Origin of the sequence: Micromonospora sp. NPDC005299 (assembly GCF_042872345.1) — a bacterium.
In the GTDB taxonomy this organism is placed as follows: Bacteria; Actinomycetota; Actinomycetes; order Mycobacteriales; family Micromonosporaceae; genus Micromonospora.
Window position 1 is genome coordinate 336,341 of the sequence record NZ_JBIAKG010000006.1, and the last position, 57,188, is coordinate 393,528.

Here is a 57,188-nt window from a genome sequence, read left to right on the forward strand (position 1 = left end):
CCGCCACCCCCGTTGGTGTGGGGTGCGGCGCCGCCGGGGGGTGGTCGGGGGGCGGGGGGGGGGGGCCCCCCCCCGGGGCCGGGGGGGCCCCCCCCCCACGGCTCAGGCCAGGTGGCCGCCGATCTTCGTGTAGCCGCGCAGCAGGTCGCGGGAGATGATGAGCCGCTGCATCTCGTCGGTGCCCTCGAAGATCCGGTACAGCCGCACCTGCCGGTACCAGCGCTCGATCGGCAGCTCCCGCGTGTAGCCCATGCCGCCGTGAATCTGGAGCACCCGGTCGACCACCCGGTTGACCATGCCGGCGCCGTAGAGCTTGCCCATCGACGAGGCGTGCCGCGGGTCCAGACCCTGGTCGACCGTCCACGCCGACCGCAGCACCAGCCAGCGGGCCGCCTCCAGCTCGGTCTCCGAGTCGGCGATCATCCACTGGATCGCCTGGTTGGTGCCGATCTTCGCGCCGAAGGTCTCCCGGGTGTTGGCGTGGTCGATCGCCATCTGCAGGGCCCGCTCGGCGATGCCGATGGCGTGCGAGGGGATGGTGTAGCGGCCCTTGCCGATCCACTGCATGCCCAGCGTGAAGCCCTGGCCGATCTCGCCGAGGATGTTGCGGTGCGGCACGCGTACGCCGTCGAAGATCAGCGACGCGGGCCCGCCCTCGCCCATGGTCTGGATGAACTCCGACCGCCAGCCCATGGCCCGGTCCACCAGGAACGCGGTCGCGCCGCCGTTGCGGGCGCCCTTCTCCGGGTCGGTCACCGCCACCACGATGGCGAAGTCGGCGTCGTTGCCGTTGGTGATGAACGTCTTCTCGCCGTCGAGGACCCAGTCGTCGCCGTCGCGGCGGGCGCGCAGCTTGATGTTCGCCGCGTCGGAACCGGCGCCCGGCTCCGTGATCGCGAAGCAGGAGATCCGTTCCCCCTCGATGGTGGGGAGGAGGAACTCGCGCTTCTGCTCGTCGGTGGCGTGGAACAGGATGTTGTCCGCCTCGCCGCCGAAGCGGAACGGCACGAAGGAGCGGCCCAGCTCGGTCCAGATCAGCGACTGGAGCACCGCGGGCAGGTCCATCCCGCCGTACTCCTCCGGGGTGGCCAGGCCCCAGAAGCCGAACTTCTTCGCCTTGAGCTGCAACTCGCGCAGCTCGGAGCGGTCCAGGCCGGGCTGGTGGGCGCGCTCGCGGCGCAGCACCTCCTGCTCCAGCGGCAGCACCTCGCGGGTGACGAAGGCGCGCACGGTGTCCCGGACGGCCCGTTCCTCGTCGGACAGTGCGAAGTCCACGATGCTCCCTCGGTCGGCGTGGCGACGGCCCGCTGCGGGCGGCGGCGGTCGCTCTTAAACTAGCGGTGTAAGTTTTCATCCGTCCAGACCCCTCCTTCGACCGTCGTGGTGAGGCTCCGCGGCCCTGCCCCGGTTAGGGTGCGTGAGCAGGTGTTCCGACGGGGGAGGCGGCGTGGCGGGATTCGACCGGCGAGGGGCGCGCGGCGGAGGCGCCGGGCCGGCGTGGGTGGCCTGAGGTGCCCCGTCCCCGCCAGGCCCTGCTGAGCCGTGACCGGATCGTCGAGACCGCGCTCGCGCTGATCGACGCCGACGGCCTCGGCGCGCTCTCCACCCGCCGGCTGGCCGCCGCGCTCACCGTGCAGGGCCCCTCGCTCTACAACCACTTCGCCACGAAGGATGAGATCCTCGACGCGGTGGCGGACAGCGTCACGGCGTCCGTCGACGTCACCGTCTTCGACCGGTACGACTGGGTCGAGGCGCTGCGCCGCTGGGCCCGGTCCTACCGGCAGGCCCTGACCGTCCACCCGAACATCGTCCCGTACCTGGCGCAGGGTCCGGGCCGCCGGCCGGCCGCGCTGGCCATGGCCGACGCCGTCTACGGCAGCCTGGTCCGGGCGGGCTGGCCGCCGGCCCGGGCGACCCACATCGGGGCCGCCATGCGCTACTTCGTGGCCGGTTCGGCGCTCGGCTCGTTCGCCCGCGGCTTCGTCGAGGACCCGGACCTCTACGCGGCCCATCCGCACCTCAACCAGGCGCACCGGCTCCGCGGCCACCAGCGCAGCGTCGACGAGGGTGCGTTCACCCTCGGCCTCGACGCGTTGCTGCACGGCCTCGCCGCCGAGTACGCCCGGACCGTGACCCCCCTGGAACCCGGAACCGGTCCGGGGTAGCGTCAAAACTCCCACTGCTAGTTTCCCGCCCCCGAAGGGACGCCATGGATCTCGCCGACGCGCCCCCCGCCCTGCTGGTCCGCCGCCATCTGCACGTCGCCGGTGACTGGGTCGACCCGGCGGACGGCGGGACCATCCCGGTGGAGAACCCGGCCACCGGAGACGTCGTCGGGCAGGTCCCCGCCGGCACCCCGGCCGACGTCGACCGCGCCGTGGCCGCCGCCCGGGCCGCCTTCCCGGAGTGGGCCGCCACCGCCCCCGCCGAGCGGGCCGCCCACCTCGACCGGCTGCACACCGCGCTCGCCGCCCGGGCCGACGACATCGCCCGCACCGTCGCCCTCGAACTGGGCACCCCGCTCAAGCTCGCCACCCGGGTGCAGGCCGGCCTGCCGCTGACCGTGCTGCGCGGCATGGTCGACCTGGCGGGCCGCCCGCCGGCCGAGCGAACCGTCGGCAACTCCCTCGTGGTCCGCGAGCCGGTCGGCGTGGTCGGCGCGATCACCCCGTGGAACTACCCGCTGCACCAGGTGGTCGCCAAGGTGGCTCCGGCCCTCGCCGCCGGCTGCACGGTGGTGCTGAAGCCCAGCGAGCTGACCCCGCTCACCGCGTACCTGCTCTTCGACGCGGTCGCCGAGGCCGGGCTGCCGCCCGGGGTGGTCAACCTGGTGCCGGGCACCGGGCCGGTGGTCGGCGAGGCGCTGGCCGCCCACCCCGACGTCGACCTGGTCTCGTTCACCGGCTCCACCACCACCGGCCGGCGGATCGCCCACCTGGCCGCCGACCGGATCGCCCGGGTCGCCCTCGAACTCGGCGGCAAGTCGGCCAACGTGATCCTCGCCGACGCCGACCTGCCCACCGCGGTCAAGGTCGGGGTCGGCAACGCGCTGCTCAACTCGGGCCAGACCTGCACCGCCTGGACCCGCATGCTGGTCCACCGCGACCGCTACGCCGAGGCGCTGGACCTGGTCGCGGCGGCCGTGGCCGGATACCGGCTGGGCGACCCGTTCGACCCGGCCACCCGGCTCGGCCCGCTGGTCTCCGCCGCCCAGGCCGAGCGGGTCCGCGGGCACGTCGACCGGGCGCTCGCCGACGGCGCCCGGCTCGTCGCCGGCGGCCCGGACGCGCCACTGCCACCGCGCGGGCACTTCGTCGCCCCCACCGTGTTCGCCGACGTGCACCCGGACAGCGCCCTCGCCCAGGAGGAGGTCTTCGGCCCGGTGCTCGCGGTCATCCCGTTCGCCGACGCGGACGAGGCGGTCAGCATCGCCAACAACTCCCGGTACGGCCTGGCCGGCGGGGTCTGGTCCGCCGACGAGGACGCGGCGCTCGCCGTGGCCCGGCGGCTGCGCACCGGCCAGGTGGACGTCAACGGCGGTGCGTTCAACCCGCTCGCCCCGTTCGGCGGCTACAAGCAGTCCGGCCTCGGCCGCGAACTGGGCGGCTACGGCATCGAGGAGTTCACCGAGCTGAAGGCGATCCAGCGGTGAGGGCGCTCGTGGTCCGCGGCCGGGGCGCCACCCCGGCCGTCGAGGAGGTACGCCTGCCCGGCCCCGGCCCCGGCGAGCTGCGGGTCCGGATCCGGGCCGCCGGCATCTGCCACTCCGACCTGGCCATGGTGGACGGCACGGTGGCGCCCACGTACCCGCTGGTGCTCGGGCACGAGGCCACCGGCGTGGTGGCCGAGGCCGGCCCCGGCACGCGGCTGGCCGTCGGCACGCCCGTGGTGCTCAACTGGGCCCCCGCCTGCCGCGCCTGCTGGCACTGCCGGCACGGCGAGCCCTGGCTCTGCACCGCCAACAGCGGGGCGTCGGTGGCCCGGGGCGAGACCGCGGACGGCGGGCCGCTCCAGGTCACCCTGGGCCTCGGCGCGCTCGCCGAGGAGGTGGTGGTGCCCGAGCGGGCCGCCATCGAAGTCCCGGCCGGCCTGCCGCCGGAGCAGGCCGCGCTGCTGGGCTGCGCCGTGCTCACCGGCACCGGCGCGGTCCGCAACACGGCCAGGGTCGCCCCCGGCGAGTCGGTCGCGGTGATCGGCCTCGGCGGGGTCGGCCTCGCGGTGCTCACCGCCGCCCGGCGGGCCGGCGCGGCGCCGATCCTCGCCGTCGACGTGGCCGAGGCGAAGCGGGACCTGGCCCTCGCCGCCGGGGCCACCGACTTCCTCCGCTCCGACGACACCCTCGCCAAGGAGGTCCGGGCGCGCACCGAGGGGCGGGGCGTCGACCACGCCTTCGAGTGTGTCGGCCGGTCCGTCACCATCCGGGCCGCCTGGCGCTCGACCCGGCGCGGGGGAGCGGTCACCGTGGTCGGCATGGGTGGGCGGGACGACCTGCTCAGCCTGTCGGCGCTGGAGATCTTCCACTCGGCCCGCACCCTGCGTTCCTCGGTCTACGGCTCTTCGGACCCGGACCGGGAGGTGCCGGAGTTGGCCGGGGCGCTCGCCGACGGCAGTCTGGACCTGGCTCCGCTGGTCAGCGGCACCGTTTCGCTGGCGGAGGCGCCCGCGGCGCTGGACCGGCTGGCCCGGGGCGAGGGCGCCCGCTGGGTGGTCACCTTCCCGGACTGACGCCGCCGTCGGGCCGGCCCTCGACCAGCGTGGCGACGCCGTCGAGCAGCCGGCGCAGGCCGAAGTCGAAGACGGTCTCCAGGTCCAGGTCGACGCCGCCGATGGTCAGGGCGTCCATGGTGGCCAGCCCGCCTCCGGCCATCATCTGCTGGAACGTGGCCTGCTGCCGGTCCACCCACTGGTCGTGGGTGAGGCCGGTGTCCTGCACCGCCTGCGCGCCCATCTCCAGGTTCGTCGCGATGCCCTTCACGTAGGCCATCAGGGTGATCGCCACCTGCCAGCGCACCTGCCGGTCCAGGCCAAGGCCGGCGGTGGCCCGCAGGGCGCGGTCGGTGTGCGCCATGCCGTGCGGCAGCGGCTGCGGCCGGGCGATCGAGATGACGTGCGGCAGCCAGCGGTGCCGCCGGTAGACGGCCCACTGCGCCCGGGCGAGCAGGTCCAGCCGGGCGCGCCAGCCGGCCGGCTCGGTGGCCGGGAGCGGGGCGTCGGCCAGCACCGCGTCGGCCATCGCCAGGATCAGCTCGTCGCGGCCGCGCACGTGCCGGTAGAGCGACATGGTGGCCACGCCCAGCTCCGCGGCGATCTGGCGCATGGACACCGCCGCCAGACCGCCCTCGTCCGCCAGCGCGACCGCGGTGCGCAGCACCCGCTCCCGGCTCAGCTCCGGCTCCGCCCGCCCCGAGTCCCGCCGCGGCTCCGCGACGACGGTGCCGGCGCCCGGACGGGTCAGTACCAGCCCCTCGGCGCGGAGCAGGGCGAGCACCCGGGTCGCGGTGGCGATGGCCACCCCGTGCTCGCGGGTGAGCTGCCGGGCCGAGGGCACCCGGTCGCCGGGCCGCAACTCGCCCAGGTCGATGCGGCGGCGGATCTCCGCCGCGATCCGCCGGTACGGCGGCTCCTGACCCTGACCGCGCTGCGACATCCCGCACCTCCGCCCCGGAGCGTACTAGTACACCCCCTCTCCGAGGCTCCCCGGAACGGGCAGCGTACTAGGTCGCCGGAGGCGCGCTGGGGCGCTCCGGACCTAGCGTGACGCGCAGCGCCCGGCCGCGACCGGTGGACGGTGTACGCGCGATCTCGGGAGAACACCATGAACGACAGGACCGTGCTCATCTCCGGCGCCGGTGTGGCCGGACCCGCCCTCGCCTTCTGGCTGCGCCGGTACGGCTTCGCCGTGACCGTGGTGGAACGCGCCCCCGGGCTGCGTCCCGGCGGGCAGGCGGTCGACGTGCGGGGGACCGCCCGCGAGGTGGTCGACCGGATGGGGCTGACCGCCCGGATCCGGGCCGAGACGGTCCGGGAGCAGGGCATGGCGTACGTCGACGAGCGGGGCGGGACGCGCGCCCGGCTGCCGGTGCACGCCTTCGGCGGGGAGGGCATCGTCGCCGACATCGAGATCGAGCGCGGCGACCTGGCCCGGCTGCTGTACGAGGCCACCCGGGACGACGTCGAGTACGTCTTCGACGACTCGATCGAGACGCTGGACCAGACCGGGGACGGGGTGCGGCTCACCTTCGCCCGCTCCGCCCCACGCACCGTCCACCTGGTGATCGGCGCGGACGGCTCGCACTCCCGCACCCGGGCGCTCGCCTTCGGCCCCGAGTCGGCGTACGTCCGGCCGCTCGGCGCGTACCTGGCCTACTTCTCCACCCCGTACCGCGACGAGACCGGCTGGTTCCTGCTGCACAACGCGCCGGGCGGCCGGGTGGTCGGCACCCGCCCGACCCGCGACGGCCGGACCGCCGCCTTCTTCAGCTTCCGCTCCCCGGAACTCGACGTGGACCGGCAGGACCGGGCCGCCCAGCAGCGGCTGCTCGCCGAGCGCTTCGCCGACGTCGGCTGGCGCGCCGCCGACCTGCTGGCCGTCGCGCCGGACGCCGGCGACTTCTACTTCGACCGGTACGGCCAGGTGCGGATGGAGAGCTGGAGCGCCGGGCGGGTGGCGCTGCTCGGCGACGCCGCCTGGTGCCCGTCCCCGCTCACCGGCCAGGGCACCAGCCTCGCGCTGGTCGGCGCGTACCTGCTGGCCGGCGAGCTGGCGGCGGCGCGGGGCGACCACGCGGTGGCCTACCGCCGCTACGAGGACCTGCTGCGCCCGCACGTGACGCGCAGCCAGGAGATCCCGGGCGGCGGCATCTCCGGCTTCCTGCCGGGCAGCCGGACCGCGATCCGGATGCGCGACGCCTCGATGCGGGCGATGACCTCCCGCCCGCTGCGCGGGCTCGCCACCCGGCTCTTCTTCAGCAAGGCCGACGGGCTCGACCTGCCGGAGTACGCGGCCGCCCGGTGACGGTGGCGCGACCACATGTCGACAGCCGCCAATCCGTCCGGATCTCGGCGGACGGGCCCGCCCCCTATGGGGAGCGGGCCCGTCCCATCGGGGGTGAATGTGTGGGGAATCGACATGGCTCGACTCGCCGGTGCGCCGTAGGTTTCCTGCACGCGACGGCCCTGTGACCCCGGTCACCGACCTGGCCGACGCGGATGTGGACCTGCGGAGGGTGAGGCGATGGCCGGGCAAGCGATCCTGTCGGCCCGTGGGCTGACCCGGGACTTCCGGGGCTTCCGGGCGGTCGACGGGGTCGACCTCGACGTGGCGCCGGAGACCGTGCACGCCCTGGTGGGGCCGAACGGCGCCGGCAAGACCACCCTGTTCAACCTGCTCACCGGCTTCCTGCCGCCCAGCGCCGGCCGGATCGAGCTGGACGGCCGGGACGTCACCGGCCTGCCCCCGGAACGGGTCGCCCGCCTCGGCGTGGCCCGCTCCTTCCAGATCACCAGCCTTTTCCCCCAGCTGGGCGCGCGGGAGCACGTCGAGCTGGCCCTCCAGGCGCCCAGCGGGCTGGGCTGGCAGTTCTGGCGCTCCGCCAAGCTGATGCGCCGCTACCGGGACCGGGCCGACGAACTGCTCGCCATGGTCGGCCTCGCCGAGCTGGCCGAGGCCCCGGCCGAGGCCCTCGCGTACGGGCGCAAGCGCGCCCTGGAGCTGGCCATCGCCCTCGCCCTCGACCCGAAGGTGCTGCTGCTCGACGAGCCCACCGCCGGGATGGGACTGGAGGACGTGGACCGCACCGTCGACCTGATCGCCCGGGTCCGCGCGGGCCGCACCGTGGTCATGGTCGAGCACAACATGAGCGTGGTGGGCCGGCTCGCCGACACGGTCACCGTCCTGCAGGCCGGCAAGGTCCTGGTCGAGGGGCCGTACGAGCAGGTCCGCGCCGACGAGCGGGTCATCACCGCCTACCTGGGAGCCGCCGATGCTGCGCATTGAGAACCTCTCCGCCTGGTACGGCGAGGCCCAGGTGCTGCGGGAGGTGAGCCTGGAGGTGGCCGCCGGCGAGGTGGTCACCCTGGTCGGGCGCAACGGCGCCGGCAAGTCAACCCTGCTGCGCTCCGTGATGGGGCTGCACCCCGGGCAGCGCGGCACGGTCAGCTTCGCCGACCGGGACGTCACGAAGCTGCCCGCGCACAAGCGGGCGCGGCTGGGGCTCGGCTGGGTCCCCGACGACCGGGGCGCCTACGCCACCCTGACCGTCACCGAGAACCTGACGCTGCCGCCCCGGGTCGGCCCCGACCCGTGGCCGCTGGAGCGGGTGTACGAGGCGTTCCCCGCCCTCTACACCCGACGGGACTCGGCGGCCACCATGCTCTCCGGCGGCGAGCAGCAGATGCTCGCCCTGGCCCGGGTGCTGCGCATGGGCGCCCGGCTGCTGCTCTGCGACGAGCCCACCGAGGGCCTGTCCCCGCTGCTCGTGCAGCAGGTCGGCGACCTGCTGCGGGAGGCCAAGAAGCACGGCGTGACCGTGCTGCTGGTGGAGCAGAACCTGCACTTCGCCACCGGCGTCGCCGACCGGCACTACCTGCTGGCCGAGGGACGGATCGCGGAGGCGATGGACAACTCCGAGGTGCGCTCGCGGGAGCGCGAGCTGCTGGCGTACCTCGGGATCTGACAACGACGGCTGACCCGCGCGAACCGCGCGGCAGGGAAGGATTCAACATGCGCAGGAGCGTGGGTGTGGCCGCCGCCTCGGCGGCGGCGGTGCTGGTCGCCGGCTGCGGCGGTGGTGGTCCGCAGTCCGGGGGCGACCAGAAGCTGACCGGCGACAAGATCGTGCTGGGTGTCCTCAACGACCAGTCGGGGGCCTACTCGGAGCTGTCCGGGCGGAACTCGGTCAAGGCCGTGGAGATGGCCATCGCCGACTTCAAGGCCAAGTACGGCGACAAGGCCGTCACCAAGAACATCAGCGTGGAGACCGCCGACCACCAGAACAAGCCGGACGTGGCCAACAGCAAGGCCCAGGAGATGTACGACCGCAAGGGCGTCGACGCCATCCTCGACGTGCCGACCTCCTCGGCCGCCCTCAAGGTCGCCGACGTGGCCAAGGAGAAGAAGAAGCTCTACTTCAACATCGGCGCGGCGACCACGGACCTGACCGGCAAGAGCTGCAACAAGTACACGTTCCACTACGCCTACGACACCTACATGCTGGCCCACGGCACCGGCACGGTGACCACCGAGCAGGTCGGCAAGAACTGGTACATCCTCTACCCGAACTACGCCTTCGGGCAGGACATGGAGAAGAGCTTCTCCGCCGCCATCACCGCCGCCGGCGGGCAGGTGGTCGGCAAGGACGGCGCGCCGTTCCCGAACACCAGCGGCGACTACTCCTCGTTCCTGCTCAAGGCCCCGACGCTGAACCCGAAGCCGCAGGTGCTCGGCACCATGCAGGCCGGCGCCGAGCTGGTCAACGTGGTGAAGCAGTACAACGAGTTCAAGCTGCGGGACAAGGGCGTCGGGCTGGCTGTCGGCCTCATGTTCATCACCGACATCCACTCGCTCACCCCGGCCGCGCTCGCCGGCACCACCTACACCGACGCCTGGTACTGGAACTTCGACCAGCAGAACCGGGAGTGGGCCGACAAGTTCCAGAAGGAAACCGGCACCCGGCCGTCCTTCGCCCACGCGGCCAACTACTCCGCCGCCATGCAGTACCTGGAGGCCGTGCAGGCCGCCGGCACCGACGACGCGGACACCGTGGTCAAGGGCCTGGAGGGCAAGGAGGTCAACGACCTCTTCCTGCGCAACGGCAAGATCCGCGCCGAGGACCACCGGGTCATCCACGACGCGTACCTGGCGCAGGTGAAGCCGCAGGCCGAGGTGAGCGAGCCGTGGGACTACGTGAAGGTCCTCAAGACCATCCCGGCGGCCGAGGCGTTCCGCGCCCCGTCGGCCGACTGCAAGATGTGACGGGCTGATGTCAGGTTTCCTGCAGAACACGTTCAACGGGCTGGTGGGCGGGGCGTTCTACGCCCTGCTCGCCCTCGGGCTCGCGGTCATCTTCGGCATGCTCCGGGTGGTGAACTTCGCCCACGGGGCCTTCTACATGCTCGGCGCCTTCGGGGCGTACGTGCTGCTCGCCGAGGCGGGCGTGCCGTTCTGGGCCGCGTTGGTGATCATGCCGCTGGCGCTGGGCCTGCTCGGCATGGTGCTGGAGCGGGCGGTGATCCACCGGCTGACCCGGCTCGACCCGCTCTACAACTTCCTGCTCACCTTCGGCCTCACACTGATCCTGCAGGACCTGGTGAAGTCCCGGTACGGCGTGCAGTCCAGCCCGTACGCCACCCCGGACGAGCTGAGCGGGACGGTCGACTTCGGACTCTTCGACTTCCCCACCTACCGGGTGTTCATCCTCGGGTTCACCGTGCTGCTCTGCGTCGCGGTGTGGTGGGTGCTCGGCCGGACCCGGGTCGGCATGGTGGTCCGGGCCGCCACCGAGCGCCCCGAGCTGACCCGGGCCTTCGGCATCGACGTGGGGAGGTGGGTCACCCCGGTGTTCGGCTTCGGCATCGCCCTGGCCGGGCTGGCCGGGGTGCTCGCCGCCCCGATGCGGGCGGTGAACCCGCTCATGGGCGCCGATCTGATCATCGTGGTCTTCGCGGTCGTGGTGATCGGCGGGCTCGGTTCGATCTTCGGCTCGGTGGCGGCCGGCTTCGGCATCGGCCTGATCCAGGCGTGGGGCGAGGCGTACCTGTCGGACTTCCCGATCGTGTCGCAGACCGTCGTGTTCGTGGTGATGGCCGCGGTGCTGCTCTGGCGGCCGGCCGGCCTGTTCGGCCGTGAGGAGGCACCGGCATGACCAGCGCCGTCGACACCCCCGCCGAGGAGGGTGCCCGCTCCGCGCCGCCGTCCGGGCTGATCGCCGTCGCCCGGGCGCCGGGCTGGGCCCGGTACGCTCTGCTCGCCGCCGGCCTGATCGTGGCGGTCTGGTTGCCGAACGGGCTCTACCCGGCGGTGGCCGTGGACATCCTCTGCTGGGCGCTCTTCGCCGTCTCGGTGGACCTGCTGCTCGGCTTCACCGGGCTGATGTCCTTCGGGCACGCCGCGTTCTGGGGCACCTCGGCGTACGTGACCGGGCTGGTCGCGATCCACGCCGGTCTGCCCTTCCCGGCGGCCGTGCTGGCCGGGGCCCTGGCCGCGGCGCTGCTCGCGCTGCCGATCGGCTATCTCGCGGTCAAGCGCACCGGCATCTACTTCGCCATGGTCACCCTCGCGTTCGCGCAGATGGTCTACTACGTGGCCAACGAGTGGCGCTCGGTCACCCAGGGCGAGAACGGCCTCCAGGGCGTGCCACGGGAGTTCTTCGGCGCCGACCTCTCCGACGACTACTACTTCTACTACGCGATCCTGCCGATCGTGCTGCTCGGCCTACTCGCCGCCTGGCGGATCGTGCACTCGCCGTTCGGCCGGGTGCTCGTCGGCATCCGGGACAACCCGGCCCGGGCCCGCGCGCTCGGCTACCCGGTGCACCGCTACAAGCTGACCGCGTTCGTCCTCTCCGGCTTCCTGGCCGGGCTCGGCGGCGGGCTCTTCGCGGTCGGCCACCGGTTCGTCTCGCTGGACGTGCTGCACTGGACCACCTCCGGCAAGGCGGTCATCGTGGTGGTGCTCGGCGGTATCGGCACTATCTGGGGCGGCGTGCTCGGGGCGGCCCTGGTGGTCCGCCTGGAGGACTGGCTGTCGTTCTCCGGCTTCGAGGCCATCGGCCTGGTCACCGGCGGCATCTTCGTCCTCGTCGTGCTGCTGTTCCGGCGGGGCATCTGGGGCACCGTCGCCCACCTGGCGCGGCGCCGCGGAGCCGCCCGCCGCGGATGACCCCGGATCGGCGGCCGGCGCCCGATGGCCGGCCGCCGATCCGGCCGGCCGCCCCCACCGGCTACGATCCACCGCACTATGATCATCCAGCGTCTCCGCGGGTACGCCGCCGACGTGCCGGCAGATCACGCGGCCCGGCCGCGGACCGCCCTCCCGAACTGGCTGCTCGTTCCCGGTCTGGCGGCGCTGGCCGTCTCGCTCGGGGCGTATGTCGCCGTCCTGCGGGACCGACCGCTGCACGGCACGGACTTCGCCATGTACCTCGGGGCCGCCCGGGCGTTCCTGGACGGCCAGCCGGTCTACCAGGTCAACTACACCGGGCTGGACCTGCCGTACACCTACCCGCCGGTCACGCTGCCGTTCCTGACGCCGTTGACCCTGCTGGACGACCGCGTCGCCCTTCATGTGTGGACCGTGGCGGGTCTGCTCGCGATGCTGGCCGCGCTGTGGTTCACCACCGGGATCCTCGGTTACGAGGGCGGCCGTGGCCGGCTCGGTCTCGCCGCCGCGGTGCTCGCGGTGCTGGTGTGGACCGAGCCCCTTCAGCGCAACCTCGACCTGGGTCAGATCAACATCTTCGTCCTGCTGCTGGTCGTGGTGGATTTCGCCCGCGCCGGCCGCAGCCGGTTCACCGGCGTCGGCATCGGCGCCGCGACGGCGGTCAAGCTGCTGCCCGGGCTCTTCGTGGTCTACCTGTTGCTGACCCGGCGGATTCGCGCGGCGGTCGTCGCGACGGGCACCTTCGCCGCGCTCACGGTGCTGGGCGCGGTCATCCAGCCGCGCGGTTCGTTCGACTACTGGCTGACCGGTCGCGCGTTCGACTCGGAGCGGGTGCTGATGGCGTCGGGCCCGCGCTACGCCGGCAACCAGTCCCTCCAGGGCTTCACCTCGCGCCTGCTCGGCACCGACGAGCGGAACACCATCTGGTGGATGCTGTCCGTGGCCGTCGTCGCGATCGCCGCCCTCGCCCTGGCGGACGCACTCCGGCGCCAGGGCGAAGAGGCGATGGCCATGGTGGTCGTGGGTCTCACCATGCTTGCCGTCTCACCGGTGAGCTGGTCGCACTACTGGCTCTGGATCGGCCCGATGGCGCTGGTGCTCGTCGACGTCGCTCGGCGCACGCACGGGCCGGCACGCGTCGTCGCCGGGATCGTCGCGGTGGCCGCGATCCTGCCCTTCCTCATGTGGCCGGGTCCGGCGCGCACCGGTGAGATCATCCCGCGGGGCCTCATCTGGAAGTCGGGTCACATGGACGGCCTGGCCAAGCAGTTGGCCGTCGACTCCTACGTGATGACCGCGCTGGTGCTCTTCGCCCTCGCCGCGCTCTGGTTGCTGTACCGGCGTCGTGCCGGACGGACGGTCACCCCGGCGGAAGGCGTCCCGGCATGACGAGGTCCCTGCCGCCGAGCACCGCTCTCCACCGCCACGACCCGGAGGAGGCGTCGATGACGCAGGCGACGGACGAACGCGACGCGCCCGCCCGGACCACCGGGCCGGCGCGCCCCGGCCGGCAGGCCGAGCTCCCCCGGCAGGCCGGTGGCCCGACGTCGGCGGCGGAGTCCGCCCCCGCCGCGCGGCAACCCCGCCTGCTGGTCCTCGACGGGCTGCGGCTCGGCGCGGCGGTCATGGTCGTCGCGTACCACCTCGTCGGGGACAAGCTCCGCGTGTGGCACGGAGCCTCCGGCGCGTCCGCCTTCGGCCCGCTGCACTCCGCCTCCACGTACGGCTTCCTCGGGGTGCAGCTGTTCTTCATCATCAGCGGCTTCGTCATCTGCATGAGCGCGTGGGGCCGGCCCGTCGGTGACTTCTTCGTCTCCCGCGTGGTGCGGCTCTATCCCGCCTACTGGTTCGCGGTGCTGCTGGCGGCGGGCGTGCTCGTGCTCGTGCCGATGAAGCGCGAGATCCAGGGCCGTGAGGTGCTGGCCAACCTCACGATGATGCAGGACTTCCTGGGCGTCGCCCATCTCGACCTGTCGTACTGGACACTCACCGTCGAGATGATCTTCTACCTGCTCTTCGCCGTCGTGGTCGCCCGCGGCCTCACCTACCGCCGCGTGGTCGCCTTCTGCGCCGTCTGGACGGTGGCCTCGCTCGTCGTGCCGAAGTTCGATCATTCGTGGCTCACCACCGTCACGGCGGCCGGGCACTCCAGCTACTTCATCGCGGGCGTCGCCCTCTATCTCATCCACCGTTTCGGTCCGAACCTGCTGCTCTGGTCGATCGTCGGGCTGTCCTGGCTGATCGCGCTCTCCCGGCTGCTCGGCATCGCCAAGACCCGCGGGGTCGCGTTCACCCCGGCGGCGGTCATCGTGACGGTGTTCTTCCTCGTCATGGCGGCGGTCGCGCTCCACCGCCTCCGCTGGGTGAGATGGCCCTGGGTCGCGACGGCCGGAGCCCTGACCTATCCGCTCTACCTGGTGCACCAGACGGTCGGGATCGCCGTCATCAAGCAGGCCCAGGCCTACCTGTCGCCGTGGCCGCTGCTCGGCTCGCTGTTCGGGTTCCTGCTCGTCGCCGCGTGGTTGATCCACCGGTTCGTCGAGCGGCCCGCCGCCCGATGGATGAAGCGGCAGCTCACCGCGTCCCTACGCCAGGTACGCCAGGCCGGCTGAGGTTTCTTCCGCCACCGCCACCGCCACCGCCGCCGCCTCCGGAATCCGGGGCGGCGGTGGTGGCGCGTCATGCCCCGGACACCGTGACCTGGACCACAAACGATACGGACCGGTTCCGTATCGAAACACTCTCACCTACGCTCGACTGCGTTACGAGTCTGCCCCGTATCGTATTTTGACGCGGGTGAACCGGGGGGAGAACCCGAGTGGAAGCGCACGAGAACACCGGACACCCGAGGAGGTGGGCGATCCTGGGGGTGCTGGTGATCAGCCTTCTCGTGGTCGTCCTCGACAACACCATCCTCAACGTCGCCCTGCGTACCCTCGCCGACCCGGTGCACGGCCTCGGGGCCAGCCAGGGGGAGCTGGAGTGGGCGATCAACTCCTACACCCTGGTCTTCGCCGGGCTGCTCTTCACCTTCGGCGTCCTCGGCGACCGCCTCGGCCGCAAGCGCTTCCTGATGGTCGGTCTGGCCCTGTTCGGACTGGCCTCGCTGCTCTCCGCGTACGCCCACGACCCCGGCCAGCTGATCGCCACCCGCGCCCTGATGGGGGTCGGCGGCGCGGCCATCATGCCGGTGACCCTGTCGATCATCTCCAACGTCTTCGACCCCCGGGAGCGGGCCAAGGCGATCGGCGTCTGGGCCGGCGCGGTCGGCCTGGCCGTGGCCATCGGCCCGGTGCTCGGCGGCGCCCTGCTCGAGCACTACTGGTGGGGCTCGGTCTTCCTGATCAACGTGCCGGTGGTGGTGCTCGGCGTGGTGCTCGTGGCCGCCCTCGTCCCGGAGTCCCGCGACCCGCGACCGGGCCGGGTCGACCTGCTCGGCGTGCTGCTGTCCGTGGTCGGCCTGGTCGCCCTCACCTACGGCATCATCGACGGCGGCGAGCACGGCTTCGACCGGCTGCGGGTGTGGGCCGCGATCGTCGGCGGGCTCGCGGTGCTCGGCTGGTTCGTCGCCCACGAGCTGCGCAGCGACCACCCGTCGCTGGACGTCCGGCTGTTCCGGGTGCCCCGGTTCGCCGCCCCGGTGGCGCTGGTCGGCCTGGTCTTCTTCGCCGCGATGGGCGTGATGTTCTTCGGCGCGTTCTACCTCCAGCTGGTCCGCGGCTACAGCCCGCTGGAGAGCGGCCTGCTCTTCCTGCCCTTCGCGGCCGCCCAGCTGATCTTCGCGCCGCGCAGCGCCGCCATGGTCCGCCGCTACGGGGGCCGGGCCGTCGCCGCCGTCGGGCTGCTGCTCACCGCCGCCGCGCTCGGCGCGTTCGTGCTCATCGACGCGGACACCCCGATCTGGATCTTCTCGGCGCTGGGCTTCGTGCAGGGTGCCGGGATGGCCAACATCATGCCGCCGGCCACCGAGTCGATCATGTCGGCGCTACCTCGGGAGAAGGCCGGCGTGGGCTCGGCCGTGAGCAACACGGTCCGCCAGGTGGCCGGCGCGCTCGGCGTGGCGGTGCTCGGCTCGGTGCTCTCCGCGGTCTACCGCAACGACGTGGCCTCGGCCCTGTCCGGCCTGCCCGCCCCCGTCCGCGACGCGGCCCAGGAGTCGATCTCCGGGGCGTACGCCGTCGCCGGTCGACTCGGGGGCGGCGCGCCCCGGCTCATCGAGGCGGCGAACGACTCGTTCGTCTCCGCGATGCACTGGGCGGCCGGGATCTCCGCGCTGGTGGCCCTGCTCGGCATCGTCATCGTGCTGCGCTGGATGCCGGGCCGCCCGGTGATCGAGACCGAGGCCCGGCCGGCCACCGAGCCGGAGTTGGCCGGGACCGCGTAGGTTCGGGGACAATGTCTGACATGACTTCCACGGCTGATGCTCCGCGGTCGCCCGGGCGACCGCGGAGCGTCCGCGCGGACGAGGCGATCATCGAGGCGACCCTCGACCTGCTCGCCGAGGGCAGCACCCTCGAGGCGCTCTCCATCGAGGCGATCGCCGCCCGCGCCGGGGTGGGCAAGGCCACCATCTACCGCCGCTGGTCCGGCAAGGACGCGTTGCTGATGGACGCGCTGCGCCGCCTCAAGGGGGTGCCGCCCCAGCCCGCCGGGCACTCCGTCCGCGACGACCTGGTGCTGCTGGTCGGCGCGGTCGGCCACAACGTCGACCCGCGGGCCGCCAAGATCATGCCGTGCCTGGTGCCCGAGGTGAACCGCAGCCCCGACCACTTCCAGCTCTACCAGAACATCGTCGCGCCGCGCCGGAAGCTGATGCGGGAGGTGCTGCGCCGCGGGGTGGACAGCGGCGAACTCCGCGCCGACCTCGACATCGAGCTGGCCATGGCGCTGCTCACCGGCCCCGTGCTGATCCAGCGGGTGCTGCGCTGGCACCCCGAGCTGGACGACGGGATCCTCCCCGAGCGGGTCGTGGACAGCGTCCTCGAAGGCCTCCGCGCCCGCTGACCCCTGGCTCCGGCCGCCCGCTCCGGGTCAGCTCGCCGGGGTGCGCAGGCGGTGCAGGCGCAGGGCGAGCTGCACCTCCAGGGCGCGCTCCGGCTTCTGCCAGTCCGCGCCGAGCAGCTGCCCGACCCGCTCCAGCCGCTGGGTCACCGTGTTGACGTGCACGTGCAGCAGCTCCGCCGCCCGGGCCAGGCTGCCACCCACCCCGAAGTACGCCTCCAGCGTCTTCACCAGCGCCGTGCCCCGCCGGGCGTCGTAGTCGACCACCGGCCCCACCGTCGCGGTGAGGAAGCGGGCCACGTCCCGGTCGCCCGAATCGCCGACCGCGCCCAGCAGCAGCCCGACGAAGCCCAGCTCGGCCGTGCTCGCCCCCTGCCCGGCCCGGCCCAGCGCGCCCAGCGCGGTCAGGCACCGCTCCGCCTCGGCGAACGTGGTGGCCAGCGAGGCCGGACCGGTCGACGGCCCGCTGGCCCCGGCGGTCACCGGACGGCCGGTCACCCGGGACAGGTCCCGGGCCACCGCCCGGGCCGCGCCGCCCGCATCCTGACCGGGCAGCATCAGCACCACCCGCCCGTCGCGCGCCGCGGCCAGGCCGCCCCGGGTCGAGGCGTACGTGGTGGCCCAGGAGAGCACCCGCTGCCGGGCCGAGCCGGTGGCGGCGATGGCGTCGTCGCCGACCGCCACCAGCACGTGCGGGGCGTCCAGGTCGACACCGAGCCGGCGGGCGCGGCTGCGCAGCGCGTCGGTGTCCCGCAGCGGCCGGGCGATCAGGTCGTCCAGCAGCTCGCCCCGGACCCGCCCCTCCGCCTCGGCCACCGTCCGGCGGAACAGCAGCAGCAGCGCCGTGACCAGCGCGGCCCGCTCCAGGATCCGCTGGTCGGCGTCGACGAGTTCGCCGTCCGGGCGCAGCACCAGGGCGCCCAGGTTCTCCGCGCCGGCCACCACCGCGGCGTACCAGAGCGGACCCCGGCGGACGCTGCGCCCCTCGGTGCGGGACGCGGCCACCGCCTCGACGATGTCCGCCCGGTCCGGCTCCTCGATCTCGCCCACCCGGGCCAGCCGCCGGCCCTCGGCGTCCAGCGCCAGCAGCGCCCCGCCGAGCACCTCGGTGACCGCCGCCGCCACCTCCTCCATCCCGCCGCCGCGCACCACCAGGGCGGTCATCCGGTCGTGGGCGGCGGCGGCCCGCTCCACCGAGCTGCTGTGCGCCCGGATCGTGCTGTTCGCCGCCGACAGCTCCTCCAGCGCCGACCGGGTCTCGGCCAGCAGCCGGGCCGTGTCGATCGCCACCGCGGCGTGCGCGGCCAGGGAGACCAGCAGCGACACCTCCTCCCGGGCGAACGGCCGGGCGGAGCGGTTGGCCGCGTAGAGCACGCCGATCACGCTCGACCCCAGCCGCAGCGGGACGCCCAGGATGGCCACCAGGCCCTCCTCGCCCACCCCGCCGTCGATCTCCCCGGTGTGCCGGAACCGCTCGTCCTCCTGGTAGTTGGAGGTGACGTACGGGGTGCCGGTCTGCGCCACCAGGCCGCCCAGGCCGTCGCCCATCTCCAGCCGCAGCCGCTGGAACCGCGCCGAGATCGAGCCGTCGGTGACCCGCATGTACGTGTCGCCGCGCTCGTCGTCGTTGAGCGTCATGTACGCCACGTCGGTGCCGAGCAGGATCCGCGCCCGGTGCACGATGGCGCGCAGCACGTCGTCCAGGTCGCGCAGCCCGGCCAGGTCGCTGGCCGTGTCGTACAGGCCGGAGAGCTCGGTCTCCCGGCGGCGGCGCCGCTCCAGCAACGCGCGGACCCGCAACGCCACCAGCTTCGCCTGCTCCAGCTCGGCGATGCGCTCGGCGGGCAGGCCGGCGGCGCGGGCGGCGACCAGCGGGCCCTCGAACTCGACCGTGGCCGCCTCCCGCGCCAGCAGCTCCAGGAACTCGACCGGCGACGACATGACCGACATTGTGCGCGAGGCCACTAGTTGGCCGTCCAGCCCCCGTCGAGGGCGATCGACGCGCCGGTGATGAACGCGGCGGGCGGCGAGCACAGGTACGCGACCAGCTCCGCCACCTCCTCCGGCTCGATCAGCCGCTTGATCGCCGCCCGGGCCAGCATGATCTTCTCCACCACCTCGTCCTCGCCGATGCCGTGGCTGGCCGCCTGGTCGGCGATCTGGCTCTCCACCAGCGCGGTCCGCACGTACGCCGGGTTGATGCAGTTGGCGGTCACCCCGTGCGCGGCGCCCTCCAGCGCCACCACCTTCGACAGCCCCTCCAGGGCGTGCTTCGCCGAGACGTACGCCGCCTTGAACGGCGAGGCGCGCAGCCCGTGCACCGAGGAGATGTTGACGATCCGGCCCCACCCGTTCGCGTACATCCGCGGCAGCGCCCGGCGGATCAGCAGGAACGGCGCCTCCACCATCACCCGCTGGATGTACTCGAAGCGCTCGACGGGGAACTCCTGCACCGGGGCGACGTGCTGCAGGCCGGCGTTGTTGACGACGATGTCCACGTCGACGTCGAGCCGGTCCACCGCCTCGGGGTCGGCCAGGTCGACGCCCTCCGCCCGGCCGCCCGCCTCCGCGGCCACCGCCTTGGCCGCCTCCACGTTGCGGTCGACCACCAGCACCGCCGCGCCGGCCGCCGCCAGGCGCAGGGCGCAGGCCCGTCCGATGCCGCTGCCACCACCGGTCACCAGCGCGGCGCGACCGGAGAGGTCGACGTTCACGACGTGGGGGACCGCCACGGGTTCTGCCGTCATGGCGCAAGAAGTTACGAGCTGTGTGGCCGGCGGCACATGGGGCGGCGACACATACTCGACCGCTTCAGTGTGTGGCGCGGATCGTGTCCGCCGGCTCCCGGCGTGTCCGCCCGGCCGGGCGGCGGGGCGCACCAGTAGGGTGTCGAACACACGTTCTGCCGGTGGCTCGGGGAGGAGGCGGCGTGCGCGTGCTGGGCGTCGACCCGGGGCTGACCCGGTGCGGGGTCGGCGTGGTCGAGGGAGTGCCGGGCCGCCCCTGCACCCTGGTCGCCTACTACGTGGTCTACACCGACCCCGGCGAAGACCTGCCGCTGCGCCTGCTGCACCTGGACCGCTCGCTCACCGACCTGGTCGCCGAGCACCGCCCCGACGCCGTGGCGGTCGAGCGGGTCTTCAGCCAGCACAACGTGCGCACCGTGATGGGCACCGCCCAGGCCAGCGGGATCGCGGTGCTCGCCGGGGCGCGGGCCGGGCTGCCCGTGCAGACCTACACGCCGAGCGAGGTGAAGGCGGCGGTGACCGGTTCCGGCCAGGCCGACAAGGCGCAGATGACCGCCATGGTCACCCGGCTGCTGCGGCTGCCCGAGCCGCCCCGCCCGGCCGACGCCGCCGACGCCCTGGCCCTGGCCATCTGCCACGTCTGGCGCGGCGGCACCCGGTCCAAGCTGGCCGCCGCCGCCGAGCGGGCACGACGAGGAGGAGCGCGATGATCGCCAGCGTGCGCGGCACGGTGACCGCGACCGGTCCGGACCACGCCGTGGTGGAGGTGGGCGGCATCGGCCTGGCCGTGCAGTGCGCCCCCGGCACCCTCGCCGAGCTGCGGGTCGGCCAGCCCGCGCGGCTGGCCACCAGCCTGGTGGTGCGGGAGGACTCGCTCACCCTCTACGGCTTCGCCGACGACGACGCCAAGCAGCTCTTCGAGCTGCTCCAGACCGCCAGCGGGGTGGGGCCGCGGCTGGCCCAGGCGGTGCTCGCCGTGCACACCCCCGACGCGGTCCGCAAGGCCATCGCCAACGCCGACACCGCCGCACTGACCCGGGTGCCCGGCATCGGCAAGAAGGGCGCCGAGCGGCTCGTCCTCGAACTGCGGGACCGGATCGGCCCGGTGCCGGTGGGCGTCGACGGCGCGGCCGGGGTGACCGCCGGCGCCTGGCCGGACCAGGTCCGCCAGGCCCTAGTCGGGCTCGGCTGGACCGCCGCCCAGGCCGAGCAGGCGGTGGCCGCGGTCGCGGAGACCGTCGACGGGGAGACCCCGCCCGTGCCGGTCCTGCTCAAGCAGGCCATCCGCCTCCTGGGCCGCGCGCGATGATGAGCGCGAGGAGTGAGCCGGGCTTGCGAGCCCCGCAGTCGCGAATGAAGGCCAGCGCATGAGCAACGAGAACCTGGTCTCGGCGTACGTCAGCGACGCCGAACGGGACGCGGAGGCCAGCGTCCGGCCGAAACGGCTGGAGGAGTTCATCGCCCAGCACCGGGTCCGCGACCAGCTCGACCTGCTGCTTCAGGGCGCCATGCGGCGCGGCTCCCCGCCCGACCACATCCTCCTGTCCGGGCCGCCTGGCTTGGGTAAGACCACCCTCGCCAACATCGTGGCCGCCGAGCTGGGCTCGGGGATCCGGGTGACCAGCGGGCCGGCGATCGAGCGGTCCGGCGACCTGGCCGCCATCCTGACCAGTCTCGCCGAGGGCGACGTGCTCTTCATCGACGAGATCCACCGGATCGCCAAGCCGGCCGAGGAGCTGCTCTACAGCGCCATGGAGGACTTCCGGGTCGACGTGATCGTCGGCAAGGGGCCGGGGGCGACGGCCATTCCGCTCGACGTCGAGCCGTTCACCCTGGTCGGGGCGACCACCCGGTCCGGCCTGCTCACCGGGCCGATGCGGGACCGGTTCGGTTTCGTCGCGCACCTCGACTTCTACGCACCGGCCGATCTGGAGACGCTGCTGCACCGGTCCGCCCGGATCCTCGGCGTGCCGATCACCGAGGAGGGAGCGGCGGAGATCGCCGGCCGGTCCCGGGGCACGCCCCGGATCGCCAACCGGCTGCTGCGCCGGGTCCGCGACTTCGCCGAGGTCCGCGCCGAGGGGGTGGTCAACCTGGTGACCGCCCGGGCCGCCCTGACCGTCTACGACGTCGACGCGCTCGGCCTGGACCGGCTGGACCGTGCCGTGCTCACCGCGCTGGTCGACTCCTTCCGGGGCGGCCCGGTCGGGCTCTCCACGCTGGCCGTGGCGGTGGGGGAGCAGCCGGACACGGTCGAGGAGGTGTGCGAGCCCTTCCTGGTCCGGGCCGGGTTGCTGGCGCGAACGCCGCGCGGCCGGGTCGCCACCGCGGCCGCCTGGCACCATCTGGGGCGTACACCGCCGAATGGTACATTTGGCGCGGATGCCGCTCCGGTGCCCGATCTGTTCTCGGCGCAGACCGATCAGCCGTGATCCGAACGTGATCTGTACCGCATTCGGTGTTCTCAGGTGCAGGGATTAGACTTCGCCGCGGCTTGTACAGGACGTGAGAATCCGCCTCCGCTCCGGCACCTCACACGGGTGGGAGTGGAGACCAATGGGAAGGTCGACAACCGTGCAAAACCTTGCAGCGGGTGGTGGAGGGGCCGGCGGTCTGACGCCGATCCTCATGATCGCTCTGCTCTTCGGCGTCATGTACTTCATGATGATCCGCCCCCAGCAGAAGCGTCGCCGTGAGGCCGAGCAGATGCAGTCCGCGCTCGGCGTGGGCGACGAGGTGGTCACCATCGGCGGGCTCTACGGCACGGTGACCGGGGTCGAGGACGAGACCGTCCTGCTCGAGGTCGCCCCGGGCGTGCAGACCCGGTACGCCCGCCCGGCGATCGCCCGCGTGGTCAAGCGGGTCGAGGTTCCGGAGGCCGAGACGATCTCCGAGGAAGCCGAGTCGGTCAAGGAGTGACACCGGCCCCGGACGGGGCAGCGGATTCACTCACACAAGTGGATAGTTGGGTCGGCGTCCGACGCCGGCACGCGGGGAACCCCGCGCGACGCCGTCGCGTCGTGCGCCGGGGAGGCGTGCCGTCCGGCGGCGCCGGCCCCCCGGAGCAGTCGGGCGGACACCCCCGGCCCGACAATCTCGCCGCTGCCGAAGCGGCGCGACCGTACAGGGAGACAGGACAGCCGTGGCACCACCTCAGGGACAGATGCGCCCCGGACGGCAGCTCGCCGTGCTCGGGTTCATCTTCGTCGTCCTCTATCTTTTGGTGTTCTTCTCGGGCGGCGCCAGCGGTGGCTGGAAGGATCGGTTGGAGCCGCGGCTCGGCCTGGACCTCATCGGCGGCACCCGGATGACGCTCGAGGCCACCAACACCGTGGACGGCAAGCCCCCGACCTCCGCCAACCTGGAGGAAGCGCGGCAGATCATCGAGAACCGGGTCAACGCCTACGGCGTGGCCGAGGCCGAGGTGGTCACCGAGGGCAACCGGAACATCGTCATCTCCCTGCCGGGCCAGAACCGGGACCTGACGGACGTCGGTGAGGCCGCCGAGCTGCGCTTCCGCAAGGTGCTCAAGGCCACCGACGGCAGCGGCGCCGCCGCCGCGCCGGCCCCGACCGCCAGCGCCACCCCGGCTCCCTCGGGCAGCGCCACTCCGGCCCCGTCGGGCAGCGCCACCCCGAAGCCCTCCGGCAGCGCCTCGCCCAAGGTGACCTCGTCGCCGAGCGCCGGCGGGCAGGGCGGCATGGCCCCGACGCCGAGCGCCAGCGCCGCCGCGCCGACCCCGTCGGCGACGCCGAGCGCCGCCGCGCCGAGCCCGAGCGCCAGCGCCGAGCCGGTGCCGCAGAGCGTCGAGCAGCAGCGCAAGGCCATCGAGCAGAAGGTGGGTGCGGCCGCCTGGGCTGCCGCGTCCGGCCTCCAGGCGCCGGCCGACCTGACCGCCGACCCGTCGCTGGCCGACAAGCTCAAGCCGTTCGGCACGCTCTCCCCGCAGGAGGTCGCGGTGCTGCCGGTCGGGATGCAGTTCAACGTCCCGACCATCACCTGCGCCCAGCTCGACGACCGCCCGGCGGCGTCGATCAAGGACGAGAACCAGCAGGCGGTGGCCTGCGAGTCCGGCGCCAAGTACCTGCTCGACAAGGCCAAGGTGCTGGGCACCGACGTCAAGAACGCCTCCGCCCAGCTCGACCAGACCAGCTCCTGGGTGGTCAGCCTGAACTTCACCGGCAAGGGCCAGGAGAAGTGGACCGCGCTGACCCGCGAGGCCTTCAACAACGAGGGTCAGGCCTGCGACCAGACCGCGCTCGGCCAGGACGGCAAGTGCCGGGTCGCCGTGGTGCTGGACAACGAGATCGTCTCGTCCCCGGAGATCCAGGGCGTGCTGACCGGTGACTCGCAGATCACCGGCAGCTTCGACAACAAGAGCGCCAACGCGCTGGCGAGCCAGCTCCGCTACGGCGCCCTGCCGGTGACCTTCGAGCCGCAGGAGAGCCAGAATGTCACGGCGACGCTGGGCGACAGCCACCTGAAGGCGGGCCTGCTGGCGGCCGGCATCGGCATGCTGCTGGTCATCATCTACTCGTTCTTCTACTACCGGCTGCTCGGCTCGGTCATCTTCCTGAGCCTGGTGCTCTCGGCGCTGCTGGTCTTCGGCGCGCTGGTGGTGCTCGGCCGGTCGATCGGGTTCACGCTCACCCTCGCCGGCATCGCCGGCATGATCGTCTCACTCGGTGTGGCGGCGGACTCGTTCGTCATCTACTTCGAACGGCTCAAGGACGAGATCCGGGAGGGGCGCAGCCCGCGCAGCGCGGTGCCGCGGGCGTGGGTCCGGGCCCGGCGGACGATCATCTCGGCGAACGCCATCACCCTGATGTCGGCCGTGGTGCTCTACATCGTCTCGGTCGGCGCGGTGAAGGGCTTCGCCTTCGCGCTCGGCCTGGCGACCGTCCTCGACCTGGTCGTCGTGTTCCTCTTCCGCCACCCGATCATGACGATGTTCGCCCGCACCCGGGCGTTCCTGTCCCCGCGGGTCAGCGGCCTGGGCCGGGCGCTCCCGGCCCGGTCGGCGGAGGCGGGCACCGGCCGCAACCCGCGCGTCAAGGAGGCCTGAGATGGCTAAGAGTGGTCTGGCCGCCCGCCTCTACCGGGGCGAGGCCGATCTCAACATCGTCGGCAAGCGCAAGCTCTGGTTCGGCGTGGCCGGCGTGCTCGTGCTGGTCGCCGTGCTGAGCTTCGTGATCAGCGGCTTCAAGCTCGGCATCGAGTTTGCCGGCGGCAACTCGTTCCAGGTGCCGGCCAGCGTCGGCACGCTGGAGCAGGCCGAGACGAAGGTCGACGCGGCGCTCGCGGCCAAGGGCGGCGGCGCCGAGGTGGTCACCGCGCAGAAGGTCGGCAGCACCAGCGGCGAGTACTACGAGCTGCGCACCGGGCAGCTCACCGCGGAGCAGGCCAACCAGGTCAAGACCGAGATGGCGCAGTCGTTCGGGATCCAGCCCGACCAGATCAGCGGCAGTCAGGTCTCCGAGGCGTGGGGCAGTCAGGTGACCTCCCGCGCCCTCCTCGGCCTGGTGATCTTCGTGGCCGTCGTGGCGATCTACCTGATCCTCCGCTTCGAGTGGCGGATGGCGGCCGCCGCGATCGCGTCGCTCTTCACGAACCTGGTGCTCACGGCCGGCATCTACTCGCTGGTCGGCTTCGAGGTCACCCCGTCGACGATCATCGGCTTCCTCACCATCCTGGGCTTCGCGCTCTACGACGTGGTGGTGGTCTTCGACAAGGTCCAGGAGAACACCCGGGGCATCACCGCCAACAACAACCAGACCTACGGCGAGGCCGCCAACCTGGCGTTGAACCAGAGCCTCATGCGGTCGCTGAACACCTCGGTGGTCGCGCTGCTCCCGGTCGGCGGCCTGCTCTTCATCGGTGCCGGCCTGCTGGGCGCGGGCACCCTGAAGGACCTGGGTCTGGTGCTCTTCGTCGGTATGGCGGTGGCCTTCCTGACCTCGATCCTGCTGGCCACCCCGCTGCTGGTGCTGCTCAAGAACCAGGACCCGCGGATCAGCGCGCACCACAAGCGGGTGCTGGCCCGCCGGGGCGCCATCTCCCGTGGCGAGGTCACCCCGAAGGGCGCGCCGCGGGCCGCGGCGGCCAGCGCCGACGAGGCCATCGACCCCGAGGCGGCCGCCCTGGCCGGCGCCGCCCCGAAGGTCGGCGCCCGACCGGCCGGCAAGCGACCCACCGGCGCCCGGGGCGGCCGCCCGGCCGGCGGCGGGGGCAACCGGCCCGGTGGCGCGAAGCGCCGCTGACCGCACACCCGGTAGCGATCGACCCGGCGGCGTCCGCCATGCTGTGAAAGCGGCATGACGGACGCCGCCGTCGTTCGAGAGGACATGGGACGCACCGTGACGGAGACCCACACCACCGGGGTACGGGGAGACAGCGGCCCGGAGGTCGCCCGACTGGTCGCCAGCCGCGTGCTGGACGTGCCGGACTTCCCCAAGCCCGGGGTCATGTTCAAGGACCTGATGCCGCTCTTCGCCGACGGCACGGCCTTCCGCGAGGTGATCGACGGGATCATCGCGTACCACGGGCGGGACTCGTTCGACGCGGTGGTCGGCATCGAGGCCCGCGGGTTCGTGCTCGCCGCGGCGGTCGCGTACGCCACCGGGGTCGGCGTGGTGCCGGTGCGCAAGGCCGGGAAGCTGCCCCGGGCCACCCACTCGGCCACCTACGCGCTGGAGTACGGCGAGGCGACCCTGGAGGTGCACCAGGACGCCTTCACGGCCGGACACCGGGTCCTGGTCCTGGACGACGTGCTCGCCACCGGCGGCACCGCCGAGGCGACCCTGGACCTGGTGGAGCGGGCCGGCGGCACGGTAACCGGCTTCACCGTCCTGATGGAGCTGGGCTTCCTCAAGGGGCGGGAGCGGCTCGCCCCGCGTCCGGTCCATGCCCTGCTGACCGTTTGACCCCACCGGGCCCGTCGGGCGGACCTGGTGCGGTCCGTCCGGCGGAGCGGCGGCGTACCCTGCGTACGGGTAGCATTGCCCTTTGCTTGACCGGGCGGGTGACCGTCCGGCGGCGCGGAGCTGCCGGGGCCGCGAGGTTCCGATGCCCGGCGCGGAACAACTCCGGCCCCTCGGCCGGTTGGACAGGACGTCGGCCGGACGGCCGGCGCTTCCCGGCGAGCGGTGAGGAGGCCGGTGTCCCACGATGTCGTCCCTCCGGTGGAGGGCACGGTGCACCCGACAGGCGACGCGGACGGCTCGGTGACCGAGCGGAGCGGCAACCCGCCGGTGACCGGCCCCGGCGGCGGGCCCGACGGGAAGGCGGACGGCGGGGCGGTCGTCGTGCCGTTCCCGACCGACGGCGCGGCGGACCCCACGCCGGGCGCCGGCTTCGCCCTTTCCAACGCGCCGACCGGCCGCAGGGTGCGCGCCCGGCTGGCCCGGTTCAACGCGCCCTGGCAGACCTCGCAGGTCAGCGAGGTGCTGGAGCCGCTGATCGCCACGCACCGGGAGAACCACCCCAAGGCCGACGCCCGGCTGCTCCAGCGCGCCTTCGACACGGCCGCGCGCTGGCACTCGGGTCAGTACCGCAAGTCCGGTGACCCCTACATCACCCACCCGCTGGCCGTGGCGACCATCCTGGCCAACCTCGGTATGGACACCACCACCCTGGTCGCGGCGCTGCTGCACGACACGATCGAGGACACGGAATACACCCTCGACCAGATGCGCGCCGACTTCGGCGGCGAGGTGGCCCTGCTGGTCGACGGCGTCACCAAGCTCGACAAGGTCAAGCTGGGCGACGCGGCCAAGGCGGAGACGATCCGCAAGATGGTCGTCGCCATGGCGAAGGACCCTCGGGTCCTGGTGATCAAGCTGGCCGACCGGCTGCACAACATGCGCACCCTGACCTTCCTGCCCCGCCCCAAGCAGGAGCAGAAGGCCAAGGAGACGCTGGAGATCCTCGCCCCGCTGGCCCACCGCCTCGGTATGAACACCATCAAGTGGGAGCTGGAGGATCTGGCCTTCGGCACCCTGTTCCCGAAGCGGTTCGAGGAGATCAACCGGCTGATCGGCGAGCACCAGCCGCAGCGCGAGGCGCTGCTGCGCCAGGTCACCCAGAAGGTGTCCACCGACCTCAAGGCCGCCAAGATCAAGGCGGAGACCACCGGCCGGCCGAAGCACCTCTACTCGATCTACCAGAAGATGATCGTGCGGGGGCGCGACTTCAACGACATCTACGACCTGGTCGGGGTGCGGATCCTGGTCGACACGGTGCGCGACTGCTACGCGGCGCTGGGCGTCATCCACGCCAACTGGCAGCCGGTGCCGGGCCGGTTCAAGGACTACATCGCCATGCCCAAGTTCAACATGTACCAGTCGTTGCACACGACGGTCATCGGGCCCACCGGCAAGCCGGTGGAGATGCAGATCCGCACCTACGCGATGCACCGCACCGCCGAGTTCGGCATCGCCGCGCACTGGAAGTACAAGGAGCACAAGGGCACCCTGGTGGTCGGCCCGCCGGCGCACATCGACGAGATGACCTGGCTGCGCCAACTGCTGGACTGGCAGCGGGAGGCGGCCGACCCGAGCGAATTCCTCGACGCGCTCCGGTTCGACCTGTCCAGCCAGGAGGTGTACGTCTTCACCCCGAAGGGTGACGTCATCCCGCTGCCGACCGGGTCGACGCCGGTGGACTTCGCGTACGCGGTGCACACCGAGGTCGGGCACAAGTGCATCGGCGCGCGGGTCAACGGCAAGCTGGTGCCGCTGGAGTCGACGCTGTCCAACGGCGACGTGATCGAGATCTTCACCTCGAAGTCCGACACGGCCGGCCCGACGCAGGACTGGCTCGGTTTCGTCAAGAGCCCGCGCGCCCGCACCAAGATCCGCCAGTACTTCAACAAGGAGCGGCGCGAGGAGGCGATCGAGGCCGGCAAGGACTCGATCGTCAAGGCGATGCGCAAGCAGGGCATGCCGTTGCAGCGGATGCTCACCTCGGACGCGCTGATGGCGATCGCCCGCGACCTGCACCTGGCCGACGTGGCGTCGCTCTACGCGGCGGTCGGCGACAGCCAGGTCTCCGCCCAGTCGGTCGTGCAGAAGCTGATGGCGGCGTACGGCGGCGAGGAGGGCGCGGCGGAGGACATCGCCGAGACCGCCGTCGCCACCCGGCCGCCGCGCAGCCGGCAGAGCAGCAGCGACCCGGGCGTTGTCGTCCGGGGCGTGAGCGACGTCTGGATCAAGCTGGCGCGCTGCTGCACGCCGGTGCCGCCGGACGCCGTCTTCGGCTTCGTCACCCGCTCCGGCGGCGTGAGTGTGCACCGGGACGACTGCGCCAACGCGGAGGACCTGCGCGCGCAGAGCGAGCGGGTGGTCGAGGTGAGCTGGAAGCTCACCTCCGCCTCGACCTTCCTGGTGGCCATCCAGGTGGAGGCGCTGGACCGGCACAAGCTGCTGGCCGACGTCACCCGGGTGCTCTCCGACGAGCGGGTCAACATCCTCTCCGCGACGGTCACCACCACCCGGGACCGGGTGGCGGTGAGCCGGTTCAGCTTCGAGATGGCCGACCCGAAGCACCTGGGGCACCTGCTGGCCGCGGTCCGCAAGGTCGACGGTGTCTTCGATGCCTACCGGGTCACCTCGGGGGCCTGAGACCGGGAACACGGGAAGCGCCCGCCGGCTGACCGCCGGCGGGCGCTTCGTCGTCGTACGGGCGGGTCAGCCGCCCTGGATGCCGCTCATGGTCAGCTTGTTGATGACGATCTCCTTCTTCGGGTGACCGCCACCCGACTGCTGGGCGAAGGCGCCGTCGTCACCGGCCGCGGCGACCTGCTTCACCAGGTCCATGCCGCCGGTGACGGTGCCCAGTACGGTGTAGTTCGGGTCGAGCTGGGAGTCGCCGTAGACGATGAAGAACTGGCTGCCGGTGCTGCCCGGCTGGGCGGAGTTGGCCATCGCGATGACGCCCTCCGGGTAGGGGGGCCGCTTGTCGGTGGGCAGGTTCTCCTCGGCCAGGTTGAAGCTCGGGCCGCCGGTGCCGTCGGTCTCCCGCCAGCCCTTGCCGGTCGCGCTCGGGTCACCGCACTGGAGCACCTTGATGCCCTCGGTGACGAGCCGGTGGCACTTGGTGTTGTCGAAGAAGCCCTTGCTGGCCAGGTGGGTGAAGCTGCCGGCGGTGCAGGGCACCAGGCTCCGGTCGAGCTTCGCGGTGATCGGGCCCAGGTTGGTGTCGATCGTCATCGTCTGGGTGCCCTTGTTGGCCTGCTGGTTCGGGGGCAGCCCGACGTCCTTGATCTGCTTCGGGCGCCCCTCCTTGGGGACCTCGTTGTACGCGCACTGGGAGAACCCGCCCCCGCCGGCGTTGTTCTGCTTGTTGTCGTCGCCGCCGAGCGAGGTGGCGAGCCAGACGGTGCCGGCCACGACGAGCACCAGCACGGCCGCGGCGCCGACGATGGCCTGGGTCTGCCGGCGCTTGCGGGCCTTGGTGGCGCGTTCGGCCATCTCCCGCTCGAGGCGGGCCCGCGCCGCTGCGCGCTGCCGCTCTCTCGTGGACGTCACGGTCACTCCTCACATGCTTCTCGGGTACGGCGGTGCTCGCCGCTGCTCAGGGTGGGGCGGCCGGGTCAGCCGGCGCTGGGGCTCGCCGCCGGCGCGCTCGTGGCGGCCGGCGCGGCGTTCGGCTCGCCGACGGTGAGGCTCTGGATCACCACGTCCGTCGTCGGCTTGACCTTGGCCCCACTCCCATTGTCCACGGTCGGCAGGGCACCGATCTTCTCCACCACGTCGAGGCCGCCGGTGACCTTGCCGACGACGGTGTACGCCGGCTTGGCCGGGCTGAAGTCCTTGAAGAAGATCAGGAACTGGCTGCCGTTGCTGCCGGGCGGATTGCCGATCATGGCGACCGTGCCCTTCGGGTACGCCGGGGGCCTCGCCGGCGCCGGCGAGGCCGACGGGCTGGCCTCCGGCGTGCTGGGGACGTTCTCGTTGTAGAACGAGTAGGTCGGGCCGCCGATGCCGCTGCCGCTCGGGTCGCCGCAGCGCAGCGCCCCCTCGGTGGTGATCTCGTGGCACTTGGTGTTGTCGTAGAACGACTTGCCGGCCAGGAACGAGATGCTCGCGGCGCCGCACGGGGCGGCGGCCAGGTCCAGGTCGGCGGTGATCGGGCCGCCCTGGTTGGTGGTGACCGTCATGGTGCGGGTGCCCTCGGTGGGCAGGCCGGTGGTGGCCGGGGTGCCCACGTCCTTGAGGTTGGTGTTGGCCGTGGCGTCCTGCGGCGTCCAGAGGCAGGTGTCCTCGGCGGCCTGCTTCTTCGGCTCGGAGTCGAAGGCGCCGAGCGCCCAGGCCGAGCCGACCACGATGAGCGCGAGCACCACGGCGGCGCCGACGCCGGCCTGGATCTGCCGGCGGCGCTTGGTGGCCGCGGCCCGCCGGGCGAGCTGCCGGTCGAGCTTGGCCCGCGCCAGTTTGCGCTGCCGGTCCCTGCTGGAAGCCACCCGTGCTCCCCTTCCTCTACCCTGGTCCTCGCCGGCGCCGGGCGCTGTCCGCCCGCTGTCGCGGGGGTGCGCCACGCCACACGCCCGCCAGAGTGTACGGGTACCGGCTGGGAAAGTGGTGTACGAGGTCCGGCCTCGGTTTATCGGGCGTTGTCACTGTGCCTGGCGGGGCGACTGGGGCCGGTGGTCGGCGAAACCCGGTCGCCCGTGCGACTAGGCTACCGACAGGGACGACGACCGGACGGAAGGGGAGCGGACGTGCTCGTGGCCGGCTTTCCCGCGGACGCCTTCGGCACCAACTGCTACGTGGTGGCGACCGCGCCGGGGGAGCAGTGCGTGGTGCTCGACCCCGGCATCGGGGTCCTCGACCGGCTCGACGCCGTGCTCGCCGAGCACCGCCTGCACCCGGCCGCCGTGCTGCTCACCCACGGCCACCTCGACCACACCTTCTCGGTGGCCCCGGTCTGCGGCGCGCGGGGCATCCCCGCGTACGTCCACCCGGAGGACCGGGAGCTGCTGGCCGACCCGGCCAAGGCGCTCTCGATGGACCTCACCCAGCTCTTCGGCGGGCGGCTGCCGTACGCCGAGCCGGAGGACGTGGCGGAGCTGACCGACGGCGCGACGCTGTCGCTGGCCGGGTTGGAGATCACCGTCGACCACGCCCCCGGCCATACCGGCGGGTCGGTGCTGTTCCGGATGCCCGGCGCCGGCTCGCCCTGGGAGGCCGACCAGATCTGCCTCTCCGGTGACGTGCTCTTCGCCGGCTCGATCGGCCGCACCGACCTGCCGGGCGGCAGCATGCCCCGCATGCTGGCCAGCCTCCGGGAGAAGGTTCTCCCGCTGGCCGACGACACCGTCGTCCTGCCCGGCCACGGCCCGCAGACCACCATCGGCCGCGAGCGCGCGACCAACCCGTACCTCGTCGAGGTGTCGGGCATCGGCGGCGCGCGCCCGGCCGCGCCCACCCGCGGCCTGTAACCCGGCCGCGACCCACGACCTCACCGCGCGGTCCCGCGCGGCGCCCAAGGAGTACGCGATGAGCAAGCCCACGCCCATCTCCGGTTTCCCGGAGTGGACGCCCGCCCAGCGCATGATCGAGCAGTTCGTGCTCGACCGGATCCGCGCCACCTTCGAGCTGTACGGCTTCGCGCCGCTGGAGACCCGCTCGGTCGAGCCCCTGGACCAGCTGCTGCGCAAGGGGGAGACCTCGAAGGAGGTCTACGTGCTGCGCCGGCTCCAGGCGGACACCGACGGTCCGGCCGGTGACGACGCGCTCGGCCTGCACTTCGACCTCACCGTGCCGTTCGCCCGGTACGTGCTGGAGAACGCCGGCAAGCTCCAGTTCCCGTTCCGCCGCTACCAGATCCAGAAGGTGTGGCGGGGTGAGCGCCCGCAGGAGGGCCGCTACCGGGAGTTCCTCCAGGCCGACATCGACATCGTCGACCGGGACACCCTCGCCCCGCACCACGAGGCGGAGATGCCGCTGGTGATCGGCGACGCGCTGCGCTCGCTGCCGATCCCGCCGGTGCGCGTCCAGGTGAACAACCGCAAGATCTGCGAGGGCTTCTACCGGGGCGTCGGGCTGACCGACCCGGAGGCGGCGCTGCGCGCCGTCGACAAGCTCGACAAGATCGGCCCGGCGAAGGTCGCCGAGCTGCTGGCGGAGACCGCCGGGGCGAGCGAGGCGCAGGCGAAGGCGTGCCTGGCGCTGGCCGAGATCTCCGCGCCGGACGCCTCGTTCGCCGACGCGGTGCGCGCCCTCGGGGTGACCGACCCGCTGCTCGACGAGGGCATCGCGGAGCTGGTCGCGGTGGTGGAGACCGCCGCCGCGCACTCGCCCGGTCTCTGCGTCGCCGACCTGCGGATCGCCCGCGGCCTCGACTACTACACGGGCACGGTCTACGAGACGCAGATGATCGGCTACGAACGGTTCGGCTCGGTCTGCTCCGGCGGCCGGTACGACAACCTGGCCAGCTCCGGCGCCACCCGCTTCCCCGGGGTGGGCATCTCGATCGGGGTGACCCGGCTGCTCGGCCTGCTCTTCGGCGCGGGCGCGCTGTCGGTCTCGCGGGACGTGCCGACCTGCGTGCTGGTCGCGGTGACCGCCGAGGAGGAGCGGGCGGCCAGCAACCGGGTGGCCGAGGCGTTGCGCTCCCGGGGCATCCCGACCGAGGTGTCGCCGAGCGCCGCGAAGTTCGGCAAGCAGATCCGGTACGCCGAGCGGCGCGGCATCCCGTACGTCTGGTTCCCCGGGGCAGATGGCGACGAGGTGAAGGACATCCGTTCGGGCGAGCAGGTGGCCGCCGCGGCGGGGGAGTGGACGCCGCCCCGGGCCGACCTGAAGCCGCTGGTCGGGCCGGCTGCGGCTGGCGTCTGACGCCGATTGGACCTACGGTGGCGTAAGTTACGCCACCGTAGGGAGATCGCCGTGACCGTGCTCAGCCAGACCGCCCTGCTCCTCGAACTCGAACCCGTGGTCGAGAAGAACCTCGACCGGCACCTGTCGCTGGCCAAGGAGTGGTTCCCGCACGAGTACGTGCCGTGGAGCCAGGGGCGGACCTTCGACGGCCCGCTCGGCGGCGAGCCGTGGACAGAGGGGGACTCGACCATCCCCGAGGTGGCGCGGACGGCGCTGATCGTCAACCTGCTCACCGAGGACAACCTGCCCTCGTACCACCACGAGATCGCCACGCTGTTCGGACGGGACGGCGCGTGGGGGACCTGGGTGCACCGGTGGACCGCCGAGGAGGGGCGGCACGGCACGGCGATCCGCGACTATCTGACGGTGACCCGGGCGGTCGACCCGGTGGTCCTGGAGCAGGCCCGGATGACGCACATGTCGGCGGGCTACGTCAACACCCACGACGACGAGGTGCTGCACTCGCTGGCGTACGTCTCGTTCCAGGAACTGGCCACGCGGATCTCGCACCGCAACACCGGCCGGGCGACCGGCGACCCGACCTGTGAGGCGTTGCTGGCCCGGGTTGCGGCCGACGAGAACCTGCACATGGTCTTCTACCGCAACCTGCTCGGCGCCGCCTTCGAGCTGGCACCGAGCCAGGCCATGCGAGCCGTGGCCGACGTGCTGGCCGACTTCCAGATGCCGGGCGTCGGCATCGACGGCTTCGCCCGCAAGTCGGTGGCGATCGCCCTGGCCGGCATCTACGACCTGCGCCAGCACCGGGACGAGGTGGTGGTCCCGGTGCTGCGCCAGTGGAATCTCTTCGAGGTGACCGGGCTGGACGCCGACGGCGAGGCCGCCCGCGACCAGATCGCCGCCCAGCTGGAGAGCCTGGAGACCCAGGCGTCCCGGTTCGAGGAGAAGCGCGCGGCCCGCGCCGCCCGCCTCGCCGCGGCCCGCTGAGCGCGGGCCCCGGGCGCGGCCGCCGCCGGCTCTCGGGACCGCGGCCGGTGCCGGGAGCGGCTCTCGCGCCGCGGCCCGGGTCAGGCGGGCTGGTCGAGGGGGAAGATCAGGCAGCTCGACGTGGCGTGGGCGATCAGCCGGTCCCGCGCGTCGGTCAGCCGGGCCTCGGCCAGGGCGATGCGGCGGCCGCGCTGGAGCACCGTGCCCTCGCAGCGCAGGGTGCCGCTGGCGACCGTGACCGGGCGGAGGAACTTCACGTTCAAATCCAGCGAGGTGTAGCCGACGCCGGCCGGCAGGGTGGTGTGCACGGCGCACGCGGCGGCGGTGTCCAGCAGCGTGGAGAGGACGCCGCCGTGCACGGTGCCCAGCGGGTTGTAGTGGAACTCCTGCGGCACCAGCTCGACCGCCACGCGACCCTCGTCCGCCTCCATCCGGGCCATGTCGATGAGGTGCATGACCGGCGGTGCGGCCAGTTCCCCGGCGATCATCGCGCGCAGCAACTCCAGGCCGCCGCGCCGGCCGATGTGCGCGGCCCCGGCGACCGGGTCGGACCAGGTGAACGTGCGGCTGCGCTCCTGCGTCTGTGTCATGGACTCAGCCTCGCAGCGCATTGCTGAGTCTGTCAATCAGACCTAGCCTGGTCGGCATGAGACCCGCGGCACTGGACTGGTCGGTGGAGAACTGCACCATCGCCCGCGCCATGGAGATCCTCGGCGAGCGGTGGACCCTGGTCGTGCTCCGGGAGGTCTTCAACGGCGTGCGCCGTTTCGACGACATGCGGGTGCGCACCGGCATCCCCCGGCAGGTGCTCACCAACCGGTTGGCCATGCTGGTCGAGCAGGGGGTGCTGCGCCGGGAGCCGTACCGGGAGCCGGGCAGCCGGCTGCGGCACGAGTACCGGCTCACCGACAAGGGACTCGACCTCTGGCCGGTGCTGGTGGCGGTGCTCGGCTGGGGTGATCGCTACCTGGCCGACCCGGAGGGTCCGCCGCTGGCCGTAACCCACCGCGACTGCGGCGCCGAGGTGCGGCCGGCGTTGCGGTGCGCCGAGGGGCACGAGGTGACCGACCCGCGCGACGTGGTGCCGCGCCCCGGCCCGGGGGCTCGCCGCCGGGTCTGAACGCGCCGGCCGGCTCTGACAGCCGATGTCGTTGATGTTGCTTCGCGGTTACATCGCGCGGCCCTGCGAATTCGGGCAAAGTCATGTCTTGCTTAGGATCTTAAATATGTGAATACTTTGGTGACCCGGCCGGTTTCCCCAGGTCGGCCGGGTTGTCCCCGGGCACGTCCGCATGACAGTGCCCGTCACCCCCATCCGGAGGTTGTTACATGCGACCCACGAGGTCCACGCTCCGCCGCGCCGTTGTCGTCGCGGTGGCCGGCACCCTGGTCACCGGATCACTGCTCGGCGCACCCGCCCAGGCGGCCCCCGCCTCGCCCGCCTCGCCCGACGCCGCCGCCGCCCTCGCCACGAAGCTCGGTGACCGCGCGGCCGGCGCGTACGCCGACAGCAGCGGCACAATGATCGTCGCGGTGACCGACGCCGCGGCCGCCCGCCAGGTCCGCGCCGCGGGCGCCACCCCGAAGCTCGTCACCCGGGGCGCCGCCCAGCTCAAGGCGGCCACCAGCGAGCTGGAGCGGTCCGCCAAGATCCCGGGCACCGCCTGGTGGACCGACCCGGCCACCAACCAGGTCGTCGTCTCCGTGGACAGCACCGTGACCGGCGCCAAGCTGGACAAGGTCAAGGCCGCCGTTTCGCGCACCAACGGCGCGACGCGGATCGTCTCCGAGCCCGGCGTGCTCAGCAAGCGCCTCTCCGGCGGCCAGGCCATCTACACCGGCGGCTACCGCTGCTCGCTGGGCTTCAACGTCCGCAGCGGCAGCACCTACTACTTCCTCACCGCCGGGCACTGCACCAACCTGGGCTCGACCTGGTACTCGAACTCCAGCCAGACCACCGTGCTGGGCAGCCGGGCCGGCACCAGCTTCCCGGGCAACGACTACGGCATCGTGCGCTACACCAACGGCAGCACGCCGCCCGGCAACGTCTACCTCTACAACGGCAGCTACCAGGACATCACCACGGCCGGCAACGCGTACGTGGGCCAGAGCGTCCGGCGCAGCGGCAGCACCACCGGCCTGCGCAGCGGCAGCGTCAGCGCCACCAACGCGACCGTGAACTACGCCGAGGGCAGCGTCTCCGGCCTCATCCGGACCAACGTCTGCGCCGAGGGCGGCGACAGCGGCGGCTCGCTCTTCGCCGGCAGCACCGCCCTGGGTCTCACCTCCGGTGGCAGCGGCAACTGCTCCTCCGGCGGCACCACCTACTTCCAGCCGGTCACCGAGCCGCTGAGCGTCTACGGCGTCAGCGTCTACTGATCGACCGCACGCGAACGGGCCGCCGGGCGACCGGCGGCCCGTCCGCGTTCGTGGATCTCCGGACTGAGCGCCGCCGGGCGGGGTACGTTCCGCCCGGTGAGCACGCCCGTGACCACCCCACCCACGCAGCCGGCGTCCGCCTGGGCGCCGCTGCGGATCGCCGCGTTCCGCAGCCTCTGGCTGGCCGTGCTGGCCAGCAACGTCGGCACCTGGATGCAGACCGTCGGCGCCCAGTGGCTGCTGGTGGACCAGCCCAACGCGCCGACCCTGGTCTCCCTGGTGCAGACCGCCAGCATGCTGCCGGTGCTGCTGCTCGCCCTGCCGGCCGGCGCCCTCGCCGACACCTTCGACCGGCGGCGGCTACTGATCGCCGTGCAGGGCTTCCTGGTCGCGGTCGGCGTCCTGCTCACGGCGCTGACCTCGGCCGACCGGATGCCGCCGGCCCTGCTGCTGACCCTCACCTTCGGCCTCGGCATCGGGCAGGCGCTCACCCTGCCCGCCTGGCAGGCGGTGATCCCCGAACTGGTGCCCCGGGCGCAGCTCGTCTCCGCCTCGGCGCTCGGCTCGATCAGCGTCAACCTGGCCCGCTCGGTCGGGCCCGCGGTGGCCGGCGTGCTGGTGGCCCGGGCCGGCGTCGCGCTGGTCTTCGCGGTCAACGCCGTCTCGTTCGCGGTCTTCGCGCTGGCGCTGCTGCGCTGGCATCCCGACCGGCCGGACACCGAGCCGACGCCGGAACGGTTCACCGCGGCGCTGCGGGCCGGCGGCCGGTACGTCCGGCACTCCCCGGTGGTCCGCCGGATCCTGCTGCGCGCCGCCCTGTTCGTGGTGCCGGGCAGCGCGCTGTGGGCGCTGCTGCCGCTGGTCGCCAGCCGTCGGCTCGGCCTGGGCGCCGGCGGGTACGGTCTGCTGCTCGGCGCGCTCGGCGTCGGCGCGGTGGCCGGCGCCCTGGTGCTGCCCCGGGTCCGCCGGGTGCTCTCCAGCAACCGGCTGCTGCTCCTCGCCGGCCTGCTCTACGCCGGAGTGCTGCTGGTGCTCGCGCTGGTGCCGGAGCCGGCCGTGGCGGTGGCCGCGCTGGTGCCCGCCGGGCTGGCCTGGATGACCGTGCTGTCCAGCGTCAACGCCGCGATGCAGCTGTTCCTCCCCGGCTGGGTACGCGCCCGCGGCCTGTCGGTCTACCAGATGTTCTTCGCCGGCGGGCAGGCGCTCGGCGCGGTCGCCTGGGGCGCGCTCGGCGAGGTCAGCGGCCTGGTCGGGGCGCTCACCGCGGCCGCCGTGGTGATGGCGGTCGGCGCGCTCAGCGTGCTGCTCTGGCCGCTGCGGGAGACCCGCGGCGTGGACCGCGACCCGGCGATCTACTGGCCGGAGCCGAACCTGGCCCTGGAGCCGCAGCCGCGCGGCGGCCCGGTGCTGGTCACCGTCTCCTACACGGTTCGCCCGGAACGGCAGCCCGACTTCGTCGAGGCGATGCGGGCGGTCGGCCGGTCCCGGCGGCGGAGCGGGGCGATGCGCTGGGGGCTGTTCCGGGCCGGGGAGCGGACGCACGGCTTCGTCGAGGTCTACCAGGTGCCGTCCTGGGAGGAGCACCTGCGCCAGCACGGCGGCCGGCTCACCGGGGCGGACCGGGCCGCCGAGGAACGGGCCCGGGCGCTGGCCGAGGACGACGTACGGGTCAACCACCTGCTCCCGGCCGACCCGGACTGACCGGCGGCCCGCCCGGCCGGGGCGGGCCGGCCACCGGCAGGTCCGGTCGCCGCGCCGACCAGCGGCGGTGCGCCCGGCGGGCGGAGAGGACCGCGGCCAGCGGCCAGAGCGCGACGGCCAGCGCGGCCACCCGCTCGGCCAGCCCGGTCCGCGACCCGCCGGTCACCTCGACGACGAACCAGCCGAAGAGGACCAGCAGCAGCGCGGTCGCGGCCAGCGCCACCGGCCGGCGGAACGCCCACGGCGGCGTGCCGGCGGGCGAGGCGGCCACGCCGCGCCGCACGGCCCGGGGCAGCCGCAGCGCCGACCCGGCCGGCCAGAGCGACAGGGCGAGCACCGCGACCGTCGCCACCGTCCCGTGCGCCGGCGAACCGCCGACCTGCGGCCGGGGGAAGGCGATCAGCGCGATGGTGGCGGTCCCGCCGAGCGCGAGCAGGAACCGGCTGGGCAGCCCGGCCGCGTGCAGGACCAGCGCGGTGCCCACGTAGCGGCAGCCGAGCAGCACCAGGCAGCCCGCCATGAGCCACGAATCGGTGGCGCCCTCGCCGGCCAACTCGCTGATCGTGTCCCGGACCGGGTCGTAGCCCGCCGGCTGCCGTGCGCCCGCCGCCGTCCAGCCCGCCACCAGCAGGACGGGCGCCGCCGCGGCCGTGGCCACGGCCCAGCTCGGTACGGCACGCACCCGGCCACGGTAACCGCCCGGCCCGGCCCCGGTCCGGGGTTCGGCGCAGGGCCGGCCTGGCGGGTGCCCGGGAGCCGGCCCGCCCGCCCTGACAGAATGCGGGGAGCAGAGGTGGACCAGATGAGGAGACGCAAGCCGTGATCCGTACCCACAATGCCGGAAGCCTGCGCGCCGCGGACGCCGGCTCGACGGTGACGCTCGCCGGGTGGGTGGCCCGCCGGCGCGACCACGGCGGTGTCATCTTCGTCGACCTGCGCGACGCCTCCGGCGTCGTGCAGGTGGTCTTCCGCGAGGAGGACGCGCACGCGCTGCGCAACGAGTTCTGCGTGAAGGTGACCGGCGAGGTGACCCGCCGCCCCGAGGGCAACGAGAACCCCGACCTGCCGACCGGCGAGGTCGAGGTGACCGCCACCGCGCTGGAGGTGCTCTCCGAGGCCGCGCCGCTGCCGCTGCCGGTCGACGACCAGATCGAGGCCGGCGACGACATCCGGCTCAAGTACCGCTACCTCGACCTGCGTCGCGGCGGCCCGGCGAAGGCCATGCGGCTGCGCTCGCGGGCCAACCAGCTCGCCCGCTCGGTGCTGCACGAGCGGGACTTCCTGGAGATCGAGACGCCGACGCTGACCCGCTCCACCCCGGAGGGCGCCCGCGACTTCCTGGTGCCGGTCCGCCTCCAGCCGGGCAGCTGGTATGCGCTGCCGCAGTCGCCGCAGCTGTTCAAGCAGCTGCTCATGGTCGGCGGCATGGAGCGCTACTACCAGATCGCCCGCTGCTACCGGGACGAGGACTTCCGCGCCGACCGGCAGCCGGAGTTCACCCAGCTCGACATCGAGATGTCCTTCGTCACCGAGGACGACGTGATCGACCTCGGCGAGGCGATCGTCGCGGCGCTCTGGTCCGACCTGGCCGGCTACGAGATCCCCCGGCCGATCCCGCGGATCACCTGGCACGACGCCATGTCGCGGTACGGCTCGGACAAGCCGGACCTGCGCTACGGCGTCGAGCTGACCGAGCTGACCGACTACCTGCGCGGCACCGAGTTCCGGGTCTTCGCCGGCGCCATCGACGCGGGCGGCTACGTGGGCGCGGTGGTCATGCCGGGCGGCGCGAGCCAGACCCGCAAGGAGCTGGACGGCTGGCAGGACTGGGCCAAGGCGCGCGGTGCGCGGGGCCTGGCGTACGTGGTGCTCGACGCGGAAACCGGCGAGGCGCGCGGCCCGGTGGCCAAGAACCTCTCCGAGGCGCACCTGGCCGGCCTGGCCGACGCGGTCGGCGCGAAGCCGGGCGACGCCGTCTTCTTCGCCGCCGGCGCCGACGCCCGGGAGGCGCAGGAGCTGCTCGGCGCCGCACGGATCGAGATCGCCAAGCGGGCCAAGCTGGTCGACGAGAGCGCCTGGGCGTTCTGCTGGGTGGTCGACGCGCCAATGTTCGAGAAGACCGACGAGGGCGGCTGGACCGCCGTGCACCACCCCTTCACCTCGCCGAACGCCGAGTGGGTGGACCGGTTCGAGGAGGCGCCGGACCGGGCGCTGGCCTACGCGTACGACATCGTGTGCAACGGCAACGAGATCGGTGGCGGCTCGATCCGTATCCACCGCGGCGACGTGCAGCAGCGGGTGTTCGACCTGCTCGGCATCACCGCCGAGGAGGCGCAGGACAAGTTCGGCTTCCTGCTGGAGGCGTTCAAGTACGGCGCCCCGCCGCACGGCGGCATCGCCTTCGGCTGGGACCGGGTCTGCATGCTGCTGGCCGGCGCGGACTCGATCCGCGAGGTCATCGCCTTCCCGAAGACCCGCGGCGGCTTCGACCCGCTGACCGGCGCGCCGACGCCGATCACCGCCCAGCAGCGCACCGAGGCCGGCATCGACGCCAAGCCGAAGGCGCCCACGGGCCCGCACGCCGGCACCGCCGGCCCGGCCGCCCCGGTGGCCGACCCCACCTGATCCCGAGTCGACGACAGGCCCGCGTCATGATGGCGCGGGCCTTTCGACGTCTGGAGGACGGGATGAACCTGCTCGTGGTGGGGGCCAGCGGCTTCCTCGGCTCCGAGGTGTGCCGACAGGCGGTGGCGGCCGGGCACCGGGTGGTCGGCACGTACCACTCGGCCGCCGTCGCGGTGCCGGGCGTGGTGTCGCGCCGGCTCGACGTCACCGACCGCGCCGCGGTGCGCGCGCTGCTGACCGAGGTACGCCCCGACGCCGTCGTCGCCACCCCCTACCGCTACGACGACTGGAGCGTCACCGCGGACGGGGCGGCCCACATCGCGTGCGCCGCCGCCGAGGTGGGGGCGCGGCTCGTGCACCTGTCCAGCGACGCGCTGCACGCCGGCCGGCCGACGCCGTACGCCGACGACGACGTGCCCACGCCGCTGCACCCGTACGGGGCGGCGAAGGCGGCCGCCGAGACGGCGGTGCGGGCGCTCGACCCCGGGGCGCTGCTGGTGCGGACGTCGCTGATCGTGGGGGAGGGGAGCAAGCAGATCCAGCTCTGCCGGGACGCCCTGGCCGGCCGGGCCGTCCTCTTCACCGACGAGGCGCGCTGCCCCGTGCACGTGACCGACCTGGCCGCGGCGGTGCTCGAACTGGTGCCCACCGACCTGGCCGGCACGCTCAACGTGGCCGGCCCGGACGCGGTCAGCCGCGCCGAGATGGGGCTGCTGGTGGCCCGTCACGAGGGCCTCGACCCGGCCGGCCTCAAGACGGCGACCATCGCCGAAGCCGGCCTGCACCGCCCTGCCGAGGTGCGCCTCGACTCGTCCCGTGCCGCCGGCCTGCTGCGTACCCGGCTGCGCGGAATCACCGAGGTGCTGGCCTGACCTGTCGGTGCACAGTTTCTGTGCACAACTCTTGTGCATAAGAACTGTGCACAGATATTGTGCAAGGCATGGAGAACGAGGGGTCGCGTCCCGAGCCGCGCGAGGTGCGGCTGGACCATCGACAGGTGCGGGTGCTGGCCCACCCGCTGCGGATGCGCCTGGTCGGCGCCCTGCGGGTGAAGGGCCCGTCGACCGCTACGACGCTCGCCGAGCTGCTCGGCACCAACACCGGTGCCACCAGCTACCACCTGCGCCAGCTCGCCGAGGTGGGGCTGGTCGTGGAGGACCCGGAGCGGGGCACCGGCCGGCAGCGCTGGTGGCAGGCCGCGCACGACGTCACCAACTGGGAACCCACCGACTTCGACGACGACCCCGACGCCCGCGCGGCGATCGACTGGATCCAGGGCGACCAGGTGCGCCTCCTGGCCCACCACGCGGAGCAGTGGTTCGCCACCCAGCACGAGTGGGCGCCGGAGTGGCGGGACGCCTTCGGCATGAGCGACATCTTCATGACCATCCCGGCCGCCCGGCTCGAGGAGATCAAGGCCGAGGTCTGGGCGCTGCTCGAGCGCCACCGGAACGAGGCCGATCCGGCCGAGCCCGGCGCCGAGTCGGTCCAGATCTACCTCGCCACCTACCCCATGCTCAAGGAGTTCCGGTGACCGCGCTCTCCGTACGCCAGGTCCGGTTCCGCTACCTCACGCTCTACGGCCTGCGCTGGCTGCCCACCGGCCTGCTCACCCCGGTGATGATCCTGCTGATGCATGAGCGTGGCCTGTCGCTGTCCCAGATCGGCCTGGTGGCCACCGCGCAGGGCCTGGTGGTCCTGGCGCTGGAGCTGCCCACCGGTGGCCTCGCCGACGCGCTCGGCCGCAAGCCGGTGCTGCTCGCCGCCTGGGTGGTCTGCCTGGTCTCGCTGGTGCTCTTCGTGGTCGCCGACTCGTTCTGGATGTTCTTCCTGGTCTGGGCGTTGCAGGGGATCTACCGGGCGCTCGACAGCGGCCCGCTGGAGTCCTGGTACGTCGACGCCACCCTGGCCGCCGACCCGGAGGCCGAGTACGAGCGCGGCCTGGGCTGGGCCGGCACCGTCATCGGCGTCGCCATCGGCGCCGGCGCGCTGCTCGGCGGCGGCCTGGTAGCGCTCGGCCCGGTCGGACCGCTCAGCGCGCTGGCCCTGCCCGTGCTGGTGGCCATCGCCCTGCAGGCAGCCGCGCTGGTCGCGCTCACCCTGCTGCTGGTCGAGCACCGGCCCGCCCAGGGCGCCGCCGCGGTGCGGGCCTCGGTGGCCGAGGCGCCCCGGATGGTCGGCCAGGCCGTCGGCCTGCTGCGCCGCAACCGGGTGCTGCTCGCCCTGGTCGCCGTCGAGCTGTTCTGGGGCTTCGGCATGATCACCTTCGAGTCGCTGCTGCCGGTGCGCCTCGCCGAGGTGGTCGGCGACGCCGACCGGGCCGCCGCGCTGCTCGGCCCGGCCAGCTCCGCGGCCTGGCTGGCCAACGCGGCCGGCGCCGCCCTGACCCCGCTGCTGCTGCGCCGGCTCGGGGCGGCGCCCGCCGCCGCGCTCATGCGAGTCCTCCAGGGCGTCACCGTGGTCGGGATGGGCCTGCTCGCCGGCCCGGTCGGCGTGCTCATCGCCTACCTGGCCTGCTACACCGTGCACGGCGCGTCGAACCCGCTGCACATGGGGCTGCTGCACCGGCAGGTCGACGGCCCGTACCGGACCAGCGTGCTCTCGCTGAACTCGATGATGGCCCAGCCGGCCGGCGCGCTCGGTGCGGTGGTGCTGACCGCCCTGGCCGACGCCACCAGCATCACCGTCGCCATGCTGGTCGGCGGGGTGGTGCTCGCCGTGGCCGCCCCGCTCTACCTGCCCGCCTGGCGGGCCGCACGCCGGACGCCCGGGCCGGGGGCGGAGCCCGACGCGGGTGAGCAGGGTCCCGAGGGCGCGGCCGCCGGCCCGGGCCATCCCGGCCCGGCACTCGACCCCGCCGGCCCGGTGGACCCCGTCACGGTCGCCGTCTCGGCGCCCGCCCGGTCGGACTGACCGCCCCGTGGCCGGCCCCGCCGCTCCGGCCCGGCGAAGGTGGCGGGGCCGGGGGGTGGGGAAGCCACCGGACCGGCGCGGTGGCCAGGCCGGACGAACGGGGAAGCCGCAGTCGGAGGTGGTCGTGGTCGGTGGATCAGCCCAGGTGGACCGAGGTGCGGGGCTCGGTGCCGGTGTAGCCGAGCCGGCGGTACAGCCGGATCGCCCCGACGTTGACGGTGTAGACGCCGAGCGCCACCTGGTCGTGCCGGGCCAGCAGGGCGCGGGTCATCCCGGCGGTGAGCGCCGCGCCGAGCCCGCGGCCCCGGCGGTCGGGCGCCACGGTCAGCCCGGCCAGGAAGCCGATGTCGCCGCGGCTGCGGTCGGCGCCGCAGGCCACCAGCCGGTCGCCGTCGCGGATGCCGTACCAGTCGACGACGCGCGGGTCGCCCGGGCGGGACGTCGTGCTGGGAAAGGCCTCCTCGATCAGGGCGGCCAGCGCGGGATGGTCGGCCTCGGTGAGACGGACCACGCGCTCCTCCTCCGGCTGCACCGGCGGCGCGGTGGTGGTCCAGAGAAAGTCCCACTCGTCGAGCCGGGCCACGGTGAGCCGGCCGGCCACCTCCGCCGGATCAGTCCGGGGCAGGTGCAGCCACTGGCCCGAGTGCAGCGTCCCGTCCGCCACCAGACCCGCGAAGACGTCCAGCGCCGGCCCGGCCGCCCCGAGCGCGCCGCCGGCCGGCCCGTGCTCCGGCGGGAGCAGCCAGCCGACCGCCCCGTCCCGCCGCCAGCCCCACGCCTCCCGGTCGCGCCAGAGGGCGTGCCGGGCGTACGGGTGGTGGCCGGTGGCGGCGACCAGGGTGTCCCGGCCCAGCAGGACCTGGTCGGCAGCGATCATGCGGCCAGCCTACGAGAGGAGAACTGGTGACCCCCATCCACTCCGTACGACCGGTGCGCCTGACCGGCCCGCGCTGTGTGCTGCGGGAATGGGCCGACGGCGACGTGCCCGCGCTGCACGCGATGCTGACCGAGCCGCGGGTGCTGGACCGGGTGCTGGACGAGCTGGCGCCCACCCGGGACGAGGTCCAGGCCGCCCTGTCGACCTGGCGGGAGGAGGCGGGCGGCGAGCCGCGGCCGGCGTACCGGCTGGCCGCCGTCGACGGTGACCGGCTGCTCGGGCTGGGCACCCTGACCGTGGAGAGCGTGCCGCACCTGCGCGGCGAGATCGGCTACGTGGTGCACCCCGACCACTGGGGCCGAGGGCTCGGCACCGAGATCGCCGGCCAGCTGCTCGACCTGGCGTTCGGGGCGGTGGGGCTGCACCGGGTGGAGGCGACGACCCGGCCGGACCATGTCGCCTCCCGGCGGGTGCTGGAGAAGGCCGGCATGCGGTGCGAGGGGATCAGCCGGGACCACCTGCTGGTCCGGGGCTCCTGGTGGGACTCCGTCCGGTACGCGATCCTCGCCACCGACCGCTGACCGGAAACCGCCGTCCTCGGTACGGGCGTTCCACGGTGGAGATTGACGAACAGACCGATTGGGTACATCCGTCGCCGACCTACTGGGACCCCCCACCGGAGGAACGACCATGCTCGCCATTCTCGCGGCCATCGTGTTCGGCTTCGCCCTGTTGATCGACTTCCTGAACACGAACTTCGGCGCGCCCGACCTGTTCAACACCCACACCCTCATGCTCATCGGCTTCCTGCTGCTCTCCCTCTACCTGGCCGGGGTCGGCTCCGGCCCGCGCGGCGCCGGCGGCGGCCGCTGGTACCGGGGGCGGCGTCCGGGTCGGGGCTGACCGGAAACGACCATCCGGGCCGGGCGGCGGCGCGATTCCAGCGTCGTCGGCTCGGCCCGGTACTGTTCTCGTGATGGAATCCGACGCCCTCTTCACCCTCGGCGAACCCGCCGGAGCGCCCAGCGCCCCCGCGGGTTCCGGCGGCGTCGACGGGTTCACCGCCGCCGCGGCGGATTCGCCGCTGCCCGTCCGGATGCGGCCGGCCAGCATCGACGAGCTGGTCGGTCAGGACCACCTGCTTGCGCCCGGCGCCCCACTGCGCCAACTCGTCGAGGCCGCGGCCCCGATGTCGGTGATCCTCTGGGGGCCGCCCGGCAGCGGCAAGACCACGATCGCGCACCTGGTGGCCCGGGCCACCGACCGCCGCTTCGTCGCCATGTCGGCGCTGACCGCCGGGGTGAAGGACGTCCGCGCGGTCATCGAGACCGCCCGCCGGCAACGCCGCGCCGGGGGCCCGCCGACCGTGCTCTTCATCGACGAGGTGCACCGGTTCAGCAAGACCCAGCAGGATTCGTTGCTCGCCGCCGTCGAGGACCGCACGGTCACCCTGCTGGCGGCGACCACCGAGAACCCGTACTTCTCGGTCATCTCGCCGCTGCTGTCCCGCTGCGTGCTGCTGACGCTCCAGCCGCTGGACGACGACGCCGTACGCGGCCTGCTGCGCCGCGCGGTCGTCGACGAGCGCGGGCTGGGCGGTGCGCTCACCCTGGCGACCGACGCCGAGGACCACCTCGTCCGCCTCGCCGGCGGCGACGTCCGCAAGGCCCTCACCGCGCTGGAGGCGGCGGCGGCCACCGCGACCGCGCGGGGCGCCGACCGGATCGACCTCGCCGTCGCCGAGCAGGCGGTCGACGTGGCGGCCGTCCGCTACGACCGCGACGGCGACGCCCACTACGACGTGACCAGCGCGTTCATCAAGAGCATGCGCGGCTCGGACGTGGACGCCGCGCTGCACTGGCTGGCCCGGATGCTGGTCGCCGGCGAGGACGCCCGGTTCATCGCCCGGCGCATGGTGATCTTCGCCAGCGAGGACGTCGGCATGGCCGACCCCACCGCGCTGACCGTCGCCACCGCCGCCGCGCACGCCGTCGAGTACGTCGGCCTGCCGGAGGCCCAGCTCAACCTGGCCCAGGCGGTCATCCACCTGGCCACCGCACCGAAGTCCAACTCGGCCACCACCGCCATCGGCGCGGCCATCGCCGACGTGCGTGCCGGCCGCGGCGGGGCGGTGCCGCGCGGGCTGCGCGACTCCCACTACTCCGGCGCCCGGGGCCTCGGGCACGGGGCCGGCTACCGCTACCCGCACGACGACCAGCGCGGGGTGGTCACCCAGCAGTACGTTCCGGACGACCTCGTCGGGACCGACTACTACCAACCCAGCGGGCACGGCGCGGAGCGGGCGGTGGCCACCCGGCTGCCGTTGCTGCGCCGGATCGTGCGCGGGCTGCCCGCGCCACCGGCGCGGGTCGAGGCGGCGGTGAGCGGTGGCCGCCCGGCGGACGCCGCGCGGGCCGACGGCGCGAACGAGGGCGGCAGCGACGCCGTGGGGGAGGGTCAGCAGTGATGGCGCGTGGTCCCGAACGGCCGGCGGACGGCCCCGACGAGCGGCGCGACCCCCGTGCCAAGGGCCGCCGGTGGGGGCGGGGCAAGGCCGACCCCGAGCCGGCCGAGGCGACCGCCGGCGAGGAGTTCGGCTGGATCGACGACCTCCGGACGGCCAAGCAGCAGCGCAGCGACCTTGGCCCGGACGGGGAGTCGGCCGGCGCCGTGCCGCCCGCGGGGGCCGGGCTGCCGCCCGCCGGTCCGGGGCCTCGGCCCGGTCCGCCCGCGCCGGAACCGCCCGGGGCTGCCCGCCCGGGCGCGGCCACCCGGCCCGCTCCGCCGCCCACGGCCACCCGGCCCGGCCCGGAGACCCCGCCCGCCCGCCGTGCCCCCGAGGCCGGCCCGGGAGGCCCCGCCACGCCATCCGCCCGCCCCGGCGGCCCCGATCCGGCGGCCCCGCGTCGCGCGGTCGACGGCCCCTGGCCCGGCGCACCCGAACCGACCCGGCGCCCCGCCGAACCCACCCGCGGCCCCGGTGAGCCGTCCCGCCCGCCCCGCCGGAACCCGGACGCGCCGACCGGCCAGCAGCCGCCGGCTCCCGGCCGCGTGAGCGGCCCGCCCGGTCCGCGCGTCGCGCCCCCCGCCGGCCCGGTTTCCGGCCGCGCCGGTCAGGGCGCCGGTCCCGGCCCGGAACGCGGTTACGGCGGCCCGAATCCCGGTCCCGGCTGGCCGGGACCGGACGCTGCCCGGAACGCGGTTCCGCCCACACCGCGCGGTCGGCACGGCGCCGAGGCGCCCGCCGGCCCGGCCGGCGGCCCCCGGCCCGGTGGCGTCGATCCGGCGGTCCCCGTCTCCGGCGCCGGCCGGCGGGCCGCCGTCGAGCCCGGCGTGCCCTCGGCGCGCGCCGCCGCGCCCGGCGTCGGCCGGCCCACCGATCCGCTGGCCGGCGGGCCGCAGCCGGGCGATCCCGAGCCTCGCCGTGGCCGCGCCCCGCAGCGCCCCGAACCGTCCACCCCCACCCCCGGCACGCCCACCGTGGACGGTGCCGGCGGTCGGCCCGGTGGCCGTCGTCGCGCCGGGGAACCGGACCAGCCGGTGGTGCCGCGCAGCGGAAACGCCCCGCCGGTGCCCGGCGCCGGTCCTGACGCCGAGCGTCGACCGGACGGCGCCACCCCGACCCCGCGCCGCGCCACGGCCGGCGCCGCACCCGGCCCCCGGCCCGGTGCCGACGTCCCGCCGACCGGCCGGCGAGCCGGTGCCGTTCCCATGTCCCCGTCCGGCCGCCGCGCGGCTCCCGACGGACCGGCGGTACCACCCGGTCACCGCGGCGTTCCGGACGACACCGCGCCGCCGGCCGGTGGGCGCGGTGGGCCCGACATCGCCGCCGCGCCGCGTGGTCGACGGGCCGCTCCCGACGAGGCGGCGATGCCGTCCGGTCGACGGGCCGCCGACGACGCCGGAACGGCGCCGGGTCGCCGGGGTGCTCCCGACGACCCGGCGACGGCGTCCGGCCACCGTGCCCCCGGCGACGCCCCGTCCGCGCCCGGTCGCCGCGCCGCGCCCGACGCGCCCGCCGGCCGTCGCGCCGCGCCCGACGCGCCAGCCGGTCGTCGTGCCGCGCCCGACGCTCCGTCCGGTCGTCGCGCCGCCGCTGACGCGCCGACCGGCCACCGTGCCGCCGCTGACGCGCCGGGCGGACCCGGTGCCACCGGCGACGCTCCGCCCGCCCCGCGCCGCGCGGCCCGTGAGGCCGCCGACGAGCCGCGCCCACAGCGGCCCGAGCGGCCCGCCGACTGGCTGCGCCAGGCCGGCCGCACCCCCCACACCGACCCCGCCATGCCGGCGGTCCGCCGCCCCGGCGGCCCCGCAGCGGACGAGCCGACCGCCGCGCGGCGCGGTGGGCCGGCCGGCCCCGATCGCGGCGCGACCGGCCGCGCCGGCGCGGCCGTGCCGCCCGTGAAGCCCGACCAGGCCGGCCCCGCCCGCGGCGCGGCCCGGCCCGGCGGCCCGGCCGTTCCCGGCGACGGTGCCCGTGGCGCCGCCCGGCCGGACAGCGACCGCACCGGCGGGCTGCCGGCCGGCGGCCGGCCCGGTGGCCGCCCGCCCGCCGACGACCCGGCCCGCACCGGCGGTTTCCCGGTCGGCGGTGACCCCGCACGCACCGGCGGTGTGCCGGCCGGCGACCGGCCCGGCGGCCGGGGCCGGGGCGGCGACCCCGCCCGCACCGGCGGCTTCCCGGCCGGCGGTGACCCGGCGCGGACCGGAGGCCCGCCGATCGGCGACCGTCCCGGCGGGCGTGGTCCGGCCGGTGACCCGGCCCGTACCGGTGGCTTCGCCGCCGGCGACCCCGCACGTACCGGTGGCTTCCCCGCCGGGGGCGACCCGGAGCGGACCGGCCCCGACGCGGGCCGTCGCTCCGCTCCGCCGGGACGCCCCGGAGCGGGTCCGGCCGGCGGCGACGCGCGGGGTCCCGCCCGCGGCTCGGCCCGCCCGGACGGTGGAGTCCCGCCCGGCGAGCCGCGCGCCGCGGCCGCTGGTCCCCCGGTGGCCCGGGCGGCCGCCTCGGTGGCCCGCCCCGCGGGGCCGGACGAGCGGCCGGCCGGCCGCGCGAACCCGCTCGCACCGGAGCCCACGCGGCCCGGAACGGGTGGCCCGGGCGCCGTGCCGCAGGGACCCGGCGCGCCGGCGGTGGCGCGGGCGGCGGCGGTCGTACCCCCCGGGGAGCCGGCGGTGGCACGCGCCTCCGCGGTCGTACCGCCGGCGGAGGCGCGGCCGGGACCCGAGGACGGCACCGGACCGGCGCTGCGCCGGTCCGAGGCCGCACCGGGGGAAGCCGACGACGCGGTGGGCGGCCTGCGGGGCGCCCGCTCGGAGCTACGCCGGCAGATGCGCGAGCGGCGGCGGCTGCGGATGGCCATCCTCGCCCTGGTCAGCGTGGTGCTGCTCGGCGCCGTGCCGCTCTACTTCGGGCTGCGCACGCTGAGCCACGATCCGGTCTTCGACACCCTCGACGCGCTGAGCGTGCCGTCCTGGGCGTCGACGAAGACGGTGGACAACGTCAGCGGCAGCCGGTGGTGCCTCCAGGACTGCCGGCTGCGGGAACGCACCGTCGAGTCGCAGAAGGCCTGGAAGGAGACCGCGCAGGCCTACGAGGCGGCCCTGTCCCGGGACGGCTGGCAGCGGTGGAAGGTGGACCGCTGCCCGGAGCAGAAGGTCAAGGGGAGCTACACCTGCTGGCGCCGGGACGAACTCACCCTCGACCTCTGGGTGCGCGAACCCACCTGCGTGCCGCCACCCGTGGCGGGCGAGCCTGCGCCGTCTCCGGTGCCCGCGCCCGCAGCGGGGGAGTGCGCCGGCTCGTTGGTGTCGGTGAAGGTGCGCAACGCGATCGACGACGAGCGGACCGGACCACAGCCGACCACCGATCCCTCACTCACCGGCGAGGACCCCTACCCGACCCTCACCGACGACCCGCTCGGCGAGCTGACACCCTCACCGTCGTGAGCCGGTTTCCATCACGGACGGTAGGGTCTGGGGCTGGCGGGCCCGCCCGCGCCCGTTGACCGGTCACGGGTCGGCGCGCGGCGGACCGGGTAGGTACGGTCGCGCGTCCCGGGGCGTCAGGCCCCGGGACACTGCTTGAGGAGGACATGCGCGTGAGTGGTGGAGAGATCGCTGCGCTGATCGCGGCCGGCGCGTTCCTGATGCTGGTGCTCGTGCTGGCGGTGCCGATCCTGCGGCTGCGGCACACCGTCGACGCGACGACCCGCATGATCGCCGACCTGAACGACCGCACCGCGCCGCTGCTCGGTGACGTGAACACCACGGTGAAGAACGTCAACACCGCCCTGGAGCAGGTGCAGACCTCCCTCGACGGGGTCAACCTCCAGCTGGCCAAGGTGGACACCATGACCACCCACGCGCAGAACGTCACCGCCAACGTGGCGAACCTGGCCGCCGTGGTCTCCGCCGCCGCCGCGAACCCGCTGGTCAAGGTGGCCGCGTTCGGCTACGGCGTGCGCAAGGCCGCCGCCGCCCGCCGGCACGCGGAGACCGAGCGTGAGGTGCGCGACACCATCAAGCAGCAGCGCCGGGCCGCCAGGCGCGGCAACCGCTGACCCGGCCGGCGAACAGCGGGAGGATGAGAGCATGAGGCGGTTGTTCTGGCTGGGCATCGGCCTGGCCGTGGGAGTGCTGGTGGTCCGCAAGGCCACCCGGACCGCGCAGGCGTACACGCCGGCGGGCATCGCCAGTGGGCTGTCCGAGTCAGCCGGCGGTCTCGTCGAGTCGGTCCGGAGCTTCGTGGACGACGTCCGGGCCGGGATGGCCGAGCGCGAGCACGAGATCCACGAGGCCTTCGCCCGCGGCGAGGCGTACGACGACGAGTTCGCCGAGCTGCGGGAGGACCCGCGGATCGGTGACCGAGAGATTTTCCCGGAGGAGCACCAGCGATGAAGACGGCGGAGATCAAGCGGCGGTACCTCGCCCACTTCGAGGCCAACGGCCACGCCGTGGTGCCGTCCGCTCCGCTGCCCGCCATCAGCGACCCGAACCTGCTGTTCGTCAACGCCGGCATGGTGCAGTTCGTCCCCTACTTCCTGGGCCAGCAGACCCCGCCCTACCGGCGGGCGGTCAGTGTGCAGAAGTGCATCCGGACGCCGGACATCGACGAGGTCGGCAAGACCAGCCGGCACGGCACGTTCTTCCAGATGAACGGCAACTTCTCCTTCGGCGACTACTTCAAGGACGGCGCCATCCCGCTGGCCTGGGACCTGGTCACCAAGCCGGTCGAGGCGGGCGGCTTCGGGCTGGACCCGGAGCGGATCTGGCCGACGGTCTACCTGGACGACGACGAGGCGTTCCAGATCTGGCGGTCGGTCGGCGTGCCCGCCGAGCGGATCGTCCGCCGGGGCAAGGCGGACAACTTCTGGTCGATGGGCATCCCCGGCCCGTGCGGCCCCTGCTCGGAGCTGTTCTACGACCGTGGCCCGGAGTACGGCCGCGAGGGCGGCCCGGCGGTCGACGAGGACCGCTACATGGAGTTCTGGAACCTCGTCTTCATGCAGTTCGAGCGGGGGCCGGGCACCGGCAAGGAGGACTTCCCGATCCTCGGCGAGCTGCCGGCGAAGAACATCGACACCGGCATGGGCCTGGAGCGGATGGCCTCCATCCTCCAGGGCGTCGACAACCTCTACGAGATCGACGAGGTCCGGCCGATCCTGGCCCGCGCCGCCGAGTTGACCGGCAAGCGCTACGGCGCGCACTCCGGCCACGTGGCCAGCGAGTCGCACCCGGACGACGTGCGGCTGCGGGTGATCGCGGACCACGTGCGCACCGCGCTGATGCTGATCGGCGACGGGGTGACCCCGTCGAACGAGGGCCGCGGCTACGTGCTGCGCCGGATCATGCGCCGGGCCATCCGCGCGGTCCGCCTGCTCGGCTACCAGGACCGCGCGCTGCCCGAGCTGCTGCCGGTGGCCCGGGACTGCATGGCCCCGTCCTACCCGGAGCTGGCCGAGGACTTCGGCCGGATCTCGCAGTACGCGTACGCCGAGGAGGACGCCTTCCTCGCCACCCTGCGGGCGGGCACCACGATCCTGGACACCGCCATCGCGGAGACCAAGTCGGCCGGGCAGGCGTCGATCTCCGGCGACAAGGCGTTCCAGCTGCACGACACGTACGGCTTCCCGATCGACCTGACCCTGGAGATCGCCGCCGAGCAGGGCCTCCAGGTCGACGCGGAGGGCTTCCGCCGGCTGATGGCCGACCAGCGCAGCCGGGCCAAGGCCGACGCCCAGGCGCGCAAGACCGGGCACACCGACGTGTCGGCGTACCGCTCGGTGCTGGACGGCGGTGGCGCGGTGGAGTTCACCGGCTACACCGAGCTGACCCGGGAGTCCCGGGTGCGCGCGCTGCTGGCCGGCGGCGACCAGGTGGCCGCGGCCGTCGAGGGCGACACGGTCGAGCTGGTGCTCGACACCACCCCGTTCTACGCCGAGGGCGGCGGCCAGCAGCCCGACCAGGGCCTCATCACGGTCGGCGGCGGCCAGCTCGAGGTCTTCGACGTGCAGCAGCCGGTGCCGGGGTTGATCGTGCATCGGGCCAAGGTGCTCCGCGGTGAGGTGCGCGCCGGCGAGACCGGCTACGCCGAGATCGACGTGTCCCGGCGGCGGGCCATCTCCCGTTCGCACACGGCCACCCACCTGGTGCACCAGACCATGCGCAACTTCCTCGGCGAGTCGGCCACCCAGGCGGGTTCGCTGAACGCGCCGGGCCGGCTGCGGTTCGACTTCAACACCCCGACGGGGGTGGCGCCGAGCGTGTTGCACGACGTGGAGCAGCAGGTCAACGAGGTGCTCCTGGCCGACCTGGAGGTGCACGCCTTCATCACCACGCAGGAGGAGGCGCGCCGGATCGGCGCCATGGCCCTGTTCGGCGAGAAGTACGGCGAGCGGGTCCGGGTCGTCGAGGTCGGCGACTACGCCCGCGAGCTGTGCGGCGGCACGCACGTGGCCCGCTCGGCCCAGCTCGGCCTCGTCAAGATCCTCTCCGAGGCGTCGGTGGGTTCCGGCGTGCGCCGGATCGAGGCGCTGGTCGGCATGGACGCCTTCGGCTTCCTGGCCCGCGAGCACCTGCTGGTATCCCGGCTCGCCGAGCTGTTCCGGGTGCCGGGCGACCAGGTCGCCGACCGGGTGGAGCAGACCGTCACCCAGCTCCGCGACGCGGAGAAGGAGCTGGAGAAGCTCCGCGCCCAGCTCGTGCTGGGCGGGGCCGCGGCTCTGGCGGCGCAGGCGAAGGACGTCCGCGGTGTCGCGTACGTCGGCACCGAGGCGCCCGAGGGCGCGGCCGGCAACGACGTGCGGACCCTGGCCCAGGAGATCCGGGGCCGGATCGACCCGGCCCGCCCGGCCGTGGTCGCGGTGGCCGCCCGGGCGGGCGGCAAGGCGTCCCTGGTGGTGGCCGTGAACCAGGCCGCCCGGGGTCGGGGCCTGACCGCGAAGGATCTGGTCAAGGCGGCCTTCTCCGGTCGGGGCGGCGGCAGCGACGACCTCGCCCAGGGCGGTGGCCTGCCCGCGGCGGAGGCGCCGAACCTGCTGGCCACCGTGGAGAAGGCGATCGCCGACGCCTGATGATGCGCACCGATCGACGCCAGGGCGGACCGCCGGGTCCGCCCTGGCCCGTACCCGGGGGGAGGTGTCCGGTAGATGGCTGACCTGTCCCGTGGTGTCCGGCTCGGCGTCGACGTCGGGCAGGTCCGCGTCGGGGTGGCCCGGTCCGACCCGCACGGCATCCTGGCCACCCCGCTGGTCACCCTGGCCCGCGACCTGACGACCGGACCGGACGCGGTGCCCACCGACATCGCCGAGCTGGTCCGGCTGGCCGCCGAGCACGAGGCGGTCGAGATCGTGGTGGGTCTGCCGGTCAACCTCGCCGGAAAGCATGGCCCGGCGGCGGCGAACGTATCGGCGTACGCTGCCCGGTTGGCCGATGTAATGGGGTCGATTCCGGTGACGCTGACGGACGAGAGGATGTCGACCGTGGTGGCTAGTCGTAGGCTGGCCGAACGGGGCGTCCGGGGAAAGCGCCAACGGGCGGTGGTCGACCAGGCCGCCGCAGTGGAGATTCTGCAGAGCTGGCTGGACGCGCAGCGGAGGCGGACGCAATGATCGACGATCTTGATCTGGGGTTCGACGAGGCGGAGAGGGGGGAGAAGGGCCGGCACCGGCGCAGCGCCGTGCGCAAGCGCAACGGCGGGTCGGGAGGCGGCCGGGGCAAGACCATCTTCGCCCTCCTGATGGCGATCGTGCTGCTGGGCGGCATCGGCGGCGGCGCGTACGTCGGCTTCGACCGGATCCGCAACCACTTCGTCACCCCGGACTACGACGGCGGGGGCACGGGCGAGGCGCTGGTCGAGGTGAAGGCCGGCGACACCCTCACCGACATCGGGAACACGCTCTACGAGGCCGGGGTGGTGAAGAGCACCAAGGCGTTCATCGAGGCCGCCGACGCGAACTCGCGCAGCAAGAACATCCAGGTCGGGCGGTACAAGGTCCGCAAGCAGATGAAGGCCGCGGACGTGATCACGCTGATGCTCGACCCGAAGAGCCGGGTGGTCAACGGGGTGACCATCCCCGAGGGCGCGATCAGCCTGAACATCTACCAGATCCTCTCCAAGCAGACCAAGATCCCGGTCAAGGACTTCCAGACCGCCGCGAAGGATCCGGTCAAGCTGGGCGTGCCCGCCTACTGGTTCAACCGTGAGGACGGCAAGAAGGGCCCGAAGAGCATCGAGGGCTTCCTCTACCCGTCGACCTACGAGATCCCGCCGAAGGCCACCGCCGAGCAGATCCTGTCGATGATGGTGGACCAGTTCCTGACCGTGGCCCAGCAGCTCGACTTCGTCGACCGGGCGCAGAAGGAGCGCAAGATCTCCCCGTACGAGGCGTTGATCACGGCCTCGATCGCCGAGGCCGAGTCGGTCAACGCGGTGGACCTGCCGAAGGTCTCCCGGGTGATCTACAACCGGGTCTACGCCGGCAAGATCGGCTGCAAGTGCCTCGGCATCGACAGCGGCATCAACTACTACTTCCGCCTCCAGGGCAAGGATCCGAAGGACTCCGACGACCTGCTGCAGAGCGAGATCAACGACCTGAAGAACCCGTACAACACGCACAACGTGGCCGGCCTGCCGATCACCCCGATCAGCAACCCGGGCGAGGCGGCGCTCAAGGGCGCCCTGGAGCCGCCGCCCGGCGACTGGATCTTCTTCATGACGGTGGACCAGAAGGGCACCATGGGCTACGGCTCGAACGACGCCGACTTCCGCAAGCTGCAGCGGCAGATGTGCGACAACAAGGTGCTCACCGGGGAGAACTGCACCTGATGAAGGCCGCCGTGGTCGGCCGGCCGATCGCCCACTCGCTCTCCCCGGTGATCCACAACGCCGGGTACGCGGCGGCCGGGCTGACCGGGTGGTCGTACACCCGGATCGAGTGCGCGGCCGACGAGCTGGCGGGCCTGGTCGCGGGCCTGGGCCCCGAGTGGGCCGGCCTGTCGGTCACCATGCCGGGCAAGGAGGCCGCGCTCGCGCTGGCCGACGAGGCCTCGCCGGTCGCCGCCGCGGTCGGCGCCGCCAACACGCTGGTACGCCGGCCGGACGGCACCTGGTACGCCGACAACACCGACGTCGCCGGCATGGTCGACGTGCTCACCGGCGCCGGGTGCGCGGCGGGCGCCACGGTCACGGTGCTCGGCGCGGGCGGCACCGCCCGGGCGGCCGTCGCGGCGGCGGCCCGGATCGGCGCGGCCGAGGTGACCGTGGTGGCCCGCCGGCCCGAGGCGGTGCGGGAGCTGTGCCCGACGGCCGAGGCGGCCGGCGTCCCGCTGGTCGGCGCGCCGTGGGACGGCGCCCCTGCGCACGCCCGGGCCGACCTGGTGGTCTCCACGGTGCCCAGGGGCGTGGCCGACCCACTCGCGGACAACTTCGACTGGCGGCCCGGAACGGTCTTTTTCGACGTGGTCTACGACCGGTGGCCCACCCCGCTCGCCGCGGCGGCGGTCGCCGCCGGCTGCCGGGTGGTCTCCGGGCTGGACCTGCTGCTGGCCCAGGCGGTCGGCCAGTTCGAGCACTTCACCGGCGTGTCGGCGCCCCGGGAGGCGATGCGCGCCGCGCTGGCCGAGGCCCGCGCCGCGGCCTGACCACCGCCTCGGCGCTCAGGCCCCTGGTCGCCCCGCGCGCCCGCCGACCGGAGCGCGTCCGCAGGGCGGGACGCGGCGGGCACGGCGACCCGGTCGAC

The 57,188-nt window shown here is 73.8% G+C and carries 50 protein-coding genes; 41 read left to right on the forward strand and 9 right to left on the reverse strand.

What is annotated here, in order from left to right; all coding sequences use genetic code 11:
- Positions 1-102: 102 nt before the first annotated feature.
- Positions 103-1,275, reverse strand: coding sequence for an acyl-CoA dehydrogenase family protein (locus ACFYPD_RS19815; RefSeq protein ID WP_387115279.1), 1,173 nt, complete (start codon positions 1,273-1,275; stop codon positions 103-105).
- 236 nt (positions 1,276-1,511) lie between these two features.
- On the opposite strand from ACFYPD_RS19815, the gene ACFYPD_RS19820 reads away from it, so the two are divergent.
- The 3 genes from ACFYPD_RS19820 to ACFYPD_RS19830 are packed head-to-tail and all read left to right on the forward strand — an operon-like array spanning position 1,512 to position 4,725.
- Positions 1,512-2,165, forward strand: coding sequence for a TetR/AcrR family transcriptional regulator (locus ACFYPD_RS19820; protein ID WP_387115282.1), 654 nt, complete (start codon positions 1,512-1,514; stop codon positions 2,163-2,165).
- Positions 2,166-2,209: 44 nt separating this feature from the next.
- A complete protein-coding gene (locus tag ACFYPD_RS19825) occupies positions 2,210-3,652 on the forward strand; it encodes an aldehyde dehydrogenase family protein (RefSeq protein WP_387115284.1) in 1,443 nt (480 codons plus the stop codon).
- Positions 3,649-4,725 carry an alcohol dehydrogenase catalytic domain-containing protein gene (locus ACFYPD_RS19830; protein ID WP_387115287.1) on the forward strand — a complete coding sequence of 359 codons (1,077 nt, stop codon included), beginning with the start codon at positions 3,649-3,651 and terminating at the stop codon, positions 4,723-4,725. Before ACFYPD_RS19825 ends, ACFYPD_RS19830 begins: the two co-directional genes overlap by 4 nt.
- Here the strand turns inward: ACFYPD_RS19830 and ACFYPD_RS19835 are convergent.
- Complete coding sequence (locus ACFYPD_RS19835) at positions 4,709-5,647, reverse strand: TetR/AcrR family transcriptional regulator C-terminal domain-containing protein (RefSeq protein ID WP_387115290.1); 939 nt, start codon at positions 5,645-5,647, stop codon at positions 4,709-4,711. The two genes, ACFYPD_RS19830 and ACFYPD_RS19835, sit on opposite strands and share 17 nt — an antisense overlap.
- Before the next feature lie 168 nt (positions 5,648-5,815).
- On the opposite strand from ACFYPD_RS19835, the gene ACFYPD_RS19840 reads away from it, so the two are divergent.
- From ACFYPD_RS19840 to ACFYPD_RS19885, 10 genes are all read left to right on the forward strand, one after another.
- A complete protein-coding gene (locus ACFYPD_RS19840) occupies positions 5,816-7,015 on the forward strand; it encodes an FAD-dependent monooxygenase (RefSeq protein WP_387115293.1) in 1,200 nt (399 codons plus the stop codon).
- Positions 7,016-7,234: 219 nt separating this feature from the next.
- A complete protein-coding gene (locus ACFYPD_RS19845) occupies positions 7,235-7,996 on the forward strand; it encodes an ABC transporter ATP-binding protein (protein WP_387115296.1) in 762 nt (253 codons plus the stop codon).
- Positions 7,983-8,675: an ABC transporter ATP-binding protein gene (locus tag ACFYPD_RS19850; protein WP_387115299.1), complete on the forward strand. Its 693-nt coding sequence runs from the start codon at positions 7,983-7,985 to the stop codon at positions 8,673-8,675. The genes ACFYPD_RS19845 and ACFYPD_RS19850 overlap by 14 nt, the downstream gene beginning before the upstream one ends.
- Positions 8,676-8,722: 47 nt before the next feature.
- Positions 8,723-9,973, forward strand: coding sequence for an ABC transporter substrate-binding protein (locus ACFYPD_RS19855; RefSeq protein WP_387115302.1), 1,251 nt, complete (start codon positions 8,723-8,725; stop codon positions 9,971-9,973).
- Between the two features lie 7 nt (positions 9,974-9,980).
- The gene (locus ACFYPD_RS19860; protein WP_387115305.1) at positions 9,981-10,862 is read left to right on the forward strand and encodes a branched-chain amino acid ABC transporter permease; all 882 of its coding nucleotides are present in this window, start codon (positions 9,981-9,983) and stop codon (positions 10,860-10,862) included.
- The gene (locus ACFYPD_RS19865) at positions 10,859-11,878 is read left to right on the forward strand and encodes a branched-chain amino acid ABC transporter permease (protein WP_387115307.1); all 1,020 of its coding nucleotides are present in this window, start codon (positions 10,859-10,861) and stop codon (positions 11,876-11,878) included. The genes ACFYPD_RS19860 and ACFYPD_RS19865 overlap by 4 nt, the downstream gene beginning before the upstream one ends.
- 78 nt (positions 11,879-11,956) lie before the next feature.
- Positions 11,957-13,267: a glycosyltransferase 87 family protein gene (locus tag ACFYPD_RS19870; RefSeq protein WP_387115310.1), complete on the forward strand. Its 1,311-nt coding sequence runs from the start codon at positions 11,957-11,959 to the stop codon at positions 13,265-13,267.
- The gene (locus tag ACFYPD_RS19875) at positions 13,264-14,490 is read left to right on the forward strand and encodes an acyltransferase family protein (RefSeq protein WP_387115313.1); all 1,227 of its coding nucleotides are present in this window, start codon (positions 13,264-13,266) and stop codon (positions 14,488-14,490) included. The genes ACFYPD_RS19870 and ACFYPD_RS19875 overlap by 4 nt, the downstream gene beginning before the upstream one ends.
- Positions 14,491-14,696: 206 nt before the next feature.
- The gene (locus ACFYPD_RS19880; protein ID WP_387115316.1) at positions 14,697-16,262 is read left to right on the forward strand and encodes an MFS transporter; all 1,566 of its coding nucleotides are present in this window, start codon (positions 14,697-14,699) and stop codon (positions 16,260-16,262) included.
- A gap of 11 nt (positions 16,263-16,273) precedes the next feature.
- Entirely contained in the window at positions 16,274-16,882 is a 609-nt protein-coding gene (locus ACFYPD_RS19885) for a TetR/AcrR family transcriptional regulator (RefSeq protein ID WP_387115319.1), read from the forward strand.
- A 27-nt stretch (positions 16,883-16,909) separates the two neighbouring features.
- Here the strand turns inward: ACFYPD_RS19885 and ACFYPD_RS19890 are convergent, their stop codons facing one another.
- Both ACFYPD_RS19890 and ACFYPD_RS19895 read right to left on the reverse strand, forming a co-directional pair.
- Entirely contained in the window at positions 16,910-18,829 is a 1,920-nt protein-coding gene (locus ACFYPD_RS19890) for a helix-turn-helix domain-containing protein (protein ID WP_387115322.1), read from the reverse strand.
- Between the two features lie 14 nt (positions 18,830-18,843).
- Positions 18,844-19,626: a 3-hydroxybutyrate dehydrogenase gene (locus ACFYPD_RS19895; RefSeq protein WP_262283821.1), complete on the reverse strand. Its 783-nt coding sequence runs from the start codon at positions 19,624-19,626 to the stop codon at positions 18,844-18,846.
- Between the two features lie 182 nt (positions 19,627-19,808).
- On the opposite strand from ACFYPD_RS19895, the gene ruvC reads away from it, so the two are divergent.
- The 8 genes from ruvC (at position 19,809) to ACFYPD_RS19935 (ending at position 29,246) form a co-directional block, all read left to right on the forward strand.
- Positions 19,809-20,336 carry a crossover junction endodeoxyribonuclease RuvC gene (gene ruvC, locus ACFYPD_RS19900; RefSeq protein WP_387115325.1) on the forward strand — a complete coding sequence of 176 codons (528 nt, stop codon included), beginning with the start codon at positions 19,809-19,811 and terminating at the stop codon, positions 20,334-20,336.
- On the forward strand, positions 20,333-20,935 hold the full coding sequence (ruvA, locus tag ACFYPD_RS19905) for a Holliday junction branch migration protein RuvA (protein WP_387115328.1): 603 nt from the start codon (positions 20,333-20,335) through the stop codon (positions 20,933-20,935). The genes ruvC and ruvA overlap by 4 nt, the downstream gene beginning before the upstream one ends.
- Positions 20,936-20,993: 58 nt before the next feature.
- Entirely contained in the window at positions 20,994-22,058 is a 1,065-nt protein-coding gene (ruvB, locus tag ACFYPD_RS19910) for a Holliday junction branch migration DNA helicase RuvB (protein WP_387115331.1), read from the forward strand.
- A gap of 124 nt (positions 22,059-22,182) precedes the next feature.
- Complete coding sequence (gene yajC, locus ACFYPD_RS19915; protein ID WP_355056705.1) at positions 22,183-22,545, forward strand: preprotein translocase subunit YajC; 363 nt, start codon at positions 22,183-22,185, stop codon at positions 22,543-22,545.
- 223 nt (positions 22,546-22,768) lie between these two features.
- Entirely contained in the window at positions 22,769-24,691 is a 1,923-nt protein-coding gene (gene secD, locus ACFYPD_RS19920; protein WP_387115334.1) for a protein translocase subunit SecD, read from the forward strand.
- Between the two features lies 1 nt (position 24,692).
- Positions 24,693-25,886, forward strand: a complete 1,194-nt coding sequence (gene secF / locus ACFYPD_RS19925) for a protein translocase subunit SecF (RefSeq protein WP_387115337.1) — start codon at positions 24,693-24,695, stop codon at positions 25,884-25,886.
- Positions 25,887-25,982: 96 nt separating this feature from the next.
- Positions 25,983-26,549: an adenine phosphoribosyltransferase gene (locus tag ACFYPD_RS19930; RefSeq protein ID WP_387115341.1), complete on the forward strand. Its 567-nt coding sequence runs from the start codon at positions 25,983-25,985 to the stop codon at positions 26,547-26,549.
- A 258-nt stretch (positions 26,550-26,807) separates the two neighbouring features.
- Positions 26,808-29,246 (forward strand): RelA/SpoT family protein, encoded by a 2,439-nt coding sequence (locus tag ACFYPD_RS19935; protein WP_387115608.1) that lies wholly within the window; start codon positions 26,808-26,810, stop codon positions 29,244-29,246.
- 66 nt (positions 29,247-29,312) lie between these two features.
- Here the strand turns inward: ACFYPD_RS19935 and ACFYPD_RS19940 are convergent, their stop codons facing one another.
- Complete coding sequence (locus ACFYPD_RS19940) at positions 29,313-30,152, reverse strand: peptidylprolyl isomerase (protein ID WP_387115344.1); 840 nt, start codon at positions 30,150-30,152, stop codon at positions 29,313-29,315.
- Between the two features lie 65 nt (positions 30,153-30,217).
- On the reverse strand, positions 30,218-31,087 hold the full coding sequence (locus tag ACFYPD_RS19945; protein ID WP_387115347.1) for a peptidylprolyl isomerase: 870 nt from the start codon (positions 31,085-31,087) through the stop codon (positions 30,218-30,220).
- A gap of 258 nt (positions 31,088-31,345) precedes the next feature.
- On the opposite strand from ACFYPD_RS19945, the gene ACFYPD_RS19950 reads away from it, so the two are divergent.
- Genes ACFYPD_RS19950 through ACFYPD_RS19960 form a run of 3 tightly spaced genes read left to right on the forward strand, consistent with a single transcriptional unit; the run spans position 31,346 to position 34,451 of the window.
- Positions 31,346-32,065: an MBL fold metallo-hydrolase gene (locus tag ACFYPD_RS19950; protein ID WP_387115350.1), complete on the forward strand. Its 720-nt coding sequence runs from the start codon at positions 31,346-31,348 to the stop codon at positions 32,063-32,065.
- Positions 32,066-32,123: 58 nt separating this feature from the next.
- A complete protein-coding gene (hisS, locus tag ACFYPD_RS19955) occupies positions 32,124-33,464 on the forward strand; it encodes a histidine--tRNA ligase (RefSeq protein ID WP_387115353.1) in 1,341 nt (446 codons plus the stop codon).
- Positions 33,465-33,515: 51 nt separating this feature from the next.
- Positions 33,516-34,451, forward strand: coding sequence for an acyl-ACP desaturase (locus tag ACFYPD_RS19960; protein WP_387115356.1), 936 nt, complete (start codon positions 33,516-33,518; stop codon positions 34,449-34,451).
- Between the two features lie 80 nt (positions 34,452-34,531).
- Here ACFYPD_RS19960 and ACFYPD_RS19965 read toward each other — a convergent pair whose 3' ends face one another.
- A complete protein-coding gene (locus ACFYPD_RS19965) occupies positions 34,532-35,041 on the reverse strand; it encodes a PaaI family thioesterase (RefSeq protein ID WP_387115360.1) in 510 nt (169 codons plus the stop codon).
- A 56-nt stretch (positions 35,042-35,097) separates the two neighbouring features.
- On the opposite strand from ACFYPD_RS19965, the gene ACFYPD_RS19970 reads away from it, so the two are divergent.
- The 3 genes from ACFYPD_RS19970 to ACFYPD_RS19980 all read left to right on the forward strand — a co-directional run bounded on the left by ACFYPD_RS19970 (position 35,098) and on the right by ACFYPD_RS19980 (position 38,531).
- Positions 35,098-35,571, forward strand: coding sequence for a winged helix-turn-helix transcriptional regulator (locus ACFYPD_RS19970; protein WP_387115363.1), 474 nt, complete (start codon positions 35,098-35,100; stop codon positions 35,569-35,571).
- Positions 35,572-35,780: 209 nt separating this feature from the next.
- The gene (locus ACFYPD_RS19975; protein WP_387115366.1) at positions 35,781-36,830 is read left to right on the forward strand and encodes a S1 family peptidase; all 1,050 of its coding nucleotides are present in this window, start codon (positions 35,781-35,783) and stop codon (positions 36,828-36,830) included.
- A gap of 96 nt (positions 36,831-36,926) precedes the next feature.
- Positions 36,927-38,531: an MFS transporter gene (locus ACFYPD_RS19980; RefSeq protein WP_387115369.1), complete on the forward strand. Its 1,605-nt coding sequence runs from the start codon at positions 36,927-36,929 to the stop codon at positions 38,529-38,531.
- On the opposite strand, the gene ACFYPD_RS19985 is transcribed toward ACFYPD_RS19980, so the two are convergent.
- The gene (locus tag ACFYPD_RS19985) at positions 38,500-39,213 is read right to left on the reverse strand and encodes a DUF998 domain-containing protein (RefSeq protein WP_387115372.1); all 714 of its coding nucleotides are present in this window, start codon (positions 39,211-39,213) and stop codon (positions 38,500-38,502) included. The two genes, ACFYPD_RS19980 and ACFYPD_RS19985, sit on opposite strands and share 32 nt — an antisense overlap.
- A 137-nt stretch (positions 39,214-39,350) precedes the next feature.
- On the opposite strand from ACFYPD_RS19985, the gene aspS reads away from it, so the two are divergent.
- The 4 genes from aspS (at position 39,351) to ACFYPD_RS20005 (ending at position 44,069) form a co-directional block, all read left to right on the forward strand.
- On the forward strand, positions 39,351-41,156 hold the full coding sequence (gene aspS / locus ACFYPD_RS19990; protein WP_387115377.1) for an aspartate--tRNA ligase: 1,806 nt from the start codon (positions 39,351-39,353) through the stop codon (positions 41,154-41,156).
- A gap of 62 nt (positions 41,157-41,218) precedes the next feature.
- A complete protein-coding gene (locus ACFYPD_RS19995) occupies positions 41,219-42,028 on the forward strand; it encodes an SDR family oxidoreductase (RefSeq protein ID WP_387115380.1) in 810 nt (269 codons plus the stop codon).
- Between the two features lie 68 nt (positions 42,029-42,096).
- Positions 42,097-42,690 (forward strand): helix-turn-helix domain-containing protein, encoded by a 594-nt coding sequence (locus ACFYPD_RS20000; RefSeq protein ID WP_387115383.1) that lies wholly within the window; start codon positions 42,097-42,099, stop codon positions 42,688-42,690.
- Positions 42,687-44,069 (forward strand): MFS transporter, encoded by a 1,383-nt coding sequence (locus ACFYPD_RS20005; RefSeq protein ID WP_387115386.1) that lies wholly within the window; start codon positions 42,687-42,689, stop codon positions 44,067-44,069. Before ACFYPD_RS20000 ends, ACFYPD_RS20005 begins: the two co-directional genes overlap by 4 nt.
- 136 nt (positions 44,070-44,205) lie before the next feature.
- Here ACFYPD_RS20005 and ACFYPD_RS20010 read toward each other — a convergent pair whose 3' ends face one another.
- Positions 44,206-44,946, reverse strand: coding sequence for a GNAT family N-acetyltransferase (locus ACFYPD_RS20010; protein WP_387115389.1), 741 nt, complete (start codon positions 44,944-44,946; stop codon positions 44,206-44,208).
- Between the two features lie 26 nt (positions 44,947-44,972).
- On the opposite strand from ACFYPD_RS20010, the gene ACFYPD_RS20015 reads away from it, so the two are divergent.
- The 10 genes from ACFYPD_RS20015 to ACFYPD_RS20060 all read left to right on the forward strand — a co-directional run bounded on the left by ACFYPD_RS20015 (position 44,973) and on the right by ACFYPD_RS20060 (position 57,090).
- Positions 44,973-45,527, forward strand: coding sequence for a GNAT family N-acetyltransferase (locus ACFYPD_RS20015; protein ID WP_387115392.1), 555 nt, complete (start codon positions 44,973-44,975; stop codon positions 45,525-45,527).
- A gap of 109 nt (positions 45,528-45,636) precedes the next feature.
- Positions 45,637-45,849 carry a hypothetical protein gene (locus tag ACFYPD_RS20020; RefSeq protein WP_107079061.1) on the forward strand — a complete coding sequence of 71 codons (213 nt, stop codon included), beginning with the start codon at positions 45,637-45,639 and terminating at the stop codon, positions 45,847-45,849.
- A gap of 73 nt (positions 45,850-45,922) precedes the next feature.
- Positions 45,923-47,413, forward strand: a complete 1,491-nt coding sequence (locus ACFYPD_RS20025) for a replication-associated recombination protein A (RefSeq protein ID WP_387115395.1) — start codon at positions 45,923-45,925, stop codon at positions 47,411-47,413.
- Between the two features lie 2,864 nt (positions 47,414-50,277).
- On the forward strand, positions 50,278-50,895 hold the full coding sequence (locus ACFYPD_RS20030) for a hypothetical protein (protein ID WP_387115611.1): 618 nt from the start codon (positions 50,278-50,280) through the stop codon (positions 50,893-50,895).
- A gap of 152 nt (positions 50,896-51,047) precedes the next feature.
- Positions 51,048-51,509: a DUF948 domain-containing protein gene (locus ACFYPD_RS20035; RefSeq protein ID WP_091321699.1), complete on the forward strand. Its 462-nt coding sequence runs from the start codon at positions 51,048-51,050 to the stop codon at positions 51,507-51,509.
- A gap of 31 nt (positions 51,510-51,540) precedes the next feature.
- Complete coding sequence (locus ACFYPD_RS20040; RefSeq protein ID WP_387115398.1) at positions 51,541-51,846, forward strand: DUF6167 family protein; 306 nt, start codon at positions 51,541-51,543, stop codon at positions 51,844-51,846.
- Complete coding sequence (gene alaS, locus ACFYPD_RS20045) at positions 51,843-54,521, forward strand: alanine--tRNA ligase (protein WP_387115401.1); 2,679 nt, start codon at positions 51,843-51,845, stop codon at positions 54,519-54,521. The genes ACFYPD_RS20040 and alaS overlap by 4 nt, the downstream gene beginning before the upstream one ends.
- A gap of 75 nt (positions 54,522-54,596) precedes the next feature.
- A complete protein-coding gene (gene ruvX / locus ACFYPD_RS20050; RefSeq protein WP_387115403.1) occupies positions 54,597-55,058 on the forward strand; it encodes a Holliday junction resolvase RuvX in 462 nt (153 codons plus the stop codon).
- Entirely contained in the window at positions 55,055-56,275 is a 1,221-nt protein-coding gene (gene mltG, locus ACFYPD_RS20055) for an endolytic transglycosylase MltG (protein ID WP_387115406.1), read from the forward strand. The genes ruvX and mltG overlap by 4 nt, the downstream gene beginning before the upstream one ends.
- A complete protein-coding gene (locus ACFYPD_RS20060) occupies positions 56,275-57,090 on the forward strand; it encodes a shikimate dehydrogenase (protein ID WP_387115409.1) in 816 nt (271 codons plus the stop codon). The genes mltG and ACFYPD_RS20060 overlap by 1 nt, the downstream gene beginning before the upstream one ends.
- The last annotated feature ends 98 nt before the right edge of the window (positions 57,091-57,188 follow it).

Coding starts and splice junctions, on each gene's coding strand:
- ACFYPD_RS19825 (WP_387115284.1), top strand. CDS start 2,210: ATGGATCTCGCCGACGCGCCCCCCGCCCTGCTGGTCCGCCGCCATCTG.
- ACFYPD_RS19835 (WP_387115290.1), bottom strand. CDS start 5,647: ATGTCGCAGCGCGGTCAGGGTCAGGAGCCGCCGTACCGGCGGATCGCG.
- ACFYPD_RS19840 (WP_387115293.1), top strand. CDS start 5,816: ATGAACGACAGGACCGTGCTCATCTCCGGCGCCGGTGTGGCCGGACCC.
- ACFYPD_RS19845 (WP_387115296.1), top strand. CDS start 7,235: ATGGCCGGGCAAGCGATCCTGTCGGCCCGTGGGCTGACCCGGGACTTC.
- ACFYPD_RS19850 (WP_387115299.1), top strand. CDS start 7,983: ATGCTGCGCATTGAGAACCTCTCCGCCTGGTACGGCGAGGCCCAGGTG.
- ACFYPD_RS19855 (WP_387115302.1), top strand. CDS start 8,723: ATGCGCAGGAGCGTGGGTGTGGCCGCCGCCTCGGCGGCGGCGGTGCTG.
- ACFYPD_RS19860 (WP_387115305.1), top strand. CDS start 9,981: ATGTCAGGTTTCCTGCAGAACACGTTCAACGGGCTGGTGGGCGGGGCG.
- ACFYPD_RS19865 (WP_387115307.1), top strand. CDS start 10,859: ATGACCAGCGCCGTCGACACCCCCGCCGAGGAGGGTGCCCGCTCCGCG.
- ACFYPD_RS19870 (WP_387115310.1), top strand. CDS start 11,957: ATGATCATCCAGCGTCTCCGCGGGTACGCCGCCGACGTGCCGGCAGAT.
- ACFYPD_RS19875 (WP_387115313.1), top strand. CDS start 13,264: ATGACGAGGTCCCTGCCGCCGAGCACCGCTCTCCACCGCCACGACCCG.
- ACFYPD_RS19885 (WP_387115319.1), top strand. CDS start 16,274: ATGTCTGACATGACTTCCACGGCTGATGCTCCGCGGTCGCCCGGGCGA.
- ACFYPD_RS19890 (WP_387115322.1), bottom strand. CDS start 18,829: ATGTCGGTCATGTCGTCGCCGGTCGAGTTCCTGGAGCTGCTGGCGCGG.
- ACFYPD_RS19895 (WP_262283821.1), bottom strand. CDS start 19,626: ATGACGGCAGAACCCGTGGCGGTCCCCCACGTCGTGAACGTCGACCTC.
- ruvA (WP_387115328.1), top strand. CDS start 20,333: ATGATCGCCAGCGTGCGCGGCACGGTGACCGCGACCGGTCCGGACCAC.
- ruvB (WP_387115331.1), top strand. CDS start 20,994: ATGAGCAACGAGAACCTGGTCTCGGCGTACGTCAGCGACGCCGAACGG.
- yajC (WP_355056705.1), top strand. CDS start 22,183: ATGGGAAGGTCGACAACCGTGCAAAACCTTGCAGCGGGTGGTGGAGGG.
- secF (WP_387115337.1), top strand. CDS start 24,693: ATGGCTAAGAGTGGTCTGGCCGCCCGCCTCTACCGGGGCGAGGCCGAT.
- hisS (WP_387115353.1), top strand. CDS start 32,124: ATGAGCAAGCCCACGCCCATCTCCGGTTTCCCGGAGTGGACGCCCGCC.
- ACFYPD_RS19965 (WP_387115360.1), bottom strand. CDS start 35,041: ATGACACAGACGCAGGAGCGCAGCCGCACGTTCACCTGGTCCGACCCG.
- ACFYPD_RS19970 (WP_387115363.1), top strand. CDS start 35,098: ATGAGACCCGCGGCACTGGACTGGTCGGTGGAGAACTGCACCATCGCC.
- ACFYPD_RS19975 (WP_387115366.1), top strand. CDS start 35,781: ATGCGACCCACGAGGTCCACGCTCCGCCGCGCCGTTGTCGTCGCGGTG.
- ACFYPD_RS19995 (WP_387115380.1), top strand. CDS start 41,219: ATGAACCTGCTCGTGGTGGGGGCCAGCGGCTTCCTCGGCTCCGAGGTG.
- ACFYPD_RS20000 (WP_387115383.1), top strand. CDS start 42,097: ATGGAGAACGAGGGGTCGCGTCCCGAGCCGCGCGAGGTGCGGCTGGAC.
- ACFYPD_RS20010 (WP_387115389.1), bottom strand. CDS start 44,946: ATGATCGCTGCCGACCAGGTCCTGCTGGGCCGGGACACCCTGGTCGCC.
- ACFYPD_RS20020 (WP_107079061.1), top strand. CDS start 45,637: ATGCTCGCCATTCTCGCGGCCATCGTGTTCGGCTTCGCCCTGTTGATC.
- ACFYPD_RS20025 (WP_387115395.1), top strand. CDS start 45,923: ATGGAATCCGACGCCCTCTTCACCCTCGGCGAACCCGCCGGAGCGCCC.
- ACFYPD_RS20030 (WP_387115611.1), top strand. CDS start 50,278: ATGCGCGAGCGGCGGCGGCTGCGGATGGCCATCCTCGCCCTGGTCAGC.
- ACFYPD_RS20040 (WP_387115398.1), top strand. CDS start 51,541: ATGAGGCGGTTGTTCTGGCTGGGCATCGGCCTGGCCGTGGGAGTGCTG.
- alaS (WP_387115401.1), top strand. CDS start 51,843: ATGAAGACGGCGGAGATCAAGCGGCGGTACCTCGCCCACTTCGAGGCC.
- ruvX (WP_387115403.1), top strand. CDS start 54,597: ATGGCTGACCTGTCCCGTGGTGTCCGGCTCGGCGTCGACGTCGGGCAG.
- mltG (WP_387115406.1), top strand. CDS start 55,055: ATGATCGACGATCTTGATCTGGGGTTCGACGAGGCGGAGAGGGGGGAG.
- ACFYPD_RS20060 (WP_387115409.1), top strand. CDS start 56,275: ATGAAGGCCGCCGTGGTCGGCCGGCCGATCGCCCACTCGCTCTCCCCG.